Origin of the sequence: Pseudomonas sp., from assembly GCF_035554175.1 — a bacterium.
In the GTDB taxonomy this organism is placed as follows: Bacteria; Pseudomonadota; Gammaproteobacteria; order Pseudomonadales; family Pseudomonadaceae; genus Aquipseudomonas.
The window spans coordinates 1-55989 of the sequence record NZ_DATMIV010000034.1; the positions used below are offsets into that span (position 1 = coordinate 1).

General features: G+C 60.5%; 56 protein-coding genes and 2 pseudogenes (1 of these 58 only partly in view). 24 read left to right on the forward strand and 34 right to left on the reverse strand.

Features of this window, described 5'->3' with window-relative positions; genetic code table 11:
- The coding region (locus tag VNV36_RS25830; RefSeq protein WP_414705525.1) for a hypothetical protein at positions 1-85 on the reverse strand (85 nt) is incomplete at its 3' end.
- Between the two features lie 50 nt (positions 86-135).
- On the opposite strand from VNV36_RS25830, the gene VNV36_RS16380 reads away from it, so the two are divergent.
- A complete protein-coding gene (locus VNV36_RS16380) occupies positions 136-597 on the forward strand; it encodes a TIGR02444 family protein (protein WP_325718668.1) in 462 nt (153 codons plus the stop codon).
- On the opposite strand, the gene VNV36_RS16385 is transcribed toward VNV36_RS16380, so the two are convergent.
- Positions 594-1784: an AlgP family protein gene (locus VNV36_RS16385; RefSeq protein ID WP_325718669.1), complete on the reverse strand. Its 1191-nt coding sequence runs from the start codon at positions 1782-1784 to the stop codon at positions 594-596. The genes VNV36_RS16380 and VNV36_RS16385 overlap by 4 nt on opposite strands.
- A gap of 192 nt (positions 1785-1976) precedes the next feature.
- Here VNV36_RS16385 and VNV36_RS16390 point away from each other — a divergent pair, with 192 nt between their 5' ends.
- Positions 1977-2642 (forward strand): FKBP-type peptidyl-prolyl cis-trans isomerase, encoded by a 666-nt coding sequence (locus VNV36_RS16390; RefSeq protein WP_325718670.1) that lies wholly within the window; start codon positions 1977-1979, stop codon positions 2640-2642.
- 56 nt (positions 2643-2698) lie between these two features.
- Here VNV36_RS16390 and VNV36_RS16395 read toward each other — a convergent pair whose 3' ends face one another.
- From VNV36_RS16395 to VNV36_RS16430, 8 genes and pseudogenes are all read right to left on the reverse strand, one after another.
- Positions 2699-3157: an Rsd/AlgQ family anti-sigma factor gene (locus tag VNV36_RS16395; protein ID WP_039757408.1), complete on the reverse strand. Its 459-nt coding sequence runs from the start codon at positions 3155-3157 to the stop codon at positions 2699-2701.
- Positions 3158-3339: 182 nt separating this feature from the next.
- Positions 3340-3891, reverse strand: coding sequence for a disulfide bond formation protein B (locus VNV36_RS16400; RefSeq protein ID WP_325718671.1), 552 nt, complete (start codon positions 3889-3891; stop codon positions 3340-3342).
- 218 nt (positions 3892-4109) lie between these two features.
- Positions 4110-5348, reverse strand: a complete 1239-nt coding sequence (locus tag VNV36_RS16405; RefSeq protein ID WP_325718672.1) for a heme biosynthesis protein HemY — start codon at positions 5346-5348, stop codon at positions 4110-4112.
- On the reverse strand, positions 5345-6487 hold the full coding sequence (locus tag VNV36_RS16410; protein WP_325718731.1) for a uroporphyrinogen-III C-methyltransferase: 1143 nt from the start codon (positions 6485-6487) through the stop codon (positions 5345-5347). The genes VNV36_RS16405 and VNV36_RS16410 overlap by 4 nt, the downstream gene beginning before the upstream one ends.
- A gap of 36 nt (positions 6488-6523) precedes the next feature.
- Positions 6524-7270 (reverse strand): annotated as a pseudogene (locus tag VNV36_RS16415) (uroporphyrinogen-III synthase); the annotation flags it as partial.
- A complete protein-coding gene (gene hemC / locus VNV36_RS16420; protein ID WP_325718673.1) occupies positions 7267-8208 on the reverse strand; it encodes a hydroxymethylbilane synthase in 942 nt (313 codons plus the stop codon). The pseudogene VNV36_RS16415 and the gene hemC, both read right to left, overlap by 4 nt.
- Before the next feature lie 138 nt (positions 8209-8346).
- Positions 8347-9093, reverse strand: a complete 747-nt coding sequence (locus tag VNV36_RS16425) for a LytR/AlgR family response regulator transcription factor (protein ID WP_325718674.1) — start codon at positions 9091-9093, stop codon at positions 8347-8349.
- A pseudogene (locus tag VNV36_RS16430) lies at positions 9090-9230 on the reverse strand (sensor histidine kinase); the annotation flags it as partial. The pseudogene VNV36_RS16430 and the gene VNV36_RS16425, both read right to left, overlap by 4 nt.
- 331 nt (positions 9231-9561) lie before the next feature.
- Between VNV36_RS16430 and argH the strand changes: the two are divergent.
- Positions 9562-10956: an argininosuccinate lyase gene (argH, locus tag VNV36_RS16435; protein ID WP_325718675.1), complete on the forward strand. Its 1395-nt coding sequence runs from the start codon at positions 9562-9564 to the stop codon at positions 10954-10956.
- Positions 10957-11048: 92 nt separating this feature from the next.
- Here argH and VNV36_RS16440 read toward each other — a convergent pair whose 3' ends face one another.
- Positions 11049-11708: a glutathione S-transferase family protein gene (locus VNV36_RS16440; RefSeq protein ID WP_325718676.1), complete on the reverse strand. Its 660-nt coding sequence runs from the start codon at positions 11706-11708 to the stop codon at positions 11049-11051.
- 123 nt (positions 11709-11831) lie between these two features.
- On the opposite strand from VNV36_RS16440, the gene VNV36_RS16445 reads away from it, so the two are divergent.
- The 3 genes from VNV36_RS16445 to VNV36_RS16455 all read left to right on the forward strand — a co-directional run bounded on the left by VNV36_RS16445 (position 11832) and on the right by VNV36_RS16455 (position 15639).
- Positions 11832-12116: a hypothetical protein gene (locus VNV36_RS16445; protein WP_325718677.1), complete on the forward strand. Its 285-nt coding sequence runs from the start codon at positions 11832-11834 to the stop codon at positions 12114-12116.
- A gap of 251 nt (positions 12117-12367) precedes the next feature.
- The gene (locus VNV36_RS16450; protein WP_325718678.1) at positions 12368-12613 is read left to right on the forward strand and encodes a TIGR02647 family protein; all 246 of its coding nucleotides are present in this window, start codon (positions 12368-12370) and stop codon (positions 12611-12613) included.
- Positions 12614-12795: 182 nt separating this feature from the next.
- Positions 12796-15639 (forward strand): class I adenylate cyclase, encoded by a 2844-nt coding sequence (locus VNV36_RS16455; RefSeq protein ID WP_325718679.1) that lies wholly within the window; start codon positions 12796-12798, stop codon positions 15637-15639.
- Positions 15640-15648: 9 nt separating this feature from the next.
- Here VNV36_RS16455 and rnk read toward each other — a convergent pair whose 3' ends face one another.
- From rnk to cyaY, 3 genes are all read right to left on the reverse strand, one after another.
- Positions 15649-16059: a nucleoside diphosphate kinase regulator gene (gene rnk / locus VNV36_RS16460; RefSeq protein ID WP_325718680.1), complete on the reverse strand. Its 411-nt coding sequence runs from the start codon at positions 16057-16059 to the stop codon at positions 15649-15651.
- A gap of 253 nt (positions 16060-16312) precedes the next feature.
- Complete coding sequence (locus VNV36_RS16465; protein WP_325718681.1) at positions 16313-16531, reverse strand: DUF1289 domain-containing protein; 219 nt, start codon at positions 16529-16531, stop codon at positions 16313-16315.
- Between the two features lie 3 nt (positions 16532-16534).
- Positions 16535-16867, reverse strand: a complete 333-nt coding sequence (gene cyaY, locus VNV36_RS16470) for an iron donor protein CyaY (protein WP_325718682.1) — start codon at positions 16865-16867, stop codon at positions 16535-16537.
- Positions 16868-17180: 313 nt separating this feature from the next.
- Between cyaY and lptM the strand changes: the two genes are divergently transcribed.
- Genes lptM through VNV36_RS16505 form a run of 6 tightly spaced genes read left to right on the forward strand, consistent with a single transcriptional unit; the run spans position 17181 to position 21781 of the window.
- The gene (lptM, locus tag VNV36_RS16480; protein WP_007911098.1) at positions 17181-17354 is read left to right on the forward strand and encodes an LPS translocon maturation chaperone LptM; all 174 of its coding nucleotides are present in this window, start codon (positions 17181-17183) and stop codon (positions 17352-17354) included.
- Between the two features lie 9 nt (positions 17355-17363).
- Complete coding sequence (lysA, locus tag VNV36_RS16485; RefSeq protein WP_325718683.1) at positions 17364-18611, forward strand: diaminopimelate decarboxylase; 1248 nt, start codon at positions 17364-17366, stop codon at positions 18609-18611.
- A gap of 3 nt (positions 18612-18614) precedes the next feature.
- On the forward strand, positions 18615-19445 hold the full coding sequence (gene dapF / locus VNV36_RS16490; protein ID WP_042607114.1) for a diaminopimelate epimerase: 831 nt from the start codon (positions 18615-18617) through the stop codon (positions 19443-19445).
- Between the two features lie 13 nt (positions 19446-19458).
- Complete coding sequence (locus tag VNV36_RS16495; protein WP_325718684.1) at positions 19459-20184, forward strand: DUF484 family protein; 726 nt, start codon at positions 19459-19461, stop codon at positions 20182-20184.
- Between the two features lie 2 nt (positions 20185-20186).
- Complete coding sequence (gene xerC / locus VNV36_RS16500; protein WP_325718685.1) at positions 20187-21086, forward strand: tyrosine recombinase XerC; 900 nt, start codon at positions 20187-20189, stop codon at positions 21084-21086.
- Positions 21083-21781: an HAD family hydrolase gene (locus tag VNV36_RS16505; RefSeq protein ID WP_325718686.1), complete on the forward strand. Its 699-nt coding sequence runs from the start codon at positions 21083-21085 to the stop codon at positions 21779-21781. The genes xerC and VNV36_RS16505 overlap by 4 nt, the downstream gene beginning before the upstream one ends.
- Positions 21782-21924: 143 nt before the next feature.
- Here the strand turns inward: VNV36_RS16505 and sutA are convergent, their stop codons facing one another.
- The 4 genes from sutA to glnK form a co-directional block, all read right to left on the reverse strand.
- A complete protein-coding gene (gene sutA, locus VNV36_RS16510; RefSeq protein WP_016772583.1) occupies positions 21925-22251 on the reverse strand; it encodes a dormancy-specific transcriptional regulator SutA in 327 nt (108 codons plus the stop codon).
- 101 nt (positions 22252-22352) lie between these two features.
- Positions 22353-22778: a secondary thiamine-phosphate synthase enzyme YjbQ gene (locus VNV36_RS16515; protein ID WP_325718687.1), complete on the reverse strand. Its 426-nt coding sequence runs from the start codon at positions 22776-22778 to the stop codon at positions 22353-22355.
- 215 nt (positions 22779-22993) lie between these two features.
- Positions 22994-24331: an ammonium transporter gene (locus tag VNV36_RS16520; protein WP_325718688.1), complete on the reverse strand. Its 1338-nt coding sequence runs from the start codon at positions 24329-24331 to the stop codon at positions 22994-22996.
- Between the two features lie 37 nt (positions 24332-24368).
- The gene (glnK, locus tag VNV36_RS16525; protein ID WP_002555808.1) at positions 24369-24707 is read right to left on the reverse strand and encodes a P-II family nitrogen regulator; all 339 of its coding nucleotides are present in this window, start codon (positions 24705-24707) and stop codon (positions 24369-24371) included.
- A gap of 394 nt (positions 24708-25101) precedes the next feature.
- On the opposite strand from glnK, the gene VNV36_RS16530 reads away from it, so the two are divergent.
- Complete coding sequence (locus tag VNV36_RS16530) at positions 25102-25362, forward strand: accessory factor UbiK family protein (protein ID WP_007920416.1); 261 nt, start codon at positions 25102-25104, stop codon at positions 25360-25362.
- A gap of 990 nt (positions 25363-26352) precedes the next feature.
- A complete protein-coding gene (locus VNV36_RS16535) occupies positions 26353-27846 on the forward strand; it encodes a YifB family Mg chelatase-like AAA ATPase (protein ID WP_325718689.1) in 1494 nt (497 codons plus the stop codon).
- On the opposite strand, the gene VNV36_RS16540 is transcribed toward VNV36_RS16535, so the two are convergent.
- The 3 genes from VNV36_RS16540 to VNV36_RS16550 all read right to left on the reverse strand — a co-directional run bounded on the left by VNV36_RS16540 (position 27843) and on the right by VNV36_RS16550 (position 32327).
- Entirely contained in the window at positions 27843-29057 is a 1215-nt protein-coding gene (locus tag VNV36_RS16540; RefSeq protein ID WP_325718690.1) for an aldose 1-epimerase family protein, read from the reverse strand. The two genes, VNV36_RS16535 and VNV36_RS16540, sit on opposite strands and share 4 nt — an antisense overlap.
- A 186-nt stretch (positions 29058-29243) precedes the next feature.
- On the reverse strand, positions 29244-31220 hold the full coding sequence (locus VNV36_RS16545; RefSeq protein ID WP_325718691.1) for a methyl-accepting chemotaxis protein: 1977 nt from the start codon (positions 31218-31220) through the stop codon (positions 29244-29246).
- 186 nt (positions 31221-31406) lie between these two features.
- Positions 31407-32327: a LysR substrate-binding domain-containing protein gene (locus tag VNV36_RS16550; RefSeq protein WP_325718692.1), complete on the reverse strand. Its 921-nt coding sequence runs from the start codon at positions 32325-32327 to the stop codon at positions 31407-31409.
- Positions 32328-32488: 161 nt separating this feature from the next.
- Here VNV36_RS16550 and VNV36_RS16555 point away from each other — a divergent pair, with 161 nt between their 5' ends.
- The gene (locus VNV36_RS16555) at positions 32489-33883 is read left to right on the forward strand and encodes a NorM family multidrug efflux MATE transporter (protein WP_325718693.1); all 1395 of its coding nucleotides are present in this window, start codon (positions 32489-32491) and stop codon (positions 33881-33883) included.
- Positions 33884-34012: 129 nt separating this feature from the next.
- On the opposite strand, the gene VNV36_RS16560 is transcribed toward VNV36_RS16555, so the two are convergent.
- Positions 34013-35686, reverse strand: coding sequence for a putative bifunctional diguanylate cyclase/phosphodiesterase (locus tag VNV36_RS16560; protein ID WP_325718694.1), 1674 nt, complete (start codon positions 35684-35686; stop codon positions 34013-34015).
- A 58-nt stretch (positions 35687-35744) separates the two neighbouring features.
- Here VNV36_RS16560 and VNV36_RS16565 point away from each other — a divergent pair, with 58 nt between their 5' ends.
- The 3 genes from VNV36_RS16565 to VNV36_RS16575 are packed head-to-tail and all read left to right on the forward strand — an operon-like array spanning position 35745 to position 38597.
- Positions 35745-35909 (forward strand): hypothetical protein, encoded by a 165-nt coding sequence (locus tag VNV36_RS16565; RefSeq protein ID WP_325718695.1) that lies wholly within the window; start codon positions 35745-35747, stop codon positions 35907-35909.
- Between the two features lie 48 nt (positions 35910-35957).
- Entirely contained in the window at positions 35958-37967 is a 2010-nt protein-coding gene (gene rep, locus VNV36_RS16570; protein ID WP_325718696.1) for a DNA helicase Rep, read from the forward strand.
- A 57-nt stretch (positions 37968-38024) separates the two neighbouring features.
- Entirely contained in the window at positions 38025-38597 is a 573-nt protein-coding gene (locus VNV36_RS16575) for a xanthine phosphoribosyltransferase (protein ID WP_042607125.1), read from the forward strand.
- Positions 38598-38722: 125 nt separating this feature from the next.
- On the opposite strand, the gene VNV36_RS16580 is transcribed toward VNV36_RS16575, so the two are convergent.
- The 6 genes from VNV36_RS16580 to dadA form a co-directional block, all read right to left on the reverse strand.
- Positions 38723-40645 carry an acetyl-CoA hydrolase/transferase C-terminal domain-containing protein gene (locus VNV36_RS16580; protein WP_325718697.1) on the reverse strand — a complete coding sequence of 641 codons (1923 nt, stop codon included), beginning with the start codon at positions 40643-40645 and terminating at the stop codon, positions 38723-38725.
- A 168-nt stretch (positions 40646-40813) separates the two neighbouring features.
- Positions 40814-41227 carry a c-type cytochrome gene (locus VNV36_RS16585; RefSeq protein WP_325718732.1) on the reverse strand — a complete coding sequence of 138 codons (414 nt, stop codon included), beginning with the start codon at positions 41225-41227 and terminating at the stop codon, positions 40814-40816.
- Positions 41228-41408: 181 nt separating this feature from the next.
- Positions 41409-41957, reverse strand: a complete 549-nt coding sequence (relB, locus tag VNV36_RS16590) for a type II toxin-antitoxin system RelB family anti-toxin (protein ID WP_016772566.1) — start codon at positions 41955-41957, stop codon at positions 41409-41411.
- 88 nt (positions 41958-42045) lie between these two features.
- Positions 42046-43119, reverse strand: coding sequence for an alanine racemase (alr, locus tag VNV36_RS16595; protein ID WP_325718733.1), 1074 nt, complete (start codon positions 43117-43119; stop codon positions 42046-42048).
- Positions 43120-43212: 93 nt separating this feature from the next.
- Positions 43213-43566: a RidA family protein gene (locus VNV36_RS16600; RefSeq protein ID WP_325718698.1), complete on the reverse strand. Its 354-nt coding sequence runs from the start codon at positions 43564-43566 to the stop codon at positions 43213-43215.
- Positions 43538-44842, reverse strand: a complete 1305-nt coding sequence (gene dadA, locus VNV36_RS16605; protein WP_325718699.1) for a D-amino acid dehydrogenase — start codon at positions 44840-44842, stop codon at positions 43538-43540. The genes VNV36_RS16600 and dadA overlap by 29 nt, the downstream gene beginning before the upstream one ends.
- A gap of 154 nt (positions 44843-44996) precedes the next feature.
- Between dadA and VNV36_RS16610 the strand changes: the two genes are divergently transcribed.
- Positions 44997-45485: an Lrp/AsnC ligand binding domain-containing protein gene (locus VNV36_RS16610; RefSeq protein WP_010465173.1), complete on the forward strand. Its 489-nt coding sequence runs from the start codon at positions 44997-44999 to the stop codon at positions 45483-45485.
- A gap of 84 nt (positions 45486-45569) precedes the next feature.
- Here the strand turns inward: VNV36_RS16610 and VNV36_RS16615 are convergent, their stop codons facing one another.
- The gene (locus VNV36_RS16615) at positions 45570-45923 is read right to left on the reverse strand and encodes a YkgJ family cysteine cluster protein (RefSeq protein WP_325718700.1); all 354 of its coding nucleotides are present in this window, start codon (positions 45921-45923) and stop codon (positions 45570-45572) included.
- 146 nt (positions 45924-46069) lie between these two features.
- On the opposite strand from VNV36_RS16615, the gene VNV36_RS16620 reads away from it, so the two are divergent.
- Entirely contained in the window at positions 46070-47380 is a 1311-nt protein-coding gene (locus VNV36_RS16620; RefSeq protein WP_325718701.1) for an NAD(P)/FAD-dependent oxidoreductase, read from the forward strand.
- A gap of 143 nt (positions 47381-47523) precedes the next feature.
- Here the strand turns inward: VNV36_RS16620 and VNV36_RS16625 are convergent, their stop codons facing one another.
- Positions 47524-47766 carry a DUF1127 domain-containing protein gene (locus VNV36_RS16625; protein ID WP_325718702.1) on the reverse strand — a complete coding sequence of 81 codons (243 nt, stop codon included), beginning with the start codon at positions 47764-47766 and terminating at the stop codon, positions 47524-47526.
- A 175-nt stretch (positions 47767-47941) separates the two neighbouring features.
- Here VNV36_RS16625 and VNV36_RS16630 point away from each other — a divergent pair, with 175 nt between their 5' ends.
- Together VNV36_RS16630 and VNV36_RS16635 are read left to right on the forward strand one after the other, a co-directional pair.
- Positions 47942-49363 (forward strand): aminotransferase-like domain-containing protein, encoded by a 1422-nt coding sequence (locus tag VNV36_RS16630; RefSeq protein WP_325718703.1) that lies wholly within the window; start codon positions 47942-47944, stop codon positions 49361-49363.
- A gap of 60 nt (positions 49364-49423) precedes the next feature.
- Entirely contained in the window at positions 49424-50992 is a 1569-nt protein-coding gene (locus tag VNV36_RS16635; RefSeq protein ID WP_325718704.1) for a phospholipase D family protein, read from the forward strand.
- A gap of 87 nt (positions 50993-51079) precedes the next feature.
- On the opposite strand, the gene VNV36_RS16640 is transcribed toward VNV36_RS16635, so the two are convergent.
- A complete protein-coding gene (locus tag VNV36_RS16640) occupies positions 51080-52222 on the reverse strand; it encodes an MFS transporter (RefSeq protein ID WP_325718705.1) in 1143 nt (380 codons plus the stop codon).
- Between the two features lie 184 nt (positions 52223-52406).
- A complete protein-coding gene (locus VNV36_RS16645) occupies positions 52407-53900 on the reverse strand; it encodes an aldehyde dehydrogenase (RefSeq protein WP_325718706.1) in 1494 nt (497 codons plus the stop codon).
- A 227-nt stretch (positions 53901-54127) separates the two neighbouring features.
- Here VNV36_RS16645 and VNV36_RS16650 point away from each other — a divergent pair, with 227 nt between their 5' ends.
- Positions 54128-54490: a cupin domain-containing protein gene (locus VNV36_RS16650; RefSeq protein WP_325718707.1), complete on the forward strand. Its 363-nt coding sequence runs from the start codon at positions 54128-54130 to the stop codon at positions 54488-54490.
- 179 nt (positions 54491-54669) lie between these two features.
- On the opposite strand, the gene rpmG is transcribed toward VNV36_RS16650, so the two are convergent.
- Together rpmG and rpmB are read right to left on the reverse strand one after the other, a co-directional pair.
- A complete protein-coding gene (rpmG, locus tag VNV36_RS16655; RefSeq protein ID WP_016772554.1) occupies positions 54670-54825 on the reverse strand; it encodes a 50S ribosomal protein L33 in 156 nt (51 codons plus the stop codon).
- An 11-nt stretch (positions 54826-54836) separates the two neighbouring features.
- Complete coding sequence (gene rpmB, locus VNV36_RS16660; protein ID WP_007920377.1) at positions 54837-55070, reverse strand: 50S ribosomal protein L28; 234 nt, start codon at positions 55068-55070, stop codon at positions 54837-54839.
- Between the two features lie 446 nt (positions 55071-55516).
- On the opposite strand from rpmB, the gene VNV36_RS16665 reads away from it, so the two are divergent.
- Positions 55517-55989: the beginning of an ABC transporter substrate-binding protein gene (locus tag VNV36_RS16665; RefSeq protein ID WP_325718708.1), read on the forward strand. 1117 nt of this gene lie beyond the right edge of the window; only the first 473 of its 1590 coding nucleotides appear in the window; its start codon is at positions 55517-55519; the stop codon falls past the right edge of the window.

Sequence of the window (55989 nt, forward strand, 5' to 3'; positions counted from 1 at the left end):
TGTGGCCGGCGTGCAGGGTCAGCTCGGCGTCTTCTAGCAGACGTTGCGGGCCACGCTGTAAAGTCAGGTTCTGAAGTCGGATCATAATGGCGGCGGAGTCTACCAGCTTCGCTCACAACTGGCGCGAGTAGCACGATGTCCTCTGACCTGTGGAGCTTTGCCCTGAATGTCTACGCCCGACCGGGCGTGGAAAATGCCTGCCTGCAACTGCAAACGGCGGGCGCCAATGTCTGCCTGCTGCTGTGCGGTTTGTGGCTGGAGCAGCGCGCGGTGGCCTGCGATGAACAGCGCGTGCGCCTGCTCAAGGCGCTGACCGACCCGTGGGATATCGAAGTGGTACAGCCGCTGCGAACCCTGCGCATGCAATGGAAAGCGCGGGCCGTCGATGATGCGGTCGTGGCAGGCATGCGCGAACAGATCAAATCACTCGAACTTGAAGCTGAGCGAACCTTGCTGTCACGGCTGGAAGGGGTGGCGCAGCAATGGGCGCGAAACGATGCAGGTTCGGCGACCTGGCTTGAGGCGTTGACCGGCAGCGCGGCCAGCCTGAACCGCGACGCGCTGCAAGTGCTGCGCGTCGCGGCAAACGGCACTTAGGAAGCGCTGGTTGGCGTGCTGTTTGCGCTCGACGAAGCGGCTGGCGCTGGCGCAGTCGATGGTGTCGAGTGCGTGGCGGACGACGGCGTCGATGCAGCTGGCGCAGCCGGGGTTGCCGGAGCGGCGGGCTTGGCAGCTGGAGCGGCAGCCGATTTGGCAGCGGCTGGTTTGGCAGCGGCCGGCTTTTTCACCGCTGGTTTTGCGGCTGGCCTGGACGCTGGTTTCGCCGCAGCAGGCTTGGCTGCAGCGGGTTTCGCAGCTGGCTTGGCGGCCGGTTTCGCGGAGGTTTTTGCCGCAGGTTTTGCTGCGGATGCTGGAGCTGGTTTGGCAGCTGGTTTTACCGCCACTTTCGCAGCAGGTTTGGCGGTGGCTGGCTTAGCGGCAGTCTTGGCAGCAGGCTTCGCAGTGGCGGTTTTGGCAACGGCTTTTGCTGCTGGTTTTGCCGCCGCTTTGGTCGCAGGTTTGGCGGCTGCGGTCGTCGCCGGTGCAGCTTTGCTCGCGGCCGGTTTTGCGGCAGCTTTGGTAGCGGTAGCTTTCGCTGCTGGCCTGGCTGCGGCAGGTTTGGCTGCCGTGGCTTTAGCCGCCGGTTTAGCCGCGCTCGTCGCAGCCGGTTTCTTCGCAGCAGTTTTCGCCAGTGGTTTGGCAGCTACTTTTACCGGCGCCTTGGCCGCTGGCTTGGCGGTGGTTTTCGCAGCAGCAGGTTTGGCCGCAGCAGTCTTCGCCGGGGCATTGCCTGCAGCAGGTTTCGCAGCGACTTTTTTCGCCGGTGCGGCTACCGGCTTGGCCGAACGCGACGACAGTACTTTGCCCACTGCCTCCTGAACACGGCCAACACCCTGGGCCAGTTTCAGGCTTTCCTGAGCATCGCGCTTGAGTTGCAGAATGTAGCTGCGGGTTTCGGATTGACGATCTTTCAATGCGTCGAGCAAGTCTTCGAGTTCTTTCACCGAAGCCTTGGCCTTGTTCTGCGCCTTGGCTTTGCCGGCAGTGGCGGCGTCCTGCAGTTTGGTGCGCGACTTGTGCAGTTTTTCCTGCGCCTTGCCACGCTGCTTTTCCAGCTTGGCGAGCAGTTTTTCAGCATCAGCCAAGGCTTGCGAGCAAGCGTTTTCCAAATGCTCGAGCAGGCTGCCCGACAGTTGTTGGAGCAAGTGCAACGGAGTATTTACAGGCTTCTTGGTGGCCGACATGGTTTACCTCCTGGCTGACGTGAGTGCGGCTCATACTAGACCTCTGCTGATACCGCCGCTAGGGCATGTTGACAGTATCGCAACCGTTGCGTTGCACCGAAGCCGAAATGTTCTGCGCGGATACAAAAGCAGTTCACCGATACAGACGTTCGCGCTGGCATAATCCCCCGCATCTCAGGTCGGAGAGTGCCCATGTCGCGTTACCTTTTTTTGTTCCTCAGCGTGTTTTTTTCGGCGGCCCATGCTGATGAAAAAAACACCGCCAATGATGCTCATGACCTGGCTTACAGCCTCGGCGCCAGCCTTGGCGAACGGCTGCGTCAAGAGGTGCCGCAATTGCAGATTCAAGCGCTGATCGATGGCCTGCAACAGGCGTATCAGGGCAAGCCACTGGCGCTGAGTGAAGCGCGCATCGAACAGATCCTGGCCGACCACGAATCGCGAAATGCCGAGCAGGCATCACGGCAGTCGAGCGACGCCGCGATGGAAAACGAGCAACGCTTTCTCAGTGCGGAAAAAGCCAAACCGGGTGTGAAGGAATTGGCTGATGGCATCCTGCTGACCGAACTCGTTCCGGGCTCCGGCGCCAAGGCAGGCCCCGATGGAAAAGTGCAGGTGCTGTATGTCGGCAAGTTGCCCGACGGCACCGTGTTCGATCAGAACAGTCAGCCGCAATGGTTCAACCTCGACAGCGTGATCGCCGGTTGGCGAACCGCGTTGCAGAACATGCCGGTAGGCGCAAAATGGCGACTGGTGATTCCATCGGATCAGGCGTATGGCGCCGACGGTGCCGGCGACCTGATTGCGCCGTTTACCCCGCTGGTGTTCGAAGTGGAATTGCGTGGCGCGGCGAGCTGATCAGGCATAAAAAAACGGTGCGCTTCGTGGCGCACCGTTTTGATGGGGATTGTGGATCAGGCCTGAACCGGATCTTCTGCCTTGTGTGCCGTATGCAGCACTTCGATCAGGCAATCTTCAAGCTCGAAGCGTTCATGCAACAAGCCGCCGAGCTCCTTGAATTTCTCCGCAACACATTTGCCTTCATCGCACAGATCATTAAAGGCGAGCAGCTTCTCGGTGATGACATCGATGCGCGGGTAGATCGTCTCGGCCAGTTCCAGGCCGCGCTTGTCGTTGAAAGCCTTGGCTTCGCCGGTCAGCTGTTCATAGATTTCGAAATGACCCGCCGACACGTAATCGACCAGCACTCCACAGAATTCCAGCAAGGGCTTGCGGCTTTCGGACAGCGAATCAGGCTGCGCACCGAGCTTGTCGTAAGCACCGATCAGCTCTTCACGCTCCTGCAACCAGCGGTCGATCAGCAGATGAACCCCACCCCAACGTTCCTGAGCATTCTGACAACTTTCGAGCATGGCGATCTCTCTTCCCTTGTGGGTCATGCTGCTCTACACCTGCATCCCTGTTCCGGTTTTGACTGGGAAACGATCGGGCAGAGCGTCATCGAGCAACATAAATCCAATGACACGTGCCGGCCAGATTATGCCCGCACGCCTATGGCTTCAAGGTACGCAGGAGATAAAGTTCATACAAGTGTTTAATCCCTGACCAGTGCGTGATGCGACGCTTCGTCGCTGACCGGTCGTTGCAGTGCGCTCCAGATCACACGCAGCAATTGATAAATCGCAAGAATCGACACGCCGACAAAAAACAGCAGGCTCCATTCCGGAATGCTCAGGTCGAACAGCGTCCAGGAAATTTCCGCGCAATCGGCGCCACCGTCAAACATTCGTTGCAAGGCGCATATCCACGGCAAGCCGCTGAAGAAGGTCTCCACCGCCGGCGTGCATTTGACCAGTTGCAGCATGGAGTCACTCTGGATCAATACCTGGCGCCAGGCAGCCGTGGTCCCGCCCAGACTCGCACCCAGCGCGAACAGCCAGTACCACCACAAGCCAACGCGCTTGGGGCCATGCACCGCTGCCACGCCACAGACGATGCACAGCAACGTCAGGAACAACCGCTGCACCAGGCACAGGCTGCAAGGCGTAAGACCGATCGCGTATTCAAGGTAATAGGAAGCTCCCAGAGCAAAGGCCCCCGCAATGAAAGCCATGAAGAACAAGGAGCGTGAGCAGGCCAACGACATGGCTTTTCCGTAACAGTAGAGACAGACAGTTACGGTAGAGGAAAGCGTGTCAGCCTTTCAAGGCGAGGGCCTGCCGACAGTTCACCAGAGGTGTAGGGAAAACCCGACAGGCTCGAGAGGAATCGGTGAAGCGTGTTGTAGGACAATGCCTCAACTGCCCCAAGAAGCGGAATATTGATTCACCGAAAGTTCGCGAGGGAGCAACCTCCCTCGGCACTTCAGACGGTCGTCGGCACCGGCAAAGGCGCGGCCAACAGGCGTTCATCCAGCAATCCCAGCCCCTCTTGGAACAATTGATTGCTGCGTTCGGTATCGCCAAGCTGGGCGAGCAGCCGCGCCAGTTCCGCACAGGCCTCAGGGTTGCGCTGCACGCGCAGACTGCTTTCCAGATAGTCGCGGGCCTTGCCCCACAGACTGGTTTGCAGACACAACCGCCCCAGCGTGAGCAGCAGGCTTGGATCGGCCGGGTGCTCCTTGAGCCAGCCTTCGGCAGTTTGCAACTGACGCGCGGGATCATTGCCCCGAACCAGGCCATACAAACGCGCAAGATGGCTGTCGTATCTGCGCTTGATCGCCGTGCGCAGCACTTCTTCAGCCTCGACCTGAGCACCCAATTGACGCAATTGTTCGGCATAGGCCAGCACCAATGGCGGCTCCTGCCGCTGCGCCGATGTCAGCTGTTCCCACGCACGCTTGAGCGACTGCAGCCCCACCGTGCCGTCTTCTTCGCGATGCGCGGCCAGCGACAGGTTTTCACCCCAGGCGCGACGTTCCAGTTCAGCCAGTTCTGCCGGCGGCAGCACCTTGTCCTTGCGCAGTTCCGGCAACAGACGGATCACCGCCGACCACTCGCCACGCTGCTGATACAGACGCTGCAGTTGACGCAACGTCTGCGCGCTGCGCGGATGCCGCTCATGCATCGCTTGCAACGTCACCAATGCGCCGTCGGTATCGCCACGATCGGTCTGCAGTTGAGCGTGACTCAAGGCAATCGCCAGTTCGGCCTGCGGCTGACGCTCCAGCGCACGTTCGAGCAAGCGGTCGCTTTCTTCATAGTGACCTTGCTCATTCGCTGCACGTGCCGCGCCGAGGTAATAAAGCAGGGGCTGGCGCTCGGCTTCAGCGGCGCGGGTCAAATGCCGCTGCGCGCTGGCCCAGCGACCTTCAGCCAGATCCAGTTGACCGTGTTCAATCGCCACTTGCACGCGCCGACTGCGATTGCGTCGCGACCAGGGATTGACCACGCCGGTGGACGCCATCACCAACTCGACCAGAACCTTGATGCCCCAGAACAGCAGCCACAACACCGCGATCACTGCCAGCGTCGCCCACAGGCTCGACTCGTAGCGGAAACTCTTGTACGCCACCAGCACGTAACCGGAATGCTCGGCGATCGCCAGGCCCAGCGCTGCCGTCGCGGCGATAACCAGAAACACGATTACATAGAGGCGCTTCATGGGGTCGCCTCCTGCGCCGCATTGGCGGCCGGTTTGGCGAATGGTTTCACCGATTCTTCGGCATTGACGTTACGCCGCTCCAGATACGCCTGCACCGCACTCAGGGTCCCGGTCAGATCGGGGGTTTTGACGGTGACCGGCTCCTTGCTCAGCTCGCCGACCTGCTCCAGCATGATTTTGCTTTGCGGGTTGTCCGGGTTGAAATTGCCCTTGAGCACATCACGCGCCTCGGCCAAGGCCTGGGTGTAAACCGGCGCCTGACCATTGAGCGCCGCCCACTGTGCCTGCTCCAGCGCCAGACTCAGGGCCAGACGCACCTGGCTCAGGCTTTGCCCGGCCAGCAGCGGCTTGACGTTTTTGTCAGCATTGAAATCGATGCGGATATAACGCGAAACCTTGTCCCACCATTGCGCCCAGCGACTGGCGCCATCGCCGTCAGCGGTCAGGCCCAGCAGCGACTCGCCACGATCCTTGTACTCGGGCGCCAGCTCGGTGAGGTCGATGACCTGATCGCGCAGCGCGCCGAGGCGCAGGAACAGCCCGGTGCGATCCGGCTGTTCGGTGCTGCGCAAGGCGACCAGGGTTTTTGCCACTTGCTCGCGAGCGGCAAAGGAGCCCGGATCGTTTTGTTCACGAAGGATTTCGTCGGCACCCTGCACCAGCGCCTGGGCACTGCTGATGTCCTGCAATGCCGACAAACGCAGGCTGGCCAGACGCAGCAAGTGCTCGGCCTCGGCCAGACGCCAGTCCTTGCGGCTGGCACCGAGGACGGTCTCCAGACGTTGATTGAGGCGCTGCTGATCACCCTGCAATTGCGTCACCAGGCGCTGGCGCTCGGCAAGTTCATCAGCGCCCGGCAACTGCGCAAGGCGCTCGGTCAGACGCTGCTCGTTGAGCTTGAGGTTCTGCGCCTGATCGTTCAACGCCTGCACCTGGCTCGATTGCTGCTGTGTGTTGTTCTGCAGGTGGCGCACCTGCCAGATACCCCAGCCACCCATGGCGACACCGGCAGCGCCAAGCAGCAGGGCGACAATCACCAATCCATTGCCTCGGCGCGGCTCCTGAATCGGTGCTGGAGTTTCAACCTGAGCATCGAGCGCAGGCTGGACGTCATCTTTTGGCAAGGCTGTTTCGCTCACGTATCCATCCTTTGCATTAGAAAACGGCACCGGCAATTGCCGTAACGCCGTCAGCAAAGCCGCGGCACTCGCGCCGCGGCAATCCACAACTGTTTGAGCCCCGGCGGCACGTGCCAGCTCGGCGACCCTGGGGCTTGGAACAAACAACGGCAACTGCGCAATGTCCGGCCACGCAGCGCCGGCCATCTGCCGCAGGTGCTCGAAACCCTGTCCACTGCTGACCACCAGCCCGTTCAGGCGTTCCGCTTCGATCCGCTGTGACAGCTCATTCAGCGGATAGGCTGGCAGGTCACGCCGATATAACTCCAGATACTCGACACTAGCACCCAGCTCACGCAGACGCTCGGCGAGCAGTTCACGCCCGCCCTCGCCGCGCAGGATCAACACCTGCGCGCCGGGCTGGCTGACTGCCTCGCGCAGACGCGGCAATTGCAGCAAGGCTTCACTATCGTCGCCATCCGCCGGAAAGCTCACGTCGAGGCCATGACCGCGAAGAATCTCCGCAGTCGCCGCGCCGACGCTGAACCACGGCATGGTCAACGGCGCAATGCCTTCGGACTTGAGCAGTTCCACCGCGATCCGCGCCGCCGGCTTGCTGACCACAATCACTGCGCTGCAAGCGGGCAGTCGAGCGATCGCCTGACGAATAGTGTCAGAGACTGGCAGCGGCACAATGTCCAGAAGCGGCAGACTACTGCTGAAAATCCCCTGCCCGGCCAACTGTTCGGCAAGCGCCGCACAGTCATCCGCGGGGCGCGTCAACAGCAGGCGCCAGGCCGTCACTCGTGACCCGCCTCGCCATACACCGCTTTGAGTATGTCGTCGGCGCCCTGCTTGAGCAGATCTTCGGCGACCTGCACGCCCAAGGCTTCGGCGTCGGCGCGCGGCGCTCGCGCCTCGGCGCTGAGCAGCTTGCCACCGCTTGGTTCACCGACCAGACCACGCAACCACAACTGCTCGCCTTCGAGCACGGCGTAGCAGGCGATCGGCACCTGGCAGCCACCGTTCAAATGTTTGTTGAGTGCGCGTTCGGCGCTCACGCGCGCAGCGGTATCGGCGTGATGCAAAGGCGCGAGCAAGGCATGGATTTCACTGTCGGCGCTGCGGCATTCGATGCCGACTGCGCCCTGGCCACCGGCCGGCAGACTGTCATCGACACTGATCGCCGAGGTGATGCGATCTTCGAAACCGAGGCGGATCAGACCGGCCGCTGCGAGAATGATCGCGTCGTATTCGCCGGCATCGAGCTTGGCCAGGCGGGTGTTGACGTTGCCACGCAGGAAACGGATCTGCAGATCCGGGCGGCGCGTCAGCAACTGGGTCTGACGCCGCAGGCTGGAGGTGCCGACAATGGCCCCGACAGGCAGGGTTTCAAGGCTGGCGTAGGTGTTGGAGACGAAAGCATCGCGCGGGTCTTCGCGTTCACAGATGCAGAACAGACCCAGGCCTTGCGGGAAGTCCATCGGCACGTCTTTCATCGAATGAACGGCGATGTCGGCTTCATTTTCCAGCAGCGCGGTTTCCAGCTCTTTGACGAACAAGCCCTTGCCACCAATCTTCGACAACGGCGAGTCGAGCAGCTTGTCGCCACGACTGACCATGGGTACCAGTGACACCAGCAAGCCCGGGTGGGCCGCCTCAAGACGGGCTTTGACGTATTCGGCCTGCCAGAGGGCCAGCGCACTCTTACGGGTGGCGATGCGGATTTCGCGAGGGGACATGGAGCAATCCGTACTGAATAGATACGGCGGATAATAACAGCTCAGTCAAATCCACTTTGACTTGAATCAGAAAACGGCGTGGCCTCCCTGGCCTGCCATGCCGGGTAAAAGAAGTGAAAAGCCCCGGTGAAGACCGGGTCAAAGCCCCTGCATCATCTTGCGCACACCCGCCACATGCCGACGACTGACAATCAGCGCATCGCCATTAAGGCCTTTGAGGAACAACTGAAAATGCCCCAGCGGTGTGCGCTGCAATCGCTCGATGCGGTCGCGGGCGACCAGCGCGTTGCGGTGGATGCGCACGAAGCGCTCGCCAAATTCGTCTTCCAGGGCCTTGAGGGGCTCGTCGAGCAGCACCTCGCCGGTCTCGTGCCGCAGGGTGACGTATTTATGGTCGGCAATGAAATAGACCACCTGATCCAGCGGTATCAGCTCGATGCCTTTGCGGGTGCGCGCACTGATGTGGCTGCGGGGTCCGTTGCCACTTTCGGCAGCGGGACGGGTCAGGGCCGAGAGTTGCACCCGATTGGGACGCTCAGCGCGCTTCAGGGCTTCATTCAAATGTTCGGTTCGCACGGGTTTCACCACATAGCCCACGGCGCTGGCCTGCAGGGCTTCCACGGCAAATTCATCGGGACTGGTGCAAAACACCACGGCCGGCGGCATTTCTCGTTCGCACAGTCGGGCAGCGACCTGCAGGCCATCGAGGCCCGGCATGCGGATATCGAGCAGCACGATATCCGGCTTGTGGCTGTCGATCAGCGCTAACGCCTCCTCGCCATTCGTGGCACTGGGCTCCAGGACTGTATAACCCTCGAGCTCGCTCACCGTACGGCTTAGGCGCTCGCGAGCCAGGGGTTCGTCATCAACGATCAGGACATTCATATTGCGCTGGATTCCTGCGTGAGTCTCGCACAAGGATAGCGTAGACAGGTGGAGTGACGTCCGTCACCGCGATCCACGCTAAGACTAGCCCGAGCGCCAAAAAGTGCCGTACGTCGGCCAGCAATATTTGCCAGCGTCCGGGTCGTACTGCTCAGAGCCCGCTGTTTCCCGCGTTTCTCACGGTGGTTGAATTATCGCCAACTCACCCGCCCCCTCTTCTTATAGTCGGTGGTCAAACCCTTGCATGATGCACATTCGCACCGACCCTCATGTCCACTGTAGACGTTCGTCGGAACGATATTGCTCAATCAAAAAATATCCTTTCGCAAATTCTTTGCTGACAGCGTCGCCGAAGCTGACATGTCGGGGAAAAAACCTATCGACCGGTGTCAGCGACAGGATTGGCAACCCTGTTATTATCCGCGCCAGCGTTTCACGCCATTTCTTCAAGCCGATACGAGCGAATTCATGAGCACTGACAAGACCAATCAGTCCTGGGGCGGCCGCTTCAGTGAACCCGTCGACGCCTTCGTCGCCCGCTTCACCGCCTCCGTCACTTTCGACCAGCGCCTGTATCGCCACGACATCATGGGCTCGATCGCCCACGCCACCATGCTGGCCAAGGTCGGCGTGCTGACCGATGCCGAGCGCGACAGCATTATTGACGGCCTGAACACCATTCAGGGCGAAATCGAAGCCGGTCAGTTCGACTGGCGCGTCGACCTCGAAGACGTGCACATGAACATCGAAGCCCGCCTGACCGATCGCATCGGCATCACCGGCAAGAAACTCCATACCGGGCGCAGCCGCAACGATCAGGTGGCCACCGACATCCGCTTGTGGCTGCGCGACGAGATCGACCTGATCCTCGCCGAGATCACCCGCCTGCAAAAAGGCCTGCTGGAGCAGGCCGAGCGAGAGGCCGCGAGCATCATGCCGGGTTTCACTCACCTGCAGACCGCACAGCCGGTGACCTTCGGCCATCACATGCTGGCCTGGTTCGAAATGCTCAGCCGCGACTACGAGCGTCTGGTCGACTGCCGCAAGCGCGCCAACCGCATGCCGCTGGGCAGCGCCGCACTGGCCGGCACCACCTACCCGATCGACCGCCAATACACGGCGCAATTGCTGGGATTCGACGCCGTTGGCGGCAACTCGCTGGACAACGTCTCCGATCGCGACTTTGCAATCGAATTCTGCTCCGCAGCCAGCATCGCGATGATGCACCTGTCGCGTTTCTCCGAAGAGCTGGTGCTCTGGACCAGCGCGCAGTTCCAGTTCATCGATCTGCCGGACCGTTTCTGCACCGGTAGTTCGATCATGCCGCAAAAGAAAAACCCCGACGTGCCGGAATTGGTACGCGGCAAGACCGGCCGTGTCTTCGGCGCGCTGATGGGTCTGCTGACCCTGATGAAGGGCCAGCCGCTGGCCTACAACAAGGACAACCAGGAAGACAAGGAGCCGCTGTTCGACGCCGCCGACACCCTGCGCGACTCGCTGCGGGCCTTTGCCGACATGATCCCGGCGATCAAACCGAAACACGCAATCATGCGTGAAGCGGCGCTGCGCGGTTTCTCCACCGCGACCGATCTGGCGGATTATCTGGTGCGCCGCGGCCTGCCGTTCCGTGATTGCCACGAGATCGTGGGCCATGCGGTGAAATATGGTGTCGACACCGGCAAGGATCTGGCGGAGATGAGTCTGGAAGAACTGCGCCAGTTCAGCGACCAGATTGAGCAGGATGTGTTTGCGGTGTTGACCCTCGAAGGCTCGGTGAATGCCCGCGACCATATCGGCGGTACTGCGCCGGCGCAGGTCAAGGCAGCTGTGGCGCGCGGTCAGGCATTGATCGCCAGCCGCTAGAAGTTAAAAGCTTCGCGAGCAGGCTCGCTCCCACAAAGGAACGCATTCCAATGTGGGAGTGAGCCTGCTCGCGAATGCGGACGAAACAAACCTCACTTCCTGGCAGCAATCATCGCCAAAAACGCCGGCATCGCCGCATCCTTGTCCGCCGCAATCTTCTGCACATTGGGATTGTGCTCAAGCCGTTCCAGCAGCGCTTTCGCCTCTGGCATCTCGGCGAGCAAATCGATCCCGAACAGCTTCTGCCCGACCGCACAGGCCAACGGCACGCTGTAGAGGAAATACAGATCGGCAATGCTCAGGCTGTCACCCGCCACATAAGGGGCAAACTTGCCGTGACGCCCCAGCGCGGCGAAACCCAGCAGCAATTCGGTACGGGTTTTTTCCTTGATCGCCTCAGGCAACGTCATACCGAAAAACGCCTCGCCGTAACAGGCACGCCCGGGCAACTCGATGTACAACTCGATCTCCTTGGCAATCGCCAATACCTGCGCGCGCTCGAATGGATCGCTGGGCAGGAGCGGCGTACCCTTTTCTGATTGTTCGAGGTATTCGAGGATGATCGCGGTTTCGTTGATGTAACCGGCGTCGACGCCCAGCACCGGGACCTTGCCGCGCGGGCTGATGGCCAGTGATTCCGGAGTTTGCGTTGGATAGAACGTCACCTCTTCGAAAGGCAGACCTTTTTCCAGCAGCGCCAGTTTGACCATGTTGTAGTAGTTGCTGACAGCAAATCCGTAGAGCTTGAACATCACAGAGCCTCCAGGCCGTGCGGGGTGGGCAGTGCCTGTTTATAGATCGCGGCGGCGTTTCCCGCCAGCAGCATCACGCCGCTGAATGCGGGTAAACTGGCGCCTTTCCTTGAGGAGCCTGCCATGAGCGAGCCGACAGATATCGACACCGATGAAGAAGAATTCGCCGAGGCGACGCTGATCCAAGCGATCGAGAACCAGATTGAAAGCAACAACCCGCCGGCGGCCAAGGCGATGTTGAACAAGCTGACCCTGGTCGGCATGGAGCGCGAAGAGATCCTCAACCTGATGGCCCACGTGCTGGCCTTCGAGATTGACGCGATGCTCGATGAAGACCGCCCGTTCGACACTGTGTGGTACGAAGCGGCATTGCGCGCACTGCCAGAGCTGCCCCCGGAAAAGCAGTAACCCCATCACTCTGTGGGAGCGAGCCTGCTCGCGAAAGCGGTACATCAGCAAAAACAGCGTTCAATGACACACCGCATTCGCGAGCAGGCTCGCTCCCACAAGGTAGGCATCCATCCAGCCATCCGCCGCCGCCCGGCTACACTGGAATTCGCCTGAAGACAAAATCCCCTGATCTGAGCACTGGACATGCCGCACCGGCGGGTTCACCTTAGGGGCGCTGTCGTCCAATTCCTAGAAAGTCTGGAGTCCTTATGTCGCTTACCCCTGAGTTGGTTGCCGAACTGGAAGTCCTCGCACTCTTCAACCTGGACAGTTCCCAGGAAGGTCTGAAAATTCATCAGACCGCTGCCCCGAAACACATCGATGCGGCCCGGCGCCTCTTCGAAAAAGAACTTACCGACCAGCCCGATGGCGGTTATCTGACCAGCCTCGGTCGCGATGCCGCGCAAAACGTGCAGACCGTACTGACTATTCTGCGAGAGCAGGAAACCGCCTGATTTACCCTGACTTTGCCCACGGGAACTCCTGCCACGGGATTTCCGCGGGCCTGTCCGCTTGTGCCGGATAGAAATCTGACGTCAAAAAACAAATTCAGCTTAAACGTCCTGCTGCGCAGAGGCTAAACTGCGGCGATTCCGAGACCCTCTACGTCCGAGCCTGCAAGCCGGTTTGAGCTGATATGACGCGCACCCACGAAATCCGCCCCGACCTGGACGAAGGCATCGACCGCAAGGTACTCAGTCAACTTCGCGCACGTTTTCTCCAACTCAATGAAGGCCGCTTGGGCCGTGCGCTCGAAGGCTTGTCGCCCCGCCAGCAAAGCGTGCTGACGCTGTTGCCGTTGTTCTTCCACGTCAATCACCCATTGCTGCCCGGCTATGTCTCGGGGAGTACGCCGGCCGGCTTGTCGAATTATGAGCCGGACGCCAACGTGCTCGCCGAAGCACAGCGCCTGACCCGCTCGTTCTCTTACAAACCGCGCCACGGCAGCAACCCGCCGCGACCGATTCACGGTCTGTTTCTGATGGGCAGCCTCGGCACGCTGGCCCAGGCCGACCAGAGCGACATGGACGTGTGGGTCTGCCACGCGCCGGGTCTGAGCGAAAGCGAGCTCAGCGAGCTGAACAAAAAGTGTCAGTTGCTGGAAAGCTGGGCCGCAAGCCAGGGCGCCGAAGCGCATTTCTTTCTGATCGACCCGGTACGTTTCGTCAAAGGGGAACGTGATGCCCGGCTCAGTTCGGAAAACTGCGGCAGCACTCAGCACTATCTGCTGCTCGACGAGTTCTACCGCACCGCGATCTGGCTGGCCGGGCGCACGCCGATCTGGTGGCTGGTGCCGGTTTACGAAGAAACCGCCTACGACGCTTACACCAACACCCTGTTATCCAAACGCTTTATTCGCGCCGACGAAACCCTCGATCTCGGGCCGATCGCGACGATCCCCCCGGGCGAGTTCATCGGCGCCGGGTTGTGGCAGTTGTTCAAGGGCATCGAGTCGCCCTACAAGTCCGTGCTCAAACTGCTGCTGACCGAGGTGTACGCCAGCGAACACCCGCACGTGCAGTGCCTGAGCCTGCGCTTCAAGAAGGCCGTGTTCGCCAATCAGCTCGAGCTCGATGAGCTGGATCCGTACATGGTCGTGTACCGGCGTATCGAGGAATACCTCATCGCCCGCAACGAACCGGAACGCCTGGAGCTGGTGCGCCGCGCGCTCTACCTCAAGGTCAACCGCAAACTCACCGGCAACAGCCGCAGCCAGGGTTGGCAGCGCGCACTGCTCGAACGCCTGGCCGGCGAATGGCACTGGGATCAGCGACAACTGGCGCTGCTTGACAGTCGCAGTCAGTGGAAAGTGCGCCAGGTCAGCGCCGAACGTCGCGCACTGGTCAACGAACTCAATTACAGCTATCGCTTTCTGACCCAGTTCGCTCGCAGCGAACAGACGGTCAGCCTGATCAACAAGCGCGACCTCAACGTCCTCGGCCGGCGCCTGTATGCGGCCTTCGAACGCAAGGCCGACAAGGTCGAGTTCATCAACCCCGGCATTGCCCCGGACCTGGCCGAAGACACCCTCACCCTGGTGCAGTCGCCGAACAAAAAGGAGCCGGGGCAAACCCAGTGGGGCCTGTACAACGGCAGCCTGACGGCGCTGGAGTGGGAACATTTCGCGCCGATCAAGCGCAGTCGCGAGCTGCTCGAACTGTTGACCTGGTGCCACCGCAACGGCGTTATCGACAGCAGCACCCGTCTGGCCCTGCACCCGGGCACCAGCGATCTGAGCGAATTCGAGCTGTTCAATCTGCTCGGCAGCCTGCAGCAGTGCATCGCCTTGCCCTTGCCCACCGTGGCCGAAGAACCGTTGCTGCGCGCCGCCGTGCCCAGCGAAGTGCTGATGCTGATCAACGTCGGCGTCGACCCGCTCAAGCATCACCGCGATCTGAACATCCTGATGACTACCGAGCGCACCGATTCATTGAGTTACGCCGGCGTGCGCGAAAATCTGGTGCTGACCGTGGATCAGGTCACGCTCAACAGCTGGAACGAGGTGCTGGTCAATCGCTTCGATGGTCCTCACGCGCTGCTCGACTGCCTGCGCGATTACCTCAACAACTTGCCACGTGGCGCCACGCAACCGTCGCTGAAAGTGCGCTGCTTCTGCCACAACCGCGCGCAATTCATTGCCCGCCGCGTCGAAGAAATCGTCGACACCGCGCAGACTCTGTTGCTCAGTGAATTGAACCATCGCTACCTGATCCAGGTGCAGCAGCATTATCACGTCCTGGAGCTGGTGCCGGGCCAGGTCAACCATGTCGCCCTCGCCACACTGCCGGCACTGCTCGATTATCTGGGCGAAGAACAACCGCGCTACAGCCCGCTGCATCTCGATCCGATGGCACTTGAGGATCACGATCTGGCGCTGATCCTGCCGATGGGTCAGCCGGAGTGCATCCAGGTGTTCTACCGGATCAGCGAACAGCAGGCCGAGTTGTACGTGCTGGATGAATTCAATGCCTTTTGGCAACAGCACCTGCCGTACCACGACGAGCAAAGTCTGCTGGTGCCGTTGCAGCGTTTTCTGCAATCGATCCAATATCGGCGTGAAGCGCGATTGCCAATGGACGGTGGCCCTGCGGGGACCACTGAAACTTTGTATTACCAGCTGTTGCCGTCAGGCCCGGGACGCTCGCGCAGGGTCGAACCCAGGCCGGCGCCGCAAACTCCGGTCAACAAGCCGTTCTACGACGTGCAGGCGATCATTGGCAAAGCCGCGCCCGGTGAAGTGCAGGTCACCCTGTATTGCAATCAGCGGGAATTCAGCGAGCTGGAGCATGGCGACCAGTTGTTCAGCGTGGTCGCCCGGGAGATCGTCGAGCAGCGCCGCGAGACCGAGCGTTATCGCTGCTACATCACCGACCTCGACCTGTCGGGTCTGCTCGGTGACGGGCACAGTTCAAGCAATCTGTATCTGCGCTACAAGGCAGACCTGGAGCGCTCGTTGAATGAAGCGCTCGAACAGGTTTGAAGCGGGGATTTATTCGGGAAAGGCGCCGCCGTTGACCGGTTGCGACTCGACTTCCAGCAGGGTCAGCTTCAGCGACTTGCCGCCGGGAGCCGGCCAGTCGATGTGCTGACCGACCTTCAGACCCAACAGCGCACTGCCGACCGGCGCCAGAATCGAAATCTTGCCTTCGTCGGCATTGGCGTCCTTGGGATAGACCAGCGTCAGGTGGTAATCCTTGCCACTGCCTTCTTCGCGGCAATGCACGCGGGAATTCATGGTCACGACATCGGCGGGCACTTCATCGTGGCCGACCACGGTATCGGCGCGGTCCAGCTCGGTTTGCAGCGCAATCACGCCCGGCAGCGTGTCATCCAGGCTGTCGATCAGACGCTCCAGACGTTGCACGTCCAGACGGGTAAGGGTGATGGAAGGTGCGGTCATGATCCAGGCAGACTCCTTTCTTCTGCACAAAAAAAGCAAAACCCCGCCAAAAAAGACGGGGTTTTCACCGTGCCTCGGTGGTTTGAGGCGTTCGCGGACACTATCACAGCTCAAAAAATATACAAGTCATCCCCCTGGCACCGCAGTCACCTGTGGCGAGGGAGCTTGCTCCCGCTGGAGCGCGCAGCGGTCCGAAACTTCTACGACTGCTGCGCAGCCGAGCGGGAACAAGCTCCCTCGCCACAAGTTCGTATCAGGTTTGAGTGCGGCGCTCTGCAGCTTGCGCGCATATCACGCGACGCCGCTGGTCATCCGCCGAGCGCCATTCGCGAATGTCCTCGACGTGGCGCGCGCAACCGAGACAGACTTTCTGTTCGTCCAGTCGGCATACGCCCGTGCACGGCGAAGGCACCGCCGGGCTGACATTGCTGTAAAGCGGTCTCGGTGGGCGAACAGGCGCTGCATCAGTCACGGATTACAGACCTTCGAAATCGAATTCAACGCCTGCCTGCTGCTTGACTAGGCGCTGAAGCATTTCGCCGAGTTGCTCTTCGCTCTTGTCGCACATCCAGCGCTCGCTTTCTTCGTCGTAATCGAAGTGGAAGCCACCAGACACCGCCGCCAGCCATAGCTGACGCAACGGCTCCTGACGGCTGAAGATCAACTGAGAGCCGTTTTCGAACTTGACCGTCAGCACGCCGGCCGAGCTTTCCAGATCAATATCCAGATCGCTGTCGTCAAAAATGTCTTCCAGTTTTTCCTGGGTGTCATCGACCACATCGTGGAAACGGGCTTCGGACAAACTCATTGCGGCAACCTCAAAAATGTCTGATCAGGCTCAAGCGCCGAAAGATACGGACGCTGCTGGCCGATTGCAAAGATTAACGACCAAGCACCTGCCGGCCCGACCAACACCGCCCTGTGGGAGCGAGCCTGCTCGCGAAAGCGGTGTGTCAGGCAACGAGCCTGTTGAATTTGCCGGCACCTTCGCGAGCAGGCTCGCTCCCACAGGGATGATGCGCTTCTCAGGAGCCCCGCCGGACGGGAACCCCCTCGCATAGGCAAGCTGCCGGGTGGCCGGTATACTCCGGCGCAATTAACGCATTTTCAAGGATTTCGCCATGAAGCGCCTGATCTCTTCCCTTGCTGCGCTCGTCGCGGTGGCCTGCCTGGTTTCGGCCTGTGGTCAAAAAGGCCCGCTGTACCTGCCCGATGACGACCAGGACCCGGCCGAACAAGCCCAGTCTTCGCAGAAGCAGCCGTCCAAAGCACACAAGCACGACGTCTACCAATAAGGGATCGCCATGGACGCTTTTAACTACCGTGGCGGGGAGCTGTTCGCGGAAGGTGTGGCGCTGTCCGCCATCGCCAACCGCTTCGGCACGCCCACCTATGTCTACTCACGCGCGCACATCGAAGCGCAATATCTGGCCTATGCCGATGCGCTGGCCGGCATGCCGCACCTGGTTTGCTACGCCGTCAAAGCCAACTCCAACCTCGGTGTCCTGAATGTCCTGGCCCGTCTCGGCGCCGGTTTCGACATCGTTTCCCGTGGCGAGCTGGAACGCGTACTGGCCGCTGGCGGCAGCGCCGACAAGATCGTCTTCTCCGGCGTCGGCAAGAGCCGGGACGACATGCGTCGCGCTCTCGAAGTCGGCGTGCACTGCTTCAATGTCGAGTCCACCGACGAGCTCGAGCGCCTGCAAGTGGTCGCCGCCGAACTGGGCGTTCGCGCACCAGTGTCGCTGCGGGTGAACCCGGACGTCGACGCCGGCACTCATCCGTACATTTCCACCGGTCTCAAAGAGAACAAGTTCGGCATCGCCATTGCCGACGCCGAAGATGTGTATGTGCGCGCCGCGCATCTGCCGAACCTGGAAGTGATCGGTGTCGACTGCCACATCGGTTCGCAACTCACCACACTGCCGCCGTTCCTCGATGCCCTCGACCGCCTGCTGGATCTGGTCGACCGTCTTGGCGATTGCGGCATCCACCTGCGCCACATCGATCTCGGTGGTGGCCTGGGTGTGCGCTATCGCGATGAAGAGCCGCCACTGGTCGCCGACTACATCAAAGCCGTGCGCGAGCGTTTGAACGGTCGCGATCTGGCGCTGGTGTTCGAGCCTGGCCGCTTCATCGTCGCCAATGGCGGTTTGCTGCTGACTCAGGTCGAGTACCTCAAGCATACCGGGCACAAGGATTTCGCCATCGTCGACGCGGCGATGAACGACCTGATCCGCCCGGCGCTGTATCAGGCTTGGATGGACGTTACTGCGGTGAAACCGCGTGACACGGCTGCGCGTAAGTACGACATCGTCGGCCCGATCTGCGAGACCGGCGACTTCCTCGCCAAGGAGCGCGAACTGGCGCTGGAAGAAGGCGACCTGCTGGCCGTGCATTCGGCCGGTGCCTACGGTTTCGTCATGAGCTCCAACTACAACACCCGCGGCCGTGCCGCCGAAGTGCTGGTGGATGGTGATCAGGTTTTTGAAGTGCGTCGCCGCGAAACCGTGGCCGAGCTGTTTGCCGGCGAAAGCCTGCTGCCGGAGTAACCCATGCTGCTGCGTTTTACCAAAATGCACGGCCTGGGCAATGACTTCATGGTTCTCGACCTGGTCAGCCAGCACGCGCACATTCAACCCAAACATGCCAAGCAATGGGGCGATCGCCACACAGGTATCGGTTTCGACCAGTTGCTGATCGTCGAAGCGCCGAGCAACCCGGACGTGGATTTCCGCTACCGGATTTTCAATTCCGACGGTTCGGAAGTGGAGCAATGCGGCAACGGTGCGCGCTGCTTCGCCCGCTTCGTGCTCGACAAGCGTCTGACCGCCAAGCGGCAGATCCGCGTCGAGACCAAGGGCGGCATCATCGAGCTGGACGTACGTAACGACGGCCAGATCGGCGTGAACATGGGCGCACCGCGTCTGGTGCCGGCGGACATACCATTCCAGGCGCCAGCCCAGGCCAGCAGCTATCAGCTGGACGTCGATGGCACCACGGTCGAACTGGCCGCCGTGTCGATGGGCAATCCCCATGCGGTCATTCGCGTGGATGACATCAACAGTGCACCGGTGCATGAACTGGGGCCGAAGGTCGAACACCATCCGCGCTTCCCGGCGCGGGTCAATGTCGGTTTCCTTCAGGTCATCGACCGCCACCGTGCGCAGTTGCGTGTGTGGGAGCGCGGCGCCGGAGAAACCCAGGCCTGCGGCACCGGCGCCTGTGCGGCGGCGGTGGCGGCCATCAGTCAGGGGTGGATGGATTCGCCGCTGTTGATCGACCTGCCCGGCGGGCGTCTGTCCATCGAGTGGGCAGGTCCCGGCGAACCGGTATTGATGACCGGTCCGGCAGTGCGTGTATACGAAGGACAAGTACGTCTTTGAGCGAGCAGAAATCATGACCGACAAGCCTCAGGTACCCGCCCGACCGTCCGACGAACCCGCGTCCGAGAGCCTCGAAGCGGCGGCGGTTGCCGCCTATCTGGAGGCTCATCCGGATTTCTTCGTCGAGCACGAAGAATTGCTGCCGTCGCTGCGCATTCCGCACCGACGTGGCGACACCGTGTCGCTGGTCGAGCGGCAGATGACTATCCTGCGCGACCGCAACATCGAGATGCGCCATCGCCTGTCGCACTTGATGGACGTGGCCCGGGACAACGATCGCCTGTTCGAAAAAACCCGTCGCCTGATCCTCGCGCTGATGGATGCATCGACCCTGGAAGACGTGGTGATCAGTGTTGAAGACAGCCTGCGCCAGGATTTCCAGGTGCCGTTTGTCAGCCTGATCCTGCTCGGCGACAACCCCGCCCCCGTCGGCCGCTGGGTTACTCACGCCGATGCGCAGACTGCCATTGGTGGCCTGCTCACCGAAGGCAAAAGCGTCAGCGGCAGTCTGCGCGAGCATGAGCTGGATTTCCTCTTCGGCGAAGAACAGCGCCAGCAGATCGGTTCCACTGCAGTCGTTGCCGTCAGCCATCAGGGCATCCACGGCATCCTGGCCATCGCCAGCCGTGACCCGCAGCACTACAAGAGCTCGGTCGGCACCCTGTTCCTCAGCTACATCGCCGAGGTCATGGGCCGCGTGCTGCCTCGGGTCAACAGCTCGCTGCGCTCGGTACGCTGAACATGGAACGACAACTGGACGCTTACTGCGAACACCTGCGCAGTGAGCGACAGGTGTCGCCGCACACACTGTCGGCCTATCGCCGCGACCTCGATAAAGTCCTCGCCTGGTGCGTCAAGCAAAACATCGGCAGTTGGGCCGCGCTGGACATTCAGCGGCTGCGCAGCCTGGTCGCCCGATTGCACGCCCAAGGCCAGTCCTCGCGCAGCCTCGCCCGCCTGCTCTCGGCGGTGCGCGGGCTCTACCACTATCTGAACCGCGAAGGCCTGTGCGATCACGACCCGGCCACCGGCCTGGCACCGCCAAAAGGCGAACGGCGCCTGCCGAAGACCCTCGACACCGACCGCGCGCTGCAACTGCTCGAAGGTGCGGTGGAGGACGACTTTCTCGCCCGGCGTGATCAGGCGATTCTGGAGCTGTTCTATTCATCAGGGCTGCGCCTGTCCGAGCTGACCGGGCTCAATCTCGACCAACTCGACCTGGCCGATGGCATGGTTCAGGTGCTTGGCAAAGGCAGCAAGACCCGCCTGTTGCCGGTCGGCACCAAGGCCCGAGAAGCCCTCGAACAATGGCTGCCGCTACGCGCCATGACCAATCCTGCCGATGATGCGGTTTTTGTCAGCCAGCAAGGCCGACGCCTTGGCCCGCGTGCAATTCAGGTGCGGGTCAAACTCGCTGGTGAGCGCGAACTGGGGCAGAACCTGCATCCGCATATGTTGCGGCACTCCTTCGCCAGCCACCTGCTGGAGTCCTCCCAGGATTTGCGCGCGGTGCAGGAATTGCTTGGCCACTCGGATATCAAGACCACACAGATCTATACCCATCTCGACTTCCAGCACCTGGCGGCGGTCTACGACAGCGCCCATCCCCGGGCCAAACGCATGAAAGGCGATGATTCATGAGTATTCAGTTGATCACCTTCGACCTCGACGACACCCTGTGGGACACAGCCCCGGTGATCGCCAGCGCCGAAACCGTTTTGCGCGAATGGCTGAGCGAACATGCACCGGATCTCGGCGCGGTGCCGGTGGAGCATTTATGGGCTATTCGCGAGCGTGTGCTGGCGGACGAACCGGGCCTCAAACACCGCATCAGTGCGCTGCGCCGGCGCGTGTTGTTGCATGCGCTGGAAGAAGCCGGATATGCCCACGGCGAGGCGTCGGAACTGGCCGACAAGGCTTTCGAAGTGTTTTTGCATGCGCGGCATCAGATCGAAGTATTCCCGGAAGTCGAGCCGCTGCTGGAGCTGCTCGCCAATCACTATGCCCTCGGTGTAGTCACCAACGGCAATGCCGACGTACGCCGGCTGGGGCTGGCGGATCATTTCAAATTTGCCTTGTGCGCCGAAGACATCGGCATCGCCAAACCGGATGCGCGGCTGTTCCACGAAGCCTTGCAGCGCGGCGGCGTGAGTGCTGAAGCGGCGGTGCATGTCGGCGATCATCCCGGCGATGACATTGCCGGAGCACAGCAGGCTGGGCTGCGCGCGGTGTGGTTCAACCCGGCGGGCAAGGTCTGGGAAGCGGAGCGCTTGCCGGATGCGGAAATTCGCAGTTTGACGGAGTTGCCGGCCGTGCTTTCCCGCTGGAACCGTTGAAAAGATCGCAGCCTTCGGCAGCTCCTACTGTTGAAATGCATTCCCCCTGTAGGAGCTGCCGAAGGCTGCGATCTTTGCTTTTTCTTCAGGCATAAAAAAACCCGCAGCGACGGCGGGCTTTTTCAGCAAGCGAGCGACGCGCCTCAGATAGGGCGGCTGCCGTACTTGTTGTCCGGCTTCTTGGGCGGATCAGCGACCACGTTGGCCTCCACTTCCTGCACCTTGCCGCCGCGTGCAAGGAATTCTTCCATGGCCTTGGCCAGGGCATCACGCTCCTTGTTCTTGGCTTCGATGCTCGGCAACTCGTCGACCGATACCGCAGCCTTGGCTTTGCCTTTGGCAGCCGGGGCCGGCGTGTCGTCACCGCCATCGTCCTCGGCAACGTCTTCCGCTGCCGCTTCCAGGCCTTCCTCGGCCTCGTCTTCGTCGCCTACTTCGAGGTCGTCGTTTTCCAGATCATCGTCGCTCATGTTCTACCTCATGACTTGCCAAAAGCAGATTAGTTATAGACCAGCTTTGGCGACTGTCGAAGCCGCCGTTGAAAAATCTTCCACCGCTGCGAATCAGCGGCTCATACCTGTTCACCGTGCAAGGTGGCGAGGACTTTACGGGCACCGCCATGATCGCGGTGCTCGCCCAGATAAACGCCTTGCCAGGTACCCAGCGCCAACCGTCCTGCCGAAACCGGCAGACTGATCTGGCAACCCAGCATGCTGGCCTTGAAGTGCGCCGGGAGATCATCCGGGCCTTCGTCGTTGTGCTCGTAGCCGTCTGTTCCTTGTGGGATCAGGCGATTGAAAAATCGTTCGAAGTCGCGACGAACTGCCGGATCGGCGTTCTCGTTGATGGTCAACGACGCCGACGTGTGCTGCAGCCACAGATGCAACAGACCGACCCGGCAGGACTTGAGTTCAGGCAAGCCTGCGAGCAACTCGTCGGTTACCAGATGAAAGCCCCGGGGCCTTGCCCGCAGGGTTATCAGAGTCTGTTGCCACATACAGTTCTCCGCTCGTTCGGGGCGCATTCTAGCGTGCTCTGAAAAAAAACAAAGACCCTAATACGCCTGCAACGACGTAAGCCATTGCCCGCAGAAAAACCCTTGTCATAAAGGCGAGCAAAGACGTAAGAAAAATCCTTTAAGCCGCCCCTTGAGTGACAAACTCCGGACAAAAAAATGCCCGGCGAACCGGGCAATTTTTTTGTTGCGCGTGCTTACAGGTTGTAGCCGCGTTCGTTGTGTTGTGCCAGATCGAGGCCGACCGACTCTTCTTCCTCGCTCACGCGCAGACCCATGACGGCGTCCAGTACCTTGAGAATAATGAAGGTGACGATCGCGGTGTAGATCACCGTGAAGCCCACGCCTTTGACTTGAATCCAGACCTGCGCGCCGATATCAGTCACGGTGCCGAAACCGCCCAGCGCCGGTGCGGCAAACACACCGGTGAGGATCGCGCCGAGGATACCGCCGATACCGTGTACGCCGAAGGCATCCAAGGAGTCGTCATAACCGAGTTTGCGTTTCAGGGTGGTGGCGCAGAAGAAGCACACCACGCCTGCGGCCAGACCGATCACCAGTGCGCCCATCGGGCCTACGGTGCCAGCGGCCGGGGTGATCGCGACCAGACCGGCGACCACACCTGAAGCAATGCCCAGTGCGCTTGGCTTGCCGTGGGTGACCCACTCGGCAAACATCCAGCCCAGTGCGGCAGCGGCGGTTGCAATCTGGGTCACGAGCATCGCCATGCCGGCAGTGCCGTTGGCGGCGGCTGCGGAACCGGCGTTGAAGCCGAACCAGCCAACCCACAGCATGGCTGCGCCCATCAGCGTGTAGCCGAGGTTATGCGGCGCCATCGGCGTAGTCGGGAAGCCCTTGCGCTTGCCCAACACCAGGCACGCCACCAGACCGGCGATACCGGCGTTGATGTGCACCACGGTGCCGCCGGCGAAATCGAGCACGCCCCAGTCCCACATCAGGCCGCCGTTACCGGACCAGACCATGTGCGCAATCGGCGCATAAACCAGGGTGAACCAGATGCCCATGAAGATCAGCATCGCGGAGAACTTCATGCGCTCGGCGAAGGCACCGACGATCAGCGCCGGAGTGATGATCGCAAACGTCATCTGGAAGGTAATGAACACTGCCTCGGGGAACAGCGCCGCCGGGCCGGTAATGCTCGAAGGCGTGACACCGGCGAGGAACGCCTTGCCCATGCCACCGAAGAACGAATTGAAGTTGACGACGCCCTGTTCCATGCCTGTGGTGTCGAAGGCAATGCTGTAGCCGTAAATGACCCACAGGATGCTGATCAGACCGGTAATGGCGAAGCACTGCATCAGCATGGAAAGAATGTTTTTCGAGCGAACCATGCCGCCGTAGAACAGCGCCAGGCCCGGAATGGTCATGAACAGCACGAGGGCTGTCGAGGTGAGCATCCAGGCCGTGTCGCCGGAATTGAGGACTGGCGCTGCCACTTCGTCTGCCGCCATGGCGAGGCCGGGCATTACGATGGACAACAGGGCGCCTAGCCCTGCGAATTTACGCAGAGTCATATTGTTTTCTCCTGGGGCGTTGGGTTTGTGGCGGCGCTTAGATCGCGTCGGTATCGGTTTCGCCGGTACGGATGCGGATCGCCTGTTCCAGATTGACCACGAAGATCTTGCCGTCACCGATCTTGCCGGTGTTGGCCGCCTTGGTTATCGCCTCGATAACCCGATCCAGATCCTTGTCGTCGATGGCCACGTCGATTTTCACCTTGGGCAGAAAATCGACCACATATTCCGCGCCGCGATACAGCTCGGTGTGACCCTTCTGCCGGCCGAAGCCTTTGACTTCAGTGACGGTAATGCCCTGCACGCCGATTTCGGACAGCGACTCGCGCACGTCGTCCAACTTGAACGGCTTGATGATGGCAGTGACTAGCTTCATGAAACTCTCTCCCGATTTGGTGGACTTGCCCCAGGAAAACAAACCCGTCTCAAGTCTAAGCGCAGTGCCTGGCTTTGTAACGCATCGTTGACGCCAGCTAACCGCATCAGACGAAACTCCCCGCTTCGTCTTCCGCACTGCATTCGTCACAGCGACTGCATCAGTGCATGGGTCGAGGGTGACTAAGCAGAAACCTTGCCAGCTCGGCAAAAACCCAGCATTTCAACCATTTGGCCAGTGTTGTGCGCACTCGCGCAGAAAAGCCTTTGCCGATACGCACAACAACGGTGCGCCACCGTCCGTCCCTCTGCGCGAAAAGCGTGCATCCGCGCAACGGGATTGACTATAGACACTGCGTGATACACTGCCGGCCATTGTTTCCAGGACATTTCCCATGCTCGCGCCCAAAGACTTCCTCGACGCCCTGAGCGGCACCGCCTCCCGCCTGTTCAGCGGCGACACCCCGCTGCCAAAAGCCGAAATCGAAAGCCAGTTCAAAATGCTGCTGCAAAGTGCCTTCAGCAAACTCGATCTGGTCAGCCGGGAAGAGTTTGATAGTCAGATGGTCGTACTGGCTCGCACTCGCGCTCGCCTCGAAAGCCTCGAAGCCAAAGTCGCCGAGATGGAAGCCAAGCTGACGCCGCCCGCGGAATAATCCGCGCCCCCTGTAGGAGCTGCCGAAGGCTGCGATCTTTTGATCTCCGGCCCTTCAACCATCCCGGCAACGTTCTACAACCTGCACCACCGCCGTCCGATTGCGCCGAAAAGCCCAGGTTTCTAAGCTCACCCGAGGCTGAATGTTCAGCACCGGGTTTGGCGACCTGGGCAGGCCATGGTGGAAAGAGCTTCCGTGGTTATATCTTTGGCACGATCCCCGATATGCCAAAATTCGGCTTGCCAGGCGGGGAGATTTATCTGCGGGCAGGTATCCACCGTCGAGCGAATAGTGGTTTTGGCGTAGTGCACATTTGGGAAGCCCATAGTGCCGATTTGCTCAAGCATGGTTGCCAGACTGCCGATGGGGTAGCAGCGATTGTTGCGAAAATGATCGTCCCGGGAGCACAAATCTATTGTGAGTTCAAAGAACAGCGATGTGGAAACAGGGTCGCGGGACTGAGGACTTCTATGGGAACACTGATTCTTGAACCGCGACACGAGCGCGCCACAGGATTTGGTTACTTCGTGGTGACTTGGTACCCGCAAAAACGCGCACATGGCACGTTAGTGGGGCAGATACCACGAGCACCGTCAAATCAAAAATAAAAAAAGCGTCCGATGGACGCCTTTTAAGTATTTTTTGAGGAGTAGTCGCAGCGATTCTTTAGCTCCGGGCTTTACAGCCTTGGGTTCAGAATCCGACAGGCTAGCCCGTCGTCACTACTTCAGAGAAACCAGCTTTCTCTGCTGCCAAAAATGCGGGGGAGCTTTTGCTGGTGCCCAGTCCCGACGAATGCGCAGTTGCAGTCCTCGTATGGGATGATCCTTCAATGCCGGGCGAGAGTCAACGCTCCAATCCAGGCAAGCAGTGACAGCCCATCGGGTCTGGATACGTCTTGTAAACCTCTATTTCAGCACTGAAACCCGGCTCAACTACCCTTCAAAAACCCGCAGGATGCGGCTCCCCGATTCAGCTCAAGGAACGACCATGTCCCTCTCCATTGTCCACAGCCGCGCCCAGGTTGGCGTGGAAGCTCCAGCCGTCACTGTCGAAGTCCATCTGGCCAACGGTCTGCCGTCGCTGACCATGGTCGGCCTGCCTGAAGCGGCGGTGAAGGAGAGCAAGGATCGGGTGCGCAGCGCGATCATCAATTCCGGGCTGCAGTTTCCGGCGCGGCGGATCACCTTGAATCTGGCGCCGGCGGATCTGCCCAAGGATGGCGGGCGGTTTGATCTGGCTATTGCGCTGGGAATTCTGTCGGCGAGTGTGCAGGTGCCGTGTCTTACACTGGATGAGGTGGAATGTCTGGGTGAGTTGGCGCTGTCGGGTGCCGTCCGACCGGTGCGTGGCGTGCTGCCGGCGGCACTGGCGGCGCGCAAGGCCGGGCGGGCGTTGGTGGTGCCGCGGGCGAATGCGGAAGAGGCGTGTCTGGCCTCGGGACTGAAGGTCTTCGCGGTCGATCACTTGCTGGAAGCGGTGGCACATTTCAACGGGCACACGCCAGTGGAGCCTTACGTTTCCGATGGCCTGATGCACGCTGCCAAGCCCTATCCCGACCTCAACGAAGTGCAGGGTCAAACAGCCGCCAAGCGCGCACTGCTGATTGCTGCAGCGGGGGCGCATAACCTGCTGTTCAGCGGGCCTCCAGGCACCGGCAAGACGCTGCTGGCCAGTCGTTTGCCGGGGTTGCTGCCGCCGCTTTCCGAGTGTGAAGCGCTGGAGGTGGCAGCGATTCAGTCGGTCGCCAGCGGGGTGCCGTTGACTCACTGGCCGCAGCGCCCCTTCCGCCAACCGCACCATTCGGCTTCCGGGCCGGCGCTGGTCGGGGGCAGTTCGAAACCGCAGCCCGGTGAAATCACCCTCGCCCATCACGGCGTGCTGTTTCTCGATGAATTGCCGGAGTTCGATCGCAAGGTTCTCGAGGTGCTGCGCGAGCCATTGGAATCCGGGCATATCGTGATCGCTCGGGCCAAGGATCGCGTACGTTTCCCCGCGCGATTTCAGTTGGTGGCGGCGATGAACCCGTGTCCCTGTGGATATCTTGGCGAACCGAGCGGCAAATGCTCATGCACACCGGACATGGTCCAGCGCTATCGCAACAAATTGTCGGGGCCGCTGCTGGACCGGATCGATTTGCACCTGACCGTGGCGCGGGAGGCAACCGCGTTGAATCCGACAGCCAAGCCCGGCGGAGACAGCGCCAGCGCTGCGGCGTTGGTGGCCGAAGCGCGGGAACGCCAGCAGAAACGCCAAGGCTGTGCCAATGCGTTTCTCGATCTGCCGGGGTTGAAGCGTCACTGCAAGTTATCCACAGCCGATGAAAAATGGCTGGAAGCAGCCTGCGAGCGATTGATCCTGTCGCTGCGCTCAGCGCATCGCCTGCTCAAGGTCGCGCGCACACTGGCGGATCTTGAGCAAGTCGATGCGATTACCCGTGAGCATCTGGCCGAGGCACTGCAATACCGGCCGGCGACACCTTAATGCTCGGTCAGATCAACCAGCGGCGCCTGGCGCACTTCTGTGTCGCGCCCGGCCTGAATCTCGCTCACCCGATTCAAGGCGTTATCCACCGCAGCTTTATCGACCAGCAGGCTGTAGCTGATTTTGAACTGTTTGTGTTGTTTCGGCGCAATGGTCGGCACCAGATTCAACGGCCGCTGATAGCGACGGTTATAGGAAAAACTGGTGCCCGGCTCCAGCCCGGTGACGTAGCCCTGCCCTTCGGTGTCGGTGTTTTTCCACAGCGAGAACACCGGCAACTGCTCGATGTTGAAGCCAACGGACACGCCGAGACTACCGGTCTTGTTGTGCAACACAGTCAAGGTGTCGCCTTTGGCGTCGGCGTAAGGCACGACGTTGTAGACGGTTTCGTCATAATCCTTGGTTGGCGCGCGATAGGTCTGCCAGTCGGGCAGATCACCCTTGGCCTTGTCGTTGAACGGCGACACCTGCTTCACCGGCGCAGCGAATTTTGCCCCCTGCTCAAGAAACGGCGTGCTGAAATTGCTGTGATACAGCGCCTGATATTCCTTCGCATAGTCGCCGTTGTTGGTCAGGGTGTCGTTGAGGGCGAAGCTTGCGCTGCCCGGTTCGGTGACCAGTTCGGTCGCTACCGAGAAATCGACTTTCTTGAATGCCTGCTCTTTGAGTTCGCCGCGCAATGTGATGGCGTACGGTGGCTTTTCATCGATGTGCAGAGTGACGGTACTGGCCGGGATGTTGGCGGCACGACCATGCAGGGTCAGCAGTTCACCATTGTCCATGCCGGGATGCCCGACCCACTCGTAACCGCAACGGGTGACCAGTTCATTGAAGCCTTCCAGCCAGCCCAGGCCTCCGCGACCGTTGAGCTCGATGAACGCCGGGTTGACCACCTCCTTGACCGGCGAATCCCAACCCATGCGCACGTCGCCCACCGAAGCTTGCAACACGTTCATGCCGCGGGTCGGCACCACCGAAAGCTTCATCGTGCCGTTATCGATATCCACGATGCTGACGCCCTCCTGCCGACCGCCATGCAAAGTGCGCAGAGTCACGGAAAACGGTCTGGCGGTTTTCACACCGAGTTGTTCGCTGGTGATCGTCCAGTTCTTTGCCGCAGTGTTGGCGTCGAGCAGGACATAATCCCAGGCCATGGCGTGAGACGCAGCAGAGAATGCGCCGAGGGCGACGAGGAGTTTGAGCGGAGTCATGGCAGTAGCCCTTATTGGAGTTGTGCCATTTTTATAGCGCTGCGGAAACGTTTCAGCAAGTCTGGAGAAGTCGTCGGAGGAAAGCATTCGCCAGCAGGCTCCCTCTCACATGGATTTTGGGCCGGTCACAACAACACCGAAAACCGTGGGAGCGAGCCTGCTCGCGATAGCTATTTCATACGAGCATCAACGGAAGCGATCAACCTCGGAACGCAGATCCGCTGCCAGTTTCTCCAGCTCTTTTGCGGTAATAGCCAAGTTGGAAACCACCTCACGCTGCTCGCTGTTGGCCAGGGCAATGCTCTGCAAGTTGCTGCTCAGCAATGTCGCAGTGCTGCTCTGCTCCTGAGTGGCGGTGGTGATTGCAGCGAACTGCTGCCCCGCCGAACGGCTCTGTTCGTCGATCCGCGCCAGCGCCGAGGCGACATTGGCGTTACGCGACAGACCTTCCTGCATCAGCACATTACCCTGCTCCATGGTACTGATCGCGTTGCCGGTTTCCTGCTGGATGCTGTGGATCATGCTGGAGATTTCATCGGTGGCCTGACGGGTACGCGAGGCCAGGCTGCGCACTTCGTCCGCCACCACGGCAAAGCCGCGGCCCTGCTCGCCGGCACGGGCGGCTTCGATCGCCGCGTTGAGCGCCAACAGGTTGGTCTGCTCGGCGATCGAAGTGATCACGCCGACAATGCCGCCGATTTCCTGGGAGCGTTGACCCAAAGTGTTGATCACGGTCGCGGTGCTGTTCAGCGCACCGGCAATCTGCTCCAGCGACGACGACGCTTCTTCCATGGAGTTGCGACCGATCTGGGTTTGCTGGGCGTTTTCCTGTGCCAGGCGCTGAGTCGCGCCCATGTTGTCAGCGATGTTCAGCGACGTCGCACTGAACTCTTCCACCGCGCCGGCCATGCTGGTGATTTCGCCCGACTGCTGCTCCATGCCTTCGTAAGCACCACCGGACAAACCGGACAATGCCTGCGCGCGACTGTTGACCTCTTCCGAGGCGCGGCGGATGTGCTCGACCATGGTCGACAGTGCCTGGCTCATCTGATTGAAGGCACGGGACAGCTGACCGATTTCGTCGTGGCTCGACACATTCAAGCGCACGCTCAGATCACCGGCACCCAAGGCCTCAGCCTGACGCACCAGATCGCCCAGTGGCGCCAGTTTGCTACGCAACAGCCAGACCACGGAGCCAACGGCCAGCAGCATCGCCAACAAGCTGCCGATGGCCAGTTGTGTACCGACGCTCCAGGTCACCGCGCGGATTTCGGTTTTTGGCATGCTCGCGACCACCGACCACGGCCCACCTTCGAACGGCACGGCGATGCTGTAGAAGTCTTCGCCCTTGTCGCTCCAGAATTCACCCTTGCCGGGTGTTTTCACCAGGTTATTGATAGTCGGGACGGCTTGATCCAGCGCTTCGACGCCAGCAATCGGCACCAGCCATTTGTTCTGCTCGTCGAGCAGCGCCAGCGAGCCGGTCTGGCCGATGCGGAAGCGCTTGAGGTTGGCGAACTGGGCGTTTTGCGCGTCGGTGTAATCGAAGCCGACGTACAACACGGCGATGATCTTGCCGCCCGCGTCGCGCACCGGGGTGTACTGCGACATGTAATAGCGTTCGAACAACAGCGAGCGGCCCACATAACTCTGCCCGGCCATCAACTTCGCGTACGCCGGGTTGGCATGATCGAGCACGGTGCCGATGGCACGGGTGCCATCCTGCTTGGTAACGTTGGTGCTGACACGGATGAAATCTTCGCCGCTGCGCACGAACACGGTGGCCACGCCGGCGGTCATCTGCTTGAACTCGTCAACTTCCTTGAAGTTGTTGTTCAGCACCTCGTTGCCCAAATGCAGGCCCGGCGTCTGCACGCCGGCCACGGTCACTGGCTGATCCGGGTGCACACTTAAACCGCTGCCGAAGCGTTTTTCAAACAGCCCGCTCAAGCGCAGGGTGCTTTCGCGCAGGGTGCCGTGGAAGGTACTGAGTTGGTCTGCCAGCAGCCGGGCCTCACTGGCCAGGTGCTCTTCACGGGTGGCGAGGTTGGCGGAATCCAGCGAACGCAAGGCAAAAACCGTACTGCCGCTGATGACTATCGCCAGTATTACAGCGAGGGCAAGGCCCAACTGCGAGGCGATCCGAGCACGAGGTTGAGACATGAACAGCTCCTGGCCGAGCCACCGGATCCTCCTTGATCGCAGTAATTGCCCGGAAAATATTCTAATGGGGGTGTAGCGCGAAACCGGCACGACGGTTCCACATGCTCCTAGTCGGCGGTAAAGCCGAATACTTGAGCGCGTTGCGTGGGTATGGCGCAGTGGTGGCATTGTGCCGGCTCGAACGTTTCAGCTCAAGCGTGCCACCACTGGCAACTGCATGGCGCGGACTTCCCCTTGCAGAAAGTCACTGAGGCGGCGCAAACGTTCACCTCCCGGGCGCGGTTTTGGCCACACCAGGTAATAGTTCAAGCCACTGGCGACCGCCGTTGGCCACGGCAGACTCAAGCGCCCTTGCGCGACATCTTCGGCGACCATCAACAAATCGCCCATCGACACGCCGTAGCCGCGTGCCGCCGCAATCATGCCCAGCTCCAGCGTGTCGAACACCTGCCCGCCCTTGAGCGAGACCTGATCGGACAAACCCATGCGTTCCAGCCAACTGCGCCAGTCGCGGCGATCCGGGGTCGGGTGCAGCAGTTCAGCGGCAGCCAACCGCGCCACATCCCAGGGTTGATCATTGAGCAGGTTCGGCGCGCCGACCGGAATCAGTTCTTCCGGGAACAGCAGACTCGCTTCCCAGTCCGGCGGGAAATGCCCGTCACTGAGCAGCACTGCACAATCGAATGGCTCATTGTTGAAATCCACCGAATCGACATCCATCCACGCGCTGGTCAATTGCACTTCATTGCCCGCCTGCAAGTGGCGGAAGCGACTCAGCCGCGCCAGCAGCCATCGCATGGTCAGGGTTGATGGCGCTTTCATGCGCAGAATGTCGTCTTCGGCGCGCAACGTATTGCAGGCGCGCTCCAGAGCTGCAAAACCTTCGCGAATACCGGGCAACAACAGACGCGCGGATTCGGTGAGTTGCAGGTTGCGGCCGCTGCGATGGAACAGCCGGCAGGCGAAATGTTCTTCAAGGGTGCGCATGTGCCGACTGACTGCGCTCTGGGTGATCGACAGTTCTTCGGCCGCGCGAGTGAACGAGCTGTGTCGCGCTGCTGCTTCGAATGCGCGCAGGGCATACAACGGCGGAAGGCGTCGGGACATACGCAAAGCTCCAGTAGCGGGGGGGGTGCAGCCAATCCGGGCAACATTTCAGGATGAGTTTTAATCATGCAACCCATCCTTTTTATCCCTTTGTGCAAAGCCTGCCAAGCGCCGAGAATCGACGGTCTCCTGTTCCCTCTGATATTTGGGTGGTGATGACCATGCAGCATCCTGTGCGCACCGAACTCTGGGCCATCCTGCGGTTGGCGGGGCCGCTGATTGCTTCACAGCTGGCGCACATGCTGATGGTGCTGACCGACACCCTGATGATGGCACGCCTCAGCCCCGAAGCCCTCGCCGGTGGTGGTCTGGGCGCGGCGAGCTATTCGTTCGTGTCGATTTTCTGCATCGGTGTGATTGCAGCGGTCGGCACACTGGTGGCAATCCGTCAGGGTGCCGGCGACATCATCGGCGCGGCACGCTTGACGCAGGCCGGACTGTGGCTGGCCTGGTTGATGGCCCTCGGCGCCGGGCTGCTGTTGTGGAACCTGAAACCCGTGTTGCTGCTGTTCGGCCAGACCGAAACCAACGTCAACGCCGCCGGGCAGTTCCTGATCGCCCTGCCCTTCGCCCTGCCCGGTTATCTGAGCTTCATGGCCCTGCGTGGCTTCACCAGTGCGATTGGCCGGGCAACGCCGGTGATGGTCATCAGTCTCGCCGGCACCGTGGCCAACTTTCTGCTCAACTACGCATTGATCACCGGCATGTTCGGCCTGCCGCATTTGGGTCTGACGGGTATCGGTCTGGTCACGGCGATCGTTGCCAGTTGCATGGCGCTGGCGCTGGCCTGGCACATTCGCCGGCATCCGGCCTATGACGCCTATCCATTGCGCGCCGGCCTGTCGCGGCCGAACCGGCAATACCTGAAAGAACTCTGGCGGCTGGGCCTGCCCATCGGCGGCACCTATGCCGTGGAAGTCGGGCTGTTCGCTTTTGCCGCGCTGTGTATGGGCACCATGGGCAGCACGCAACTGGCGGCGCACCAGATCGCTTTGCAGATCGTTTCGGTGGCGTTCATGGTACCGGCGGGAATGTCTTATGCGATCACGATGCGCGTCGGCCAGCATTACGGCGCCGGGCAGCTTAACGATGCGCGGATGGTCGGTCGCGTTGGCATCGCTTTTGGCGCGGTGGCGATGCTCGGGTTTGCCATGGTGTTCTGGTTGTTGCCGAATCAGTTGGTCGGCCTGTTCCTCGACCATAACGACCCGGCGTTTGCCGAGGTCATCCGCCTGGCGGTGAGTCTGCTGGCAGTCGCGGCCTGGTTCGAGCTGTTCGATGGCACGCAGACGATCGCCATGGGCTGTATTCGTGGGCTCAAGGATGCCAAGACCACATTTCTGGTCGGGCTGGGTTGCTATTGGCTGATTGGCGCTCCAGCGGCGTGGTGGATGGCGTTCCACCTGAACTGGGGGCCGACGGGGGTCTGGTGGGGCCTAGCGCTGGGCCTGGCGTGTGCGGCGGTGAGCCTGACGCTGGCGTTCGAATGGAAGATGCAGCGGATGATTCGGCGCGAGCCGCAAGCTCAAGGTTTTAACATCCCCCAGGCCGAATGAGGGTTTCCTTTGTGGGAGCGAGCCTGCTCGCGAAGACAGAGTGTCAGGCAGAAAGCATTCAGCTGACAGAACGCATTCGCGAGCAGGCTCGCTCCCACAGGAGTTTCGGGTTGGCCGCAAAAGCCGTGATCAACCGACGATTTCCAGAGCCGGCTGCTGGCTCGATCCCGACGTCAGATACTCCACCAGCTCAGCCAACGGCAACGGCCGGCTGATCAGATAGCCCTGCACCTGATCGCAACCGAACCCGCGCAATAACTCCAGTTGCTCCGGCGTCTCGACCCCTTCGGCAACCACTTCCAGATGCAGGTTGTGCGCAAGGTTGATCATCGCGTGCACCAGTTTGCGATTCTCTTCGCGCTGCTCCATGCCGCCAACAAAACTCTTGTCGATCTTCAGCAGGGTGATTGGCAGGCTGTTGAGGTGCACGAATGACGAAAACCCGGTGCCGAAATCGTCCAGCGAGAAGCGCACGCCGAGGCGGCCGAGGGCGTCCATGGTTTGCTTGACCAGATCGCTGCGCCGCATCACCGCGGTTTCGGTCAGCTCGAACTCCAGCCATTGCGCCTCGACGCCGCGTTCGGCAATCAGCCGGCTGAGCGTCGGCAGCAACTGGCTGTCCTGAAACTGGCGGAACGACAGGTTGATCGCCATGTGCAGCGCCGGCAGACCTTGTTCGCGCAGGGCCTGCATGTCGCGCAAGGCGCGGGAAATCACCCAGTAACCCAACGGCACGATCAGACCACTCTGTTCGGCCAGCGGCACGAATTCGCTCGGCGGCAGCAGACCGCGTTCGCCATGACGCCAGCGCACCAGCGCTTCGAGGCCGACGATCTGACCATCTTCAAGATTCAGGCGTGGCTGGTAATGCAGCTCCAGCTCATCGCGGCGCAAGGCGCGGCGCAGCTCGCTTTCGAGGTCGGCGATGCTCCGTGCATTGCGGTTGATGCGTTCGTTGAAGATATGAAAGGTGCAGCCCTGGGTGCTTTTCGCCTGCTGCATGGCGATGTGCGCGTGCCACATCAGCGGATCGGCGCCGCCATTGGCGCGGGCATGGGCGATGCCGAGACTGGAGCCGATCAGCAGACTTTCGCCGTCGACCCAATAGGGTTCGGCCAACGCTTCGGTAATGCGTTCGGCCATCCATTCGGCGCGCTGTGGCGCGCGGCGGGTGTCGATCAGCAGGGCGAATTCATCGCTGCCTAGCCGCGCCAGTTGGTCGCCGGCCTCCAGCTGACTTTTGAGCCGGGCGACGACTTGCAGGATCAGACGATCGCCGGCCTGATGACCGAGGGCATCGTTGGCGTGACGAAAATTATCAAGATCGAGATGGCCGAGGGCCAGGCCGCGACCGTCTCCTTCCGCAAGACGCGCTGTCAGCAGAGTCTGAAAACCCTGGCGGTTGGCGATACCGGTCAGCGGGTCCTGCTCGGCGAGACGCTGCAGAGTGTTTTCGAGCACGCCGCGTTCGCGCACATGGCGCAGGCAGCGCTGGAGCATGCCGGCGTCGAGGGCGTCGAACACCAGCCAGTCGCTGACACCCACCGGCGCGCTGGCCGGTTCATGCTCCAGCAGCAAAACCGTCGGCAGGCTGCATCGGCCGGGCGCCGGTTGCAATGCTGGCAGGGTCAACAGCACCGCGTGGCGGTTGTCTTCGAACAGGCGGCTGACCGAATCCCAGTTCGGCGCGCTGATCAGCACCGCCGCGCTCCCCATCGGAGCCAGACACTCACGCAACAACGCTGTCCACGCTGGCTCTTCGGCCAGTAGCAGCAAACGCAAGGGTTCGACAGGCGTAGACAAGCTGACTCCCTAGACTCTGCAATGATGTAGGCGGGGCATTATGCCGGTGTGCTGAACAATGACCAATGCGCTGACCGATGACAACGGCATCGAACGTTATTTTGTGTCACGAATGAGAACATTAGCCGCAAAATCCCCGCGTATCCTGCGTGAAAGTAACCAAACCGGCAAATCTGAATCGCGTGTTGCGTCACAAGTCGGACAGAGCAGCACAAATCGCTGAGCCTGTTAAAATGCCGGCCCATTTCGTCACCGACTCCCGAATTTTCTTATGTCCCGACTCAATCCCCGGCAGCAAGAAGCCGTGAACTACGTCGGCGGCCCTCTATTGGTGCTCGCCGGTGCTGGCTCCGGCAAGACCAGCGTGATCACGCGCAAGATCGCCCATCTGATCCAGAACTGCGGCATCCGCGCCCAGTACATCGTCGCCATGACCTTTACCAACAAGGCCGCGCGGGAAATGAAGGAACGCGTCGGCACGCTGCTGCGTGCCGGTGAAGGTCGCGGCCTGACCGTCTGCACCTTCCACAACCTGGGCCTGAACATCATCCGCAAGGAGCATGCGCGGCTGGGCTACAAACCCGGTTTCTCGATCTTCGACGAGACCGACGTCAAAGCCCTGATGACCGACATCATGCAGAAGGAATACGCAGGCGACGACGGCGTCGACGAGATCAAGAACATGATCGGCGCCTGGAAGAACGACCTGATCCTGCCGCCCCAGGCTCTTGAAAATGCTCGCAATCCCAAGGAACAGACCGCCGCCATCGTCTACACCCACTACCAGCGCACGCTCAAGGCATTCAACGCGGTGGACTTCGACGACCTGATCCTGCTGCCGGTAAAACTCTTCGAAGAACATGCCGACATTCTCGAAAAGTGGCAGAACAAGGTGCGCTACCTGCTGGTCGACGAATACCAGGACACCAACGCCAGCCAATACCTGCTGGTGAAAATGCTCATCGGCAAGCGCAACCAGTTCACCGTGGTCGGCGACGATGACCAGTCGATCTACGCCTGGCGTGGCGCGCGGCCGGAAAACCTGATGCTGCTCAAGGACGACTACCCGTCCCTGAAAGTGGTGATGCTCGAGCAGAACTACCGCTCCACCAGCCGCATCCTGCGCTGCGCCAACGTGCTGATTTCGAACAACCCGCACGAATTCGAAAAACAGCTGTGGAGTGAGATGGGCCACGGCGACGAGATCCGCGTGATCCGCTGCCGCAACGAAGACGCCGAAGCCGAGCGCGTGGCCATGGAAATCCTCAGCCTGCACTTGCGTACCGACCGCCCGTACAGCGACTTTGCGATTCTTTATCGCGGTAACTATCAGGCCAAACTGATCGAACTGAAGCTGCAGCATCACCAGGTGCCGTATCGCCTGAGCGGCGGCAACAGCTTCTTCGGTCGCCAGGAAGTGAAGGACCTGATGGCCTACTTCCGCCTGATCGTGAACCCGGATGACGACAACGCCTTCCTGCGCGTGATCAACGTGCCGCGCCGCGAGATCGGCTCGACCACCCTGGAAAAACTCGGCAACTACGCCACCGAGCGCAAGATTTCGATGTACGCCGCTACCGACGAAATCGGCCTGGGCGAACATCTCGATAGCCGCTTCACCGACCGCCTGTCGCGGTTCAAGCGCTTCATGGACAAGGTTCGCGAGCAGTGCGCCGGCGAAGATCCGATTTCGGCGCTGCGCAGCATGGTCATGGACATCGACTACGAGAACTGGCTGCGCACCAACAGCTCCAGCGACAAGGCCGCCGATTACCGCATGGGCAACGTCTGGTTCCTGATCGAGGCGTTGAAAAATACCCTCGAGAAGGACGAAGACGGTGAAATGACCGTCGAGGACGCCATCGGCAAACTGGTGCTGCGCGACATGCTCGAGCGTCAGCAGGAAGAAGAGGACGGCGCCGAAGGCGTGCAAATGATGACGCTGCACGCGTCCAAGGGTCTGGAATTTCCCTACGTGTTCATCATGGGCATGGAAGAGGAAATCCTCCCGCACCGCTCCAGCATCGAAGCCGACACCATCGAAGAAGAACGTCGCCTGGCCTACGTGGGCATCACCCGCGCCCGGCAGACTCTGGCATTCACCTTCGCCGCCAAGCGCAAGCAGTACGGCGAAATCATCGACTGCGCACCGAGCCGCTTCCTTGATGAGCTGCCGCCGGACGATCTGGCCTGGGAAGGCAACGACGACACCCCGACCGAAGTCAAAGCCGTGCGCGGAAATAGCGCATTGGCCGATATACGCGCGATGTTAAAGCGCTAGAATCGACTACTTTTTAATCTACCTTCGGCGCCCCATGCGCCAACTGAGGAAGCTGTTGTGGAAGCACTGCACAAAAAAATCCGCGAAGAAGGCATCGTGCTTTCCGATCAGGTTCTGAAAGTCGACGCCTTTCTGAACCACCAGATCGACCCGGCCCTGATGAAATTGATCGGTGACGAGTTTGCCGCGCTGTTCAAGGATTCCGGTATCACCAAGATCGTCACCATCGAAGCCTCTGGCATCGCCCCGGCGATCATGACCGGCCTGAACCTCGGCGTACCGGTGATCTTTGCCCGCAAGCAACAGTCGCTGACTCTGACCGAAAATCTGTTGTCGGCGACCGTCTACTCGTTCACCAAGAAAACCGAAAGCACCGTGGCCATTTCCCCGCGTCACCTGACCAGCAGCGACCGTGTGTTGATCATTGACGACTTCCTGGCCAACGGTAAGGCCTCGCAAGCGCTGATCTCGATCATCAAACAGGCCGGCGCCACCGTTGCCGGTCTGGGCATCGTCATCGAGAAGTCGTTCCAGGGCGGTCGCGCCGAACTGGACTCGCAGGGTTATCGCGTCGAGTCGCTGGCTCGCGTGAAGTCGCTGAAGGATGGCGTTGTCACCTTCATCGAATAAAGCCACACAGCCCCTCCCCTGTAGGAGCTGTCGAGTGAAACGAGGCTGCGATCTTTTGATCTGCTTCAGATCAAGATCAAAAGATCGCAGCGTGCCGCAGCTCCTACAGGTTTTTGGGTGGTCAGTTATTGCGCGGTGGCTTTGAGTCCTGTGAGCAGCAGGCGTTGGAACAGGTCTTCCTTAAGGCCTTCCGGATTGGTCAGCTGCATCCGCTCAAGGTGTTCCGGGAATGCTGAAGCCTCCGGCGCATCCAGCGCTGCCTTGCCCAATTCCAGAATCTCGCTCAGCTTGAACTTGCTCTTCAGCCAGTTCAGCGCGCGCAACAGATCCCGTTCGATCGCGGTGAAATCACAGCCCAGCGGGTACTCCGGAAACAGGTTCGGATGCCTTGCGGCAATCGCCTGCAAGCGTTGCGGTGTGTTGTCGGCAAACCGTGGATCGAGACGGAAATCCTTCGGCAGCTTGCCGACTTTCTGCGCCTGTTCGATCAGCCCCGCCTGGAAGCGTGAGTCGCTGATATTGAGCAGCGCTTCGATCACCGCCGCGTCGGACTTGCCGCGCAGGTCGGCGATGCCGTACTCGGTGACGACGATGTCGCGCAGATGCCGCGGGATCGTGCAATGGCCGTAGTCCCAGACAATATTGGAACTGACCTCGCCGCCCGACTCGCGCCAGCTGCGCAGGATCAACATTGATCGCGCGCCCTCCAGCGCATGGCCTTGGGCGACGAAGTTGTACTGCCCACCCACCCCGCTGAGCACGCGCCCGTCTTCGAGCTGATCGGCCACGCCGGCACCCAGCAGAGTCATGGTGAACACGGTGTTGATAAAGCGCGCATCGATGCGCTGCAAGCGCTTGAGCTCTTCTTGTCCGTACAGCTCGTTGATGTAGCTGATGCGGGTCATGTTGAATTCGAGCAGCCTGCTTTGCGGCAACTCGCGCAGCCGGTCATAAAAACTGCGCGGTCCAAGAAAGAAGCCGCCATGCACGCAAATACCGTCGGGCTGCGCAGCTTCATCAAGGGTGCCGGCGTTGGCCTGCTCCTGCGTCGGCACGTCAGGGTAGACCTTGCGCCGAACGATCCCGGCATCGGCCAGCACCAGCAGGCCGTTGACGAACATTTCGCTGCAACCGTACAGGCCTTTGGAAAACGGTGCGGTGCCGCCCTCGCGCTGGATCAACTGCGCCCATTGGCTGAGGTTGATGTCATCGAGCAACGCTTGATACCCGGCGTTATCGGCCTGACGGGCAAGCAATGCGGCGGTCAACGCATCGCCCATCGAACCGATACCGATCTGCAACGTGCCGCCGTCGCGCACCAGCGTACTGGCGTGCAATCCAATGAAATGATCCTGAAATCCCACCGGCATGTTCGGCGTAGAAAACAGCGTGCTGCTGTCCTTCTCGTCGATCAGCAAATCAAACGTGTCGATGTCGATCTCGGCATCACCGGGCATGTACGGCAGATCCGTATGCACCTGGCCGACCAGCACAATGGTCTCCCCCGCCGCGCGGCGCTTGGCGATCATCGGCAACAGGTCGAGGGTGATGTCCGGATTGCAACTCAGGCTCAGCCGATCGGGATGTTCGCTGTTGCTGGCCAGCAATTGCGCAACCAGATTCAGCCCGGCGCCATTGATATCGCGCGCAGCGTGGCTGTAATTGCTGCTGACGTAATCCTGCTGCGCTGGCGCGCTGGTGAGCAGACTGCCCGGCTGCATGAAGAATTGCTGGATGCGAATGTTGGCGGGCAGGCTGTCGCGCTGCAGATCGGCGAGGAAATCGAACTCGGGATAATCACCGAATACACGCTCGACGAAGGGCTCGATGAAGCGCTTTTGCAGACCATCGCCCAGATTCGGCCGACCAAGGCACAACGCGGTGTAGATCGTCAGCTGCCGCTCGGGCAGCTCTTTGATACGCCGGTACAGCGCGTTGACGAAGTGATTCGGCTTGCCCAACCCCAGCGGCAGGCCCATGTGGATATGCACCGGCAGACGAGCCAGCACGTCATCCACCGCCTGTTCGATCGAACACAACTGCACCATCTGAAGCCTCCCGCCCGTTCCGTTGATAGGGGTAGACCGAGATTGCCTTGAGTTTGCTGCAAAGGACAGCGTTTGGTTTGGAAGGACCAGGTCCTGAATGAATCGGGATACCAGAAACCACAGGCACAAAAAAACCGTCCGAAGACGGTTTTTTCAAGAAGCCGCTGATTACAGACCGGACATCTCTTTGATCGCACCCTTGAGCTCTTCATCGGAGCAATCGGCACAGGTGCCTTTTGGCGGCATGGAGTTGATGCCGGTGATGGCCTTGGCGAGGATGCCATCCAGACCACCCTGGTGATCGGCTCGCTCTTTCCATGCTGCCTTGTCGCCGATCTTCGGCGCGCCGAGCAGGCCCGTGCTGTGGCAAGCGTTGCAGTGCTTGGCGATCACGTCTTTAGGGGCCTTCGCACCACCGCCGCCGCCCGCGGTTGCTGCCACTTCCATGCCCTTGCATTCCTGCCCTTGAACACACACCTGGCCGACGGGCTCGAGGCGTTTGGCAATGTCGTCATTCGTCGCAGCTTGAGCGCTGACAGCCCAGAGGGCCAGTACGGTTGCTGGTGCAGCCAGCATTTTCATAATTAGATTCACGCGTTCACCCTCAATGGTGGCTATTCACGCCTGCGGCCACGGTTCGCAGGCGGGCGCAAGTATAGCGGGTAGGCCGCTGTACTGAAACAACCCCATGGTTAGAGGGGTCTTGTTGCGTTTCGGAAAAACCGTCCTGGAGCCTTTGCTGTAATGGCCTGGCGCCTCTTGCTCAGAAATTCGCCGGCGTGGCTGCGCTGATCAGTCGCGCCGGAACGTCGAACGGATTACGGAAACGATGCGGCTTGGTACTTTCAAAATAGTAGCTGTCGCCGGCCTCGAGGATAAAAGTTTCCAGACCTACCACCAGTTCCAGGCGACCTTCGACCAGAATCCCGGTTTCTTCGCCTTCATGGGTGAGCATTTCTTCGCCGGTATCGGCGCCCGGCGGGTAGATTTCGTTGAGGAAGGCGATGGCTCGGCTGGGGTGCGCGCGACCGACCAGCTTCATGGTCACGGCGCCGTCGGAAATGTCGATCAGCTCGTTGGCCTTGTAGACGATCTGGGTCGGCTGGTCCTGCAGGATCTCTTCGGAAAAGAACTCGACCATGGACATGGGGATCCCGCCGAGCACCTTTCTCAGCGAACTGATCGAAGGGCTGACGCTGTTCTTTTCGATCATCGAAATGGTGCTGTTGGTGACGCCCGCGCGTTTGGCGAGTTCACGCTGGGAAAGCCCTTTGAGCTTGCGGATCGATTGCAGTCGTTCACCGACGTCCAAGGCGGGAGCCTCCTGATGTTGTAAGAATATTGAGCGTTATCATGGCGACAGCGTTCAGTATTTACAACACTTGGCCCCCGCAGCGGCGTCAGCCCTCGGAATAGAGCCTTGGCACCCGGCGCAGGTTGCAGAAGATCTGGTAGGGAATGGTATCGGCCCACTTCGCTACGTCGCTGGCGAGGATGTGCTTGCCCCACAACTCGACCTCGGAACCGAGGCCGGCTTCCGGTACATCGGTCAGGTCGATGCAGAGCATGTCCATCGAGACGCGCCCCAACAGGCGGCTGCGTTTGCCGGCCACCAGCACCGGCGTGCCGGTCGGCGCCTGACGCGGGTAGCCGTCGGCGTAACCCATGGCAACCACGCCGATACGCATGGGTTTGTCGGTGATGAATCTGGCGCCATAGCCGATCGGCTCGCCAGCCGGCAACTCGCGCACGCTGATGACTTTCGACTCGAGGGTCATCACCGGTTGCAGGCGGTCGGCGAAAGCGTTGGCTTCTTCGAACGGCGTCGCGCCGTAGAGCATGATGCCCGGGCGCACCCAATCGCTCTTGATCTCGGGCCAACCAAGCACGGCGGGGGAATTGCGCAGGCTGACTTCCGCTGCCAGTCCCTGCCGCGCCGCCTCAAACACCGCCACCTGTTCGGTGCTGCTTTGCGCGTGCAACTCATCGGCGCGGGCGAAGTGGCTCATCAGAATGATCTTCGCCACTTTGCCGCTGGCCAGCAGACGCTGATACGCCGATGGGTAATCTTTCGGGTGCAGGCCGACACGGTGCATGCCGGAATCGAGCTTGAGCCACACCGTGAGCGGTTTGTTCAGGGTGGCCTGTTCGATCGCTTCCAGCTGCCACAGCGAATGCACCACACACCAGAAATCATGCTCGACGATCAACGCCAGCTCGTCGGCTTCGAAGAAGCCTTCCAGCAGCAGTACAGGCGCGCGAACGCCGGCAGCGCGCAGCTCCAGTGCCTCTTCGATGCAGGCCACGGCAAAACCGTCCGCCTCGGCTTCGAGCGCCTTAGCGCAACGCACCGCGCCATGGCCGTAGGCGTCTGCCTTGATCACTGCGAGCGCCTTGGCGCCAGTGAGTTCGCGGGCGATTCGGTAATTGTGGCGCAGGGCTTGAAGGTCGATCAGGGCACGGGCAGGACGCATGGCGGCAGACTTCTGGGCGGTCATGGGAAGAAAAACCGGCGCCGGCTGACGGCGTGAACCGCCAACAGCGCCGGGAGAGGGATCTTTGAATCGTTAAGGCAATGCAGCGACGATGGAGATCTCCACCAGAATGCTTGGCTTGGCCATCTTCGCTTCCACGGTGGCTCGGGCCGGTGCGGCGCCTTTTGGCAGCCACTGGTCCCACACTGCGTTCATGCCAGCGAAGTGAGCGTCGATGTCGTTCAGGTAGATCGTCGCCGACAACAAGTGCTGCTTGTCGGTCCCGGCCAGATCGAGCAAGCGCTCGATATTGGCGAGGACGTCACGGGTCTGCTGTTCAATTCCGGCATTAAAATCATCACCGACTTGCCCGGCCAGATAAACGGTGCCGTTGTGGCTGACGATCTGACTCATGCGCTCATTGGTGAGCTGGCGCTGGATTGACATGTTTAGCGGACTCCTGGGTCTTGTTGCCGTAACGGGAAATATCGAGGCCTTCGGCGCTGATCTGCGGCTTTTTCTTTGCCATCAGGTCGGCCAGAAGACGGCCGGAACCGCACGCCATGGTCCAGCCGAGCGTACCGTGACCGGTGTTGAGGAACAGATTCCTGAACGGTGTGGCACCAACGATCGGCGTGCCGTCCGGTGTGGTCGGACGCAGACCGGTCCAGAAACTCGCCTCGGCCAGATTGCCGCCCTGAGGATAAAGGTCGTTGACGATCATCTCCAGGGTTTCACGCCGTCGCGGGTTCAGCGACAGGTCAAAACCGGCGATTTCGGCCATGCCGCCAACCCGAATACGGTTGTCGAATCGGGTAATCGCGACTTTGTAGGTCTCGTCGAGAATGGTCGAAGTCGGCGCCATATCCGGATTGGTGATCGGCACCGTCAGCGAATAGCCCTTGAGCGGATACACCGGAGCCTTGATGCCCAGCGGCTTGAGCAGTTGCGGCGAGTAGCTGCCGAGCGCCAGCACGTAGCGGTCGGCGGTTTCCAGCTTGCCGTCGATCCACACACCGTTGATGCGATCACCGGCGTAGTCGAGCTTCTGGATGTCCTGACCGAAACGGAACTCCACGCCCAGCTTGCGTGCCATTTCGGCGAGGCGAGTGGTGAAGATCTGGCAGTCGCCGGTCTGGTCATTCGGCAGACGCAGCGCACCGGCGAGAATGTCGGTGACGCCTGCCAGCGCCGGTTCGACGCGGGCAATGCCGGCGCGGTCGAGGACTTCAAACGGCACGCCGGATTCTTCCAGCACAGCAATGTCTTTGGCGGCGTTATCCAGTTGTGCCTGGGTGCGAAACAACTGAGTAGTACCGAGGCTGCGGCCTTCGTAGGCAATGCCAGTTTCGGCGCGCAATTCATCGAGGCAGTCGCGGCTGTACTCGGACAGACGCACCATGCGCTCCTTGTTCACCGCGTAACGACTGGCGGTGCAGTTGCGCAGCATTTGCGCCATCCACAGGTATTGATCGATGTCGGCGGTGGCCTTGATCGCCAGCGGCGCGTGGCGTTGCAGCAACCATTTGATGGCTTTGAGCGGCACGCCCGGCGCAGCCCACGGCGAGGCATAACCCGGCGAGACCTGGCCGGCGTTGGCGAAACTGGTTTCCATGGCCGCAGCAGGCTGCCGGTCGACCACCACCACTTCAAACCCGGCACGCGCCAGATAGTAAGCACTGGCGGTACCGATAACGCCGCTACCCAAGACCATGACGCGCATTTTCAATCCCTCATCGCGGCTTTTCGCCGAGCAGTGTTGTTAGAGCAATGATGAGTGCAGTGTAAAAAAGAAATGCCAGTGCTTTTCACTATATAAGCGCCTATATTTGGCGACAATTCTCGGCGAAAACCCTTTTCACGGAGGCGCATCCCCTATGCGTACCAACACTCAGACCAAACGTGAGCTGGACAAGATCGACCGCAACATCCTGCGGATCCTGCAGGCGGACGGGCGGATTTCCTTCACAGAACTGGGGGAAAAAGTCGGCCTCTCCACCACGCCGTGCACCGAGCGCGTACGGCGGCTGGAGCGCGAAGGGATCATCATGGGCTACAACGCCCGGCTCAACCCGCAGCATCTCAAGGGCAGCCTGCTGGTGTTCGTCGAGATCAGTCTCGACTACAAGTCCGGCGATACTTTCGAAGAATTCCGCCGCGCTGTGCTGAAACTGCCGCATGTGCTGGAGTGCCATTTGGTCTCAGGAGATTTCGACTATCTGGTGAAGGCGCGGATTTCCGAGATGGCCTCGTACCGCAAATTGCTTGGCGACATTCTGTTGAAGCTGCCGCATGTGCGCGAGTCGAAGAGTTACATCGTTATGGAAGAGGTTAAAGAGAGCCTTTGTCTGCCTATTCCGGATTGACATTTGAAGATCAAAAGATCGCAGCCTTCGGCAGCTCCTACATTGGACTGCGGTTCTGTAGGAGCTGCCGAAGGCTGCGATCTTTTAAACCAACACCTGCCGATTCGCCGCCATGTACTCGAAAATCCGCTTTTCCACCTGCGGATGAATCAACTCAACCGGCCGCCGCTCGTTCGGGCACGGCAAGGTGTTGGTCGTGCCGAACAACCGGCAGATCAGCGGCCGCTCTTCATACACCGTGCAGCCATTCGGCCCCAGGTGCACACAGTTGAGTTCTTCCAGCGCCGCATCCTGCTCGGCGCGGGTCTTGCGCGGCAGACGGGCCATTTCCTCGGGCGAGGTGGTCACCGGCCCACAGCAGTCGTGGCAGCCCGGCACGCATTCGAACGTGGGAATCTGCTGACGCAGGGTTCGGATTTTCTGGCTGTTGCAGCTCATCGAAATAGTGACCAAAGTGGCGGGACAACGATTGTGCCGCAAAAGCCCTCATCCAGACACCGCACACCAACCGATGTTGCCCGCCTTCAGCCGTGCAGCTTATGCTCCGTCAAATTTTCTCGACACCCAGCCGTTGGATGACGCCCATGACCGCCCGCGCCCAGACCACCGCGAGCCAACCTCACGTTGCCTCGTATTACGCCGCCAGCAGCCTGCCGCAACCCGACCATCCAGCGCTGCAAGGCGAGGTGGTGGCTGATGTCTGCGTGGTCGGTGGCGGGTTTTCCGGGCTGAACACGGCGCTGGAGCTGGCCGAGCGCGGCTTGCGCGTGGTGTTGCTGGAAGCGCACAAAATCGGTTGGGGTGCCAGCGGGCGCAACGGCGGCCAGTTGATTCGCGGCGTAGGCCACGGCCTCGATCAGTTCGCCGATGTCATCGGTGCCGACGGCGTGCGCGCGATGAAACTCATGGGCCTGGAAGCGGTGGAAATTGTCCGCCAGCGCGTCGAGCGTTTCGCAATTGCCTGCGACCTGACCTGGGGCTACTGCGACCTCGCCAACAAACCGTCTGATCTCGACGGTTTTGCCGAAGACGCCGAAGAGTTGCGCAGCCTCGGTTATCGCTACGAAACACGATTGCTGCAAGCCAATGAAATGCACACCGTAGTAGGTTCAAAGCGCTATGTCGGCGGCTTGATCGACATGGGCTCCGGGCATCTGCACCCGCTGAATCTGGCCCTCGGCGAAGCGGCAGCGGCACAGCAACTGGGCGTGCGATTGTTCGAGCGATCGGCGGTGACACGCATCGATTACGGTCGCGAAGTGCGAGTGCACACGGCGCAGGGATCGGTGCGGGCACAAACCCTGGTGCTGGGCTGCAATGCCTATCTCAATGACTTGAATCCGCAACTGAGCGGCAAGGTCTTGCCCGCCGGCAGTTACATCATCGCCACCGAGCCACTGAGCGAAGAGCAGGCCCACAATCTGTTGCCGCAGAACATGGCGGTCTGCGACCAGCGAGTGGCGCTGGATTACTACCGGCTCTCGGCAGATCGACGTTTGCTGTTTGGCGGTGCCTGCCATTACTCAGGACGCGATCCGAAAGACATAGGCGCCTATATGCAGCCAAAAATGCTCGAAGTGTTCCCGCAACTGGCCGGGGTCAAGATCGATTATCAGTGGGGCGGAATGATCGGCATCGGCGCCAACCGCCTGCCGCAGATCGGACGGCTCGCCGAGCAGCCGAACGTGTATTACGCCCAGGCTTATTCCGGGCACGGGGTGAATGCCACCCACCTGGCCGGCAAGCTGCTGGCCGAGGCGATCAGCGGGCAGCAAGGCGGTGGCTTTGATCTGTTTGCCAAGGTGCCGCACATCACCTTTCCGGGTGGCAGGCATTTGCGCTCGCCGTTGTTGGCGTTGGGGATGTTGTGGCATCGGCTTAAAGAGTTGGTCTGACGGTTTTGCAACGGTTCTGAGACCGCCTTCGCGAGCAGGCTCGCTCCCACAGGAAATCTGCGGCGCACGGAAAATCTGTATTTACCGAAGATCAATGTGGGAGCGAGCCTGCTCGCGAATGGATCGAGAAAACGATACGGATCTCAGATCCGCCAGAAGGGCTTCAACCCCTCCTCCCGCGCCTGCTCGCTCGTCAGCCCGACATCCCTGAGCTGCTCCGGCGTCAAACCCAGCAATGCCTTGCGCGTGTGCAGACGATGCCAGAACAGGCCCCAGCGACTCAGGCCGGACGGCGCGTTACGCATGAGATTGCGCGCGTTGTCCTTCTGCCCTGCCGCCAGTTCCTGACTGTGTAACGTTAGCCGCACATCGCTCAAGCCGTTCATTTTCGTTGCTCCTGTTTACTTGGGTAGCCAGAGATTCCATGATGCGCGAGCGTGTGAAACCATTACAGACTCAAAGAACCTGTATTAACTCCATACAGATTCGCTGATTCGAAGACTGAATGATGGATTTATGCCGCATCTGTACTGGTTTCAATCAACCTGCACCGAGGCAATCATGACTCTGTATGTAAACCTCGCCGAACTGCTCGGCACCCGAATCGAGCAAGGCTTCTATCGGCCAGGCGATCGCTTGCCGTCGGTGCGGGCCTTGAGCGTTGAGCACGGGGTCAGTCTGAGCACGGTGCAGCAGGCCTATCGCATGCTCGAAGACAGCGGCCTGGCAACGCCGAAACCCAAATCCGGCTACTTTGTGCCGGTCAGTCGCGAGCTGCCGGAATTGCCCGTAATCGGCCGCCCGGCGCAGCGACCGGTGGAAATTTCGCAGTGGGATCAGGTGCTCGAGTTGATTCGCGCGGTGCCGCGCAAGGACGTCGTCCAGTTGGGCCGGGGCATGCCCGACGTCGGCTCGCCGACCATGAAACCGCTGCTGCGCGGACTGGCGCGGATCAGCCGCCGGCAGGACATGCCCGGTCTGTATTACGACAACATCCACGGCAACCTCGAACTGCGCGAACAGATCGCTCGCCTGATGCTCGATTCCGGTTGCCAACTGAGCGCCAGCGAACTGGTGATCACCACCGGTTGCCACGAGGCGTTATCCACCAGCATTCGCGCAATTTGCGAACCGGGTGACATCGTCGCGGTGGATTCGCCGAGTTTCCATGGCGCCATGCAAACGCTCAAAGGGCTGGGCATGAAGGCCCTGGAAATCCCTACCGACCCGCTGACCGGCATCAGCCTCGATGCGCTCGAACTGGCACTGGAACAATGGCCGATCAAGGTCATTCAGCTAACACCCAACTGCAACAACCCGCTCGGTTACGTCATGCCCGAATCGCGCAAACGGGCATTGTTGACCCTCGCCCAGCGCTTTGACGTGGCGATCATCGAAGACGATGTGTATGGCGAACTGGCCTACACCTACCCGCGCCCGCGCACGATCAAATCCTTCGACGAGGATGGCCGCGTGTTGTTGTGCAGTTCGTTCTCCAAGACCCTGGCGCCGGGGCTGCGTGTCGGCTGGGTAGCGCCGGGACGGTATCTGGAGCGAGTGCTGCACATGAAATACATCAGCACCGGATCCACCGCGCCGCAACCGCAGATCGCGATTGCCGAATTCATCAAGGCCGGTCATTTCGAGCCGCACCTGCGGCGCATGCGCATGCAGTACCAGCGCAATCGCGACGCGATGATCGACTGGGTGACCCGCTACTTTCCGGCCGGCACCCGTGCCAGTCGCCCACAGGGCAGTTTCATGCTCTGGGTGGAACTGCCGGAAGGCTTCGACACGCTGAAACTCAATCGCGCGTTGCACGATCAAGGCGTACAGATTGCCGTGGGCAGCATTTTTTCCGCCTCGGGCAAATACCGCAATTGTCTGCGGATGAACTACGCTGCCAAACCAACAGCGCAGATCGAAGACGCGGTGCGCAAGGTCGGCGCCGCGGCAATCAGATTACTCGCTGAGACCGACTGACTTTTTTAGTGAGCCCGGCGTCCAAATGCCGACCTTAGCCGCCAACCGGAACGATCCTACGTGAGCTTCAGACAGCCCCTACTCGCTTTGCTGTTACTTGCCTCGTTCCTGAACGGCTGCGCCAGCCTTGATGTGCCGCGCGAACCGAGCCAGGCCTTACCGGCGTCCAACTCCAGCTTCGGCCGCTCGATCCAGGCTCAGGCCGCTCCCTACAAGGGGCAATCGGGCTTTCGCCTGCTCTCCGACAGTGGCGAGGCGTTCACCGCCCGGGCCGAGCTGATTCGCCATGCCCAGGTCAGCCTCGACTTGCAGTATTACATCGTCCACGACGGCATCAGCACACGGATGCTGGTGGAGGAAGTGCTCAAGGCTGCCGACCGTGGCGTGCGCGTACGCATCCTGCTCGACGACACCACCAGCGACGGCCTCGATCAGATCATCGCCACGCTGGCGGCGCATCCGCAGATTCAGATCCGCTTGTTCAATCCGTTGCATCTGGGGCGCAGCACCGGTGTCACGCGCGCGGCAGGACGACTGTTCAATCTGTCCGTGCAGCACCGGCGCATGCACAACAAGTTGTGGCTGGCGGACAACAGTGCGGCCATCGTCGGCGGGCGCAATCTGGGCGATGAGTATTTCGACGCCGAGCCCAATCTGAATTTCACCGACATCGACATGCTCAGTATCGGCCCGGTCGCCGAGCAGCTCGGGCACAGTTTCGACCAATACTGGAACAGCGCGCTGAGCAAGCCGATCGACGAATTCCTTTCCAGCCAACCGACCGCCGCCGACCTGCAAAACACGCGCACGCGCCTGGAAGAATCGCTGGAAGAAACCCGCAAGCAGAACCACGCGCTGTATCAACAGTTGATGAAATTCACCACCGATCCGCGCATGGACATCTGGCGCAAAGAGCTGATCTGGGCCTGGAATCAGGCCTTGTGGGATGCTCCGAGCAAGGTGTTGTCCGACGGCGAGCCCGACCCGCACCTGCTGCTGACCACGCAATTGGCGCCGGAGCTGACCGGGGTGAGCAAAGAGCTGATCATGATTTCCGCGTACTTCGTGCCGGGGCAGCCGGGGCTGGTCTATCTGACCGGGCGGGCCGACGCCGGGGTTGCCGTGAGCCTGCTGACCAATTCGCTGGAGGCCACCGACGTGCCTGCGGTGCATGGCGGTTATGCGCCCTATCGCAAGGCCCTGTTACAGCACGGAGTGAAGCTTTATGAACTGCGGCGCCAGCCCGGGGATAACTACGGCAGTGGCCCCCAGGTGTTCTACAGTCGCTCGTATCGCGGCTCGGATTCCAGCCTGCACAGCAAGGCGATGATCTTCGATCGACGCAAATCGTTTATCGGCTCGTTCAATTTCGATCCGCGCTCGGTGCTGTGGAACACCGAAGTCGGCGTCCTCGTCGACAGCCCGGAACTGGCCGAGCACGTGCGCGCCCTGGCGCTGCAAGGCATGGCGCCAACCCTGAGCTATCAGGCGAAACTTGAGCATGGACAGGTCGTCTGGGTCACTGAGGACAACGGCCAGATGCACACCCTGACCAGGGAACCGGGGAGCTGGTGGCGACGCTTCAACTCATGGTTCAGCACCAGCGTGGGCCTGGAACGGATGCTGTAAAAAAGCACAAGATCGCAGCCTTCGGCAGCTCCTACAGGGGAACGCATTTCAACGGTAGGAGCTGCCGAAGGCTGCGATCTTTCGATTTTAAGCCGTCTGTGCAGTGCCAAAGGCTCCCTGGCGCAACAACAAAAGAACCAAGCCGAAAGCCCCCGCCGCCATCAACAGCGGCAACGCGTGTCCGTTGATCCACTGGCTGCCCGCGCCCGCCGCCAATGGCCCCACCAGACAACCAACGCCCCACAGCTGCGCTATATGCGCATTGGCGCGCACCAGCGCATCGTCACGATAGCGCTCACCGATCAGGATCAATGACAGGGTAAACAAGCCGCCGGCACTGGCGCCGAACAGCACCCACAACGGCCAGATCAGCAACGTATCGAGCAACACCGGAATTGCCAGACTCGACAGCATCAATACCACCGCGCAACCGGCAAACAGCGTACGCCGCGACAGGTAATCGGCCAGGGCGCCAATCGGCAGTTGCAGCAGCGCATCGCCGACCACCACGGTGCTGACCATGGCCAGCGCGATTTCGGCGGTAAAGCCCTGTTGCAGGCAGTACACCGGCAACAAGGTCAGGATCATCGCTTCGAACGCGGCGAATAACGATACCGCCCAGGCTATCGCCGGCAGCTCGCGGGCAAAGCCCCACAAATCGCCAAAGGTCACGCTGTTGGCTTCACTGCTCGGCGCGCCACTGCGACCCAAAAGCAGCAAGGGCGACACAGTCAGCAGGCCGACCCCGACCCAGAAACCATAATCATGCTCGGTGCCGAGCGCCCCCAGCAGCAACGGGCCAGACAGCTGGCTCAAAGCATAGCTGCTGCCATACAGCGCCACCAGACGACCGCGCCACTGCTCGACCACCAGTTGATTGATCCAGCTCTCGCCGAGAATGAACACGATGGTCAGGATCACGCCGATCATCAGCCGCAGCAGCAGCCAGATCGGGTAACTCGGCAACAGCGCCAGCAAGCCGATCGACAGTGCCCCGGCCCACAGGCACAGGCGCATCAGATTCGCCGTGCCGAAATACGCGGCGAGATGACTGGAAATCTTTGCTCCGAGCAGCACACCGATCGCCGGCATCGCCGCCATCACACCGATGGCGAACGAGCCGTAACCCCAGCCTTCCAGACGCAACGACACCAGCGGCATGCTGACCCCCAGGGCCAGACCGACACTCAAGACAGACGCCAACACGGCGAAATACGTCGCCCACCGCATGCTCCACGCTCCTGTGGATATTTGTTGTTCACACAAACCAATGTGGGAGCGAGCCTGCTCGCGAATAGGGTTCCACACTCGGCACAGGGGCCGACTGATACACCGCTTTCGCGAGCAGGCTCGCTCCCACAGGGGATCTCTGTCTGGTCAGGAAGCCCGGAGTGAGCGGGCTCCCTTTAGCGGTTTACAGCTTGATCCACGTTGCCTTCAGCTCGGTGTATTTGTCGAAGGCATGCAGCGACTTGTCACGACCGTTGCCCGACTGTTTGAAGCCTCCGAACGGGGCAGTCATGTCGCCGCCGTCATATTGGTTGACCCAGACGCTACCGGCGCGCAAAGCCTTGGCGGTCAGGTGCGCCTTGGAAATGTCCTGGGTCCACACCGCTGCAGCCAGGCCGTAAGGCGTGTCGTTGGCAATCTGAATGGCTTCTTCGGCCGTGTCGAAAGCGATGACCGACAGCACCGGTCCGAAAATCTCTTCCTGGGCGATCTTCATTGCGTTGCTCACGCCGTCGAAAATCGTTGGCTCAACGTAAGTACCACCCGTTTCCTGAAGGATGCGCTTGCCGCCGGCTACCAGTTTGGCGCCATCGCTGTGACCGGACTCGATGTAGGACAGCACAGTGTTCATTTGCTGGGTGTCGACCAGCGCGCCGACGTTGGTCGCCGGGTCCAGCGGATTGCCCGGCTTCCAGGCTTTCAGCGCTTCAATCACCATCGGCAGGAATTTGTCCTTGATCGAACGCTCGACCAGCAGACGCGAGCCGGCGGTGCAGACCTCGCCCTGGTTGAAGGCGATGGCGCTGGCAGCGGATTCGGCGGCGGCTTGCAGATCCGGAGCATCGGCGAAGACGATGTTCGGGCTCTTGCCACCGGCTTCCAGCCAGACGCGTTTCATGTTCGATTCGCCGGCGTAGACCATCAGTTGCTTGGCAATCTTCGTGGAGCCGGTGAACACCAGCGTATCGACATCATTGTGCAAACCCAGCGCCTTGCCGACAGTGTGGCCATAACCCGGCAGGACATTGAGCACGCCTTTCGGAATGCCGGCTTCAACGGCCAGCGCAGCGATGCGGATGGCGGTCAGCGGCGATTTTTCCGACGGTTTGAGAATCACCGAGTTACCGGTCGACAGCGCGGGGCCGAGTTTCCAGCAGGCCATCATCAACGGGAAGTTCCACGGCACGATGGCACCGACCACGCCCACCGGCTCGCGCGTCACCAGACCCAGTTGATCGTGCGGGGTGGCGGCGACTTCGTCGTAGATCTTGTCGATCGCTTCGCCGCTCCAGCTCAGCGCCTGCGCCGCGCCCGGCACGTCGATGTACAGCGAATCGCTGATCGGCTTGCCCATGTCGAGGGTTTCGAGCAGCGCCAGTTCTTCGGCATGCTGTTTCAGCAGGCTGGCGAAACGGATCATGGTGGCTTTGCGTTTGGTCGGCGCCAGGCGCGACCAGACGCCGGAATTGAAGGTAGCGCGAGCGTTTTCCACGGCGCGGTCAGCGTCGGCGGCGTCGCAGCTGGCGATCTTGCCGAGCAAACGGCCATCGACCGGGCTGATGCACTCAAAGGTTTCGCCGGAGACGGCGTCGGTGTATTCACCATTAAGGAAGGCGCGGCCTTCGATTTTCAGATCGCGGGCGCGTTGTTCCCAGTCGGCACGAGTCAGGGTGGTCATTCGGGTGTCCTCCTCTTATTGAATACAAGCGCTGAGGCGCTCTTCAAGAATACTGCCCGGCCAGCCTGCTTTTTCGGCCCAAGGCACCCGCCACCCTAAACCAGCGGCCGGGGTTGTTTCAATATATTTGACACAAGCCAGCCATACGGCCTTGCGGTGTTCATTTTAATAAACATAGACTTTGGTCCATTCCAGTCCACGCGCCGTCATTAGCGGAGAAAACAACAATGAACATCGATAAAGTTGTCGACATCAGCCTGGCCAGCAGTGAAGCCGAGCGCTATCGCCCGGACGCGGCCAAGGTGCTCAAAGGCGACCCTGAGCAGGCGGTGTTTCATCAATACGACAGCCCTTGCGGGCAAATGGGCGTCGGCGTGTGGGAAGGCGCGGTGGGGCAGTGGACGGTGAATTACACCGAGCACGAGTATTGCGAAATTCTGCAGGGGGTTTCGGTGCTGCGTGACAGCGATGGCAATGCCAAGACCTTGCGTGCAGGTGATCGCTTTGTCATTCCGGCGGGGTTTCGCGGGACCTGGGAAGTGCTTGAAGCCTGCCGCAAGGTTTATGTGATTTTTGAACAGAAGGCTTGAGCCTTTCGCTGACTTTACCGACCTCTTCGCGAGCAGGCTCGCTCCCACATTCGACCGTATTCAATTGTGGGAGCGAGCCTGCTCGCGAAGGGGCCAGAACCGGCGGCGCGAAATCCAAGGCAACAAAAAAGGCCCGCATCTCACGATACGGGCCTTTTTTGTAAGTCGGGAAAAATCAATTACTTGATTTTGCCTTCCTTGTACATCACGTGCTTGCGAACAACCGGATCATATTTCTTGATCTCGATTTTGTCCGGGGTAGTACGCTTGTTCTTGTCGGTAGTGTAGAAGTGACCAGTACCGGCGCTCGAGATCAAACGAATCAATTCACGCATGATTAGCTCCCTTAAATCTTGCCATCGCGGCGAAGTTCGGCGAGCACGACAGTGATGCCACGCTTGTCGATGATACGCATGCCTTTGGCAGATACGCGCAGACGCACAAAACGTTTCTCTTCTTCAACCCAGAAGCGGTGATGCTGCAGGTTCGGCAGGAAACGACGACGGGTTTTGTTGTTTGCGTGGGAAATGTTATTCCCAGTCACCGGACCCTTACCGGTAACTTGACATACTCTCGACATGCCTCAGCCCTCTAAAACCACATGCCCAACCCGGCATGGGTTGGCCGCTTAATCTCTCAGTCATTTGGCGCCAGGCGCCGCGTTTCTTTAGAGGTCTTACCGGCTACACCTACAGTGAAGGAACCGGGCCCCTAGAAAAGAGCGCTGCTTTATACCAGAAAGACCGGGTTGCAACAACAATCGGTGTGCAATCAATCGGTAAAAGGGCGATTTTTTCTGCCGCAGGCGCTTTGAACAAAGGCTGCGACGAGTGTTGACCGCTCGTCGCAGAAATCTCGCCCTACAGGCCACTCAGATCTTTCGACTCGCTGGACATGACAAAACCCGCACAAGACTGCGCCTGAAAATGCAAAAAGGGGATAGTCATTTGCAATTCAGAGCTCTAGGGTAGGACTTTTCCAGACTGCACTTGCAGATGGGCCTTCGATCTGTAAAGGAAACCGACCATGCGCCTCGCTGCCCTACCCCTGTTGCTTGCCCCGCTGCTGCTTAGCCCCCTGGCCCACGCCGCCGCGCTGAGCGTCTGCACCGAGGCCAGCCCTGAAGGCTTCGACGTAGTGCAATACAACTCGCTGACCACCACCAACGCCTCGGCAGATGTGCTGATGAACCGCTTGGTGGATTTCGACACCGCCAGTGGCAAGGTCATCCCGAGCCTGGCCGACAGTTGGGAAGTCAGTACCGACGGCCTGACGTATGTGTTCAAGCTACACCCGCAGGTGAAGTTTCACACAACCGATTACTTCAAGCCGAGCCGCGAGCTCAGCGCTGAAGATGTCAAGTTCAGCTTCGACCGCATGCTCGACCCGGCCAACCCATGGCACAAAGTCGCCCAGAGCGGCTTTCCCCATGCCCAGTCGATGCAACTGCCCAGCCTGATCAAGAAGATCGACGCCCTCGACCCGCTGACCGTACGCTT

Coding starts and splice junctions, on each gene's coding strand:
- VNV36_RS16380 (WP_325718668.1), top strand. CDS start 136: ATGTCCTCTGACCTGTGGAGCTTTGCCCTGAATGTCTACGCCCGACCG.
- VNV36_RS16385 (WP_325718669.1), bottom strand. CDS start 1,784: ATGTCGGCCACCAAGAAGCCTGTAAATACTCCGTTGCACTTGCTCCAA.
- VNV36_RS16390 (WP_325718670.1), top strand. CDS start 1,977: ATGTCGCGTTACCTTTTTTTGTTCCTCAGCGTGTTTTTTTCGGCGGCC.
- VNV36_RS16395 (WP_039757408.1), bottom strand. CDS start 3,157: ATGCTCGAAAGTTGTCAGAATGCTCAGGAACGTTGGGGTGGGGTTCAT.
- VNV36_RS16400 (WP_325718671.1), bottom strand. CDS start 3,891: ATGTCGTTGGCCTGCTCACGCTCCTTGTTCTTCATGGCTTTCATTGCG.
- VNV36_RS16405 (WP_325718672.1), bottom strand. CDS start 5,348: ATGAAGCGCCTCTATGTAATCGTGTTTCTGGTTATCGCCGCGACGGCA.
- hemC (WP_325718673.1), bottom strand. CDS start 8,208: ATGTCCCCTCGCGAAATCCGCATCGCCACCCGTAAGAGTGCGCTGGCC.
- VNV36_RS16425 (WP_325718674.1), bottom strand. CDS start 9,093: ATGAATGTCCTGATCGTTGATGACGAACCCCTGGCTCGCGAGCGCCTA.
- argH (WP_325718675.1), top strand. CDS start 9,562: ATGAGCACTGACAAGACCAATCAGTCCTGGGGCGGCCGCTTCAGTGAA.
- VNV36_RS16440 (WP_325718676.1), bottom strand. CDS start 11,708: ATGTTCAAGCTCTACGGATTTGCTGTCAGCAACTACTACAACATGGTC.
- VNV36_RS16445 (WP_325718677.1), top strand. CDS start 11,832: ATGAGCGAGCCGACAGATATCGACACCGATGAAGAAGAATTCGCCGAG.
- VNV36_RS16450 (WP_325718678.1), top strand. CDS start 12,368: ATGTCGCTTACCCCTGAGTTGGTTGCCGAACTGGAAGTCCTCGCACTC.
- VNV36_RS16455 (WP_325718679.1), top strand. CDS start 12,796: ATGACGCGCACCCACGAAATCCGCCCCGACCTGGACGAAGGCATCGAC.
- rnk (WP_325718680.1), bottom strand. CDS start 16,059: ATGACCGCACCTTCCATCACCCTTACCCGTCTGGACGTGCAACGTCTG.
- cyaY (WP_325718682.1), bottom strand. CDS start 16,867: ATGAGTTTGTCCGAAGCCCGTTTCCACGATGTGGTCGATGACACCCAG.
- lptM (WP_007911098.1), top strand. CDS start 17,181: ATGAAGCGCCTGATCTCTTCCCTTGCTGCGCTCGTCGCGGTGGCCTGC.
- lysA (WP_325718683.1), top strand. CDS start 17,364: ATGGACGCTTTTAACTACCGTGGCGGGGAGCTGTTCGCGGAAGGTGTG.
- dapF (WP_042607114.1), top strand. CDS start 18,615: ATGCTGCTGCGTTTTACCAAAATGCACGGCCTGGGCAATGACTTCATG.
- VNV36_RS16495 (WP_325718684.1), top strand. CDS start 19,459: ATGACCGACAAGCCTCAGGTACCCGCCCGACCGTCCGACGAACCCGCG.
- xerC (WP_325718685.1), top strand. CDS start 20,187: ATGGAACGACAACTGGACGCTTACTGCGAACACCTGCGCAGTGAGCGA.
- VNV36_RS16505 (WP_325718686.1), top strand. CDS start 21,083: ATGAGTATTCAGTTGATCACCTTCGACCTCGACGACACCCTGTGGGAC.
- sutA (WP_016772583.1), bottom strand. CDS start 22,251: ATGAGCGACGATGATCTGGAAAACGACGACCTCGAAGTAGGCGACGAA.
- VNV36_RS16515 (WP_325718687.1), bottom strand. CDS start 22,778: ATGTGGCAACAGACTCTGATAACCCTGCGGGCAAGGCCCCGGGGCTTT.
- VNV36_RS16520 (WP_325718688.1), bottom strand. CDS start 24,331: ATGACTCTGCGTAAATTCGCAGGGCTAGGCGCCCTGTTGTCCATCGTA.
- glnK (WP_002555808.1), bottom strand. CDS start 24,707: ATGAAGCTAGTCACTGCCATCATCAAGCCGTTCAAGTTGGACGACGTG.
- VNV36_RS16530 (WP_007920416.1), top strand. CDS start 25,102: ATGCTCGCGCCCAAAGACTTCCTCGACGCCCTGAGCGGCACCGCCTCC.
- VNV36_RS16535 (WP_325718689.1), top strand. CDS start 26,353: ATGTCCCTCTCCATTGTCCACAGCCGCGCCCAGGTTGGCGTGGAAGCT.
- VNV36_RS16540 (WP_325718690.1), bottom strand. CDS start 29,057: ATGACTCCGCTCAAACTCCTCGTCGCCCTCGGCGCATTCTCTGCTGCG.
- VNV36_RS16545 (WP_325718691.1), bottom strand. CDS start 31,220: ATGTCTCAACCTCGTGCTCGGATCGCCTCGCAGTTGGGCCTTGCCCTC.
- VNV36_RS16550 (WP_325718692.1), bottom strand. CDS start 32,327: ATGTCCCGACGCCTTCCGCCGTTGTATGCCCTGCGCGCATTCGAAGCA.
- VNV36_RS16555 (WP_325718693.1), top strand. CDS start 32,489: ATGCAGCATCCTGTGCGCACCGAACTCTGGGCCATCCTGCGGTTGGCG.
- VNV36_RS16565 (WP_325718695.1), top strand. CDS start 35,745: ATGACCAATGCGCTGACCGATGACAACGGCATCGAACGTTATTTTGTG.
- rep (WP_325718696.1), top strand. CDS start 35,958: ATGTCCCGACTCAATCCCCGGCAGCAAGAAGCCGTGAACTACGTCGGC.
- VNV36_RS16580 (WP_325718697.1), bottom strand. CDS start 40,645: ATGGTGCAGTTGTGTTCGATCGAACAGGCGGTGGATGACGTGCTGGCT.
- VNV36_RS16585 (WP_325718732.1), bottom strand. CDS start 41,227: ATGAAAATGCTGGCTGCACCAGCAACCGTACTGGCCCTCTGGGCTGTC.
- alr (WP_325718733.1), bottom strand. CDS start 43,119: ATGCGTCCTGCCCGTGCCCTGATCGACCTTCAAGCCCTGCGCCACAAT.
- VNV36_RS16600 (WP_325718698.1), bottom strand. CDS start 43,566: ATGTCAATCCAGCGCCAGCTCACCAATGAGCGCATGAGTCAGATCGTC.
- dadA (WP_325718699.1), bottom strand. CDS start 44,842: ATGCGCGTCATGGTCTTGGGTAGCGGCGTTATCGGTACCGCCAGTGCT.
- VNV36_RS16610 (WP_010465173.1), top strand. CDS start 44,997: ATGCGTACCAACACTCAGACCAAACGTGAGCTGGACAAGATCGACCGC.
- VNV36_RS16615 (WP_325718700.1), bottom strand. CDS start 45,923: ATGAGCTGCAACAGCCAGAAAATCCGAACCCTGCGTCAGCAGATTCCC.
- VNV36_RS16620 (WP_325718701.1), top strand. CDS start 46,070: ATGACCGCCCGCGCCCAGACCACCGCGAGCCAACCTCACGTTGCCTCG.
- VNV36_RS16625 (WP_325718702.1), bottom strand. CDS start 47,766: ATGAACGGCTTGAGCGATGTGCGGCTAACGTTACACAGTCAGGAACTG.
- VNV36_RS16630 (WP_325718703.1), top strand. CDS start 47,942: ATGACTCTGTATGTAAACCTCGCCGAACTGCTCGGCACCCGAATCGAG.
- VNV36_RS16640 (WP_325718705.1), bottom strand. CDS start 52,222: ATGCGGTGGGCGACGTATTTCGCCGTGTTGGCGTCTGTCTTGAGTGTC.
- VNV36_RS16645 (WP_325718706.1), bottom strand. CDS start 53,900: ATGACCACCCTGACTCGTGCCGACTGGGAACAACGCGCCCGCGATCTG.
- VNV36_RS16650 (WP_325718707.1), top strand. CDS start 54,128: ATGAACATCGATAAAGTTGTCGACATCAGCCTGGCCAGCAGTGAAGCC.
- rpmG (WP_016772554.1), bottom strand. CDS start 54,825: ATGCGTGAATTGATTCGTTTGATCTCGAGCGCCGGTACTGGTCACTTC.
- rpmB (WP_007920377.1), bottom strand. CDS start 55,070: ATGTCGAGAGTATGTCAAGTTACCGGTAAGGGTCCGGTGACTGGGAAT.